The sequence below is a fragment of the Vibrio sp. Vb1166 genome, from assembly GCF_033338695.1.
Taxonomy (GTDB): domain Bacteria; phylum Pseudomonadota; class Gammaproteobacteria; order Enterobacterales; family Vibrionaceae; genus Vibrio; species Vibrio alginolyticus.
On the sequence record NZ_JAWOTE010000020.1, the window covers coordinates 1 to 57,671 of the forward strand.

General features: G+C 45.2%; 56 protein-coding genes (1 of these 56 running past the window's edge). 20 read left to right on the plus strand and 36 right to left on the minus strand.

Translation table 11 applies throughout. From position 1 onward, the window contains the following. The first annotated feature begins 38 nt into the window (after positions 1–38). The 6 genes from arcA (at position 39) to R7E51_RS17880 (ending at position 4,628) form a co-directional block, all read left to right on the plus strand. Positions 39–1,259, plus strand: coding sequence for an arginine deiminase (arcA, locus tag R7E51_RS17855; RefSeq protein ID WP_005381082.1), 1,221 nt, complete (start codon positions 39–41; stop codon positions 1,257–1,259). Between the two features lie 156 nt (positions 1,260–1,415). After that, positions 1,416–2,420 carry an ornithine carbamoyltransferase gene (locus R7E51_RS17860; protein ID WP_206958306.1) on the plus strand — a complete coding sequence of 335 codons (1,005 nt, stop codon included), beginning with the start codon at positions 1,416–1,418 and terminating at the stop codon, positions 2,418–2,420. A 99-nt stretch (positions 2,421–2,519) separates the two neighbouring features. Beyond that, entirely contained in the window at positions 2,520–2,615 is a 96-nt protein-coding gene (locus R7E51_RS17865; protein WP_005381084.1) for a hypothetical protein, read from the plus strand. An 86-nt stretch (positions 2,616–2,701) separates the two neighbouring features. Beyond that, positions 2,702–3,631: an aspartate carbamoyltransferase gene (gene pyrB / locus R7E51_RS17870; RefSeq protein WP_005381085.1), complete on the plus strand. Its 930-nt coding sequence runs from the start codon at positions 2,702–2,704 to the stop codon at positions 3,629–3,631. Positions 3,632–3,646: 15 nt separating this feature from the next. Next, entirely contained in the window at positions 3,647–4,108 is a 462-nt protein-coding gene (pyrI, locus tag R7E51_RS17875) for an aspartate carbamoyltransferase regulatory subunit (RefSeq protein WP_005381086.1), read from the plus strand. Positions 4,109–4,238: 130 nt separating this feature from the next. Continuing rightward, complete coding sequence (locus R7E51_RS17880) at positions 4,239–4,628, plus strand: RidA family protein (RefSeq protein ID WP_167415470.1); 390 nt, start codon at positions 4,239–4,241, stop codon at positions 4,626–4,628. Between the two features lie 85 nt (positions 4,629–4,713). Here the strand turns inward: R7E51_RS17880 and R7E51_RS17885 are convergent, their stop codons facing one another. From R7E51_RS17885 to mlaF, 8 genes are all read right to left on the minus strand, one after another. Then, entirely contained in the window at positions 4,714–5,439 is a 726-nt protein-coding gene (locus tag R7E51_RS17885) for a 1-acylglycerol-3-phosphate O-acyltransferase (RefSeq protein ID WP_005381088.1), read from the minus strand. Between the two features lie 155 nt (positions 5,440–5,594). Continuing rightward, positions 5,595–6,851 (minus strand): UDP-N-acetylglucosamine 1-carboxyvinyltransferase, encoded by a 1,257-nt coding sequence (gene murA, locus R7E51_RS17890; RefSeq protein ID WP_005388419.1) that lies wholly within the window; start codon positions 6,849–6,851, stop codon positions 5,595–5,597. A 9-nt stretch (positions 6,852–6,860) separates the two neighbouring features. Then, a complete protein-coding gene (gene ibaG / locus R7E51_RS17895) occupies positions 6,861–7,115 on the minus strand; it encodes a BolA family iron metabolism protein IbaG (RefSeq protein WP_005381092.1) in 255 nt (84 codons plus the stop codon). Between the two features lie 3 nt (positions 7,116–7,118). Further along, positions 7,119–7,439: an STAS domain-containing protein gene (locus R7E51_RS17900; RefSeq protein ID WP_206958308.1), complete on the minus strand. Its 321-nt coding sequence runs from the start codon at positions 7,437–7,439 to the stop codon at positions 7,119–7,121. Next, positions 7,439–8,077: a phospholipid-binding protein MlaC gene (mlaC, locus tag R7E51_RS17905; protein WP_033907408.1), complete on the minus strand. Its 639-nt coding sequence runs from the start codon at positions 8,075–8,077 to the stop codon at positions 7,439–7,441. The genes R7E51_RS17900 and mlaC overlap by 1 nt, the downstream gene beginning before the upstream one ends. A 2-nt stretch (positions 8,078–8,079) precedes the next feature. Further along, on the minus strand, positions 8,080–8,568 hold the full coding sequence (gene mlaD, locus R7E51_RS17910) for an outer membrane lipid asymmetry maintenance protein MlaD (protein WP_005381099.1): 489 nt from the start codon (positions 8,566–8,568) through the stop codon (positions 8,080–8,082). 2 nt (positions 8,569–8,570) lie between these two features. After that, on the minus strand, positions 8,571–9,362 hold the full coding sequence (gene mlaE / locus R7E51_RS17915) for a lipid asymmetry maintenance ABC transporter permease subunit MlaE (RefSeq protein ID WP_005381100.1): 792 nt from the start codon (positions 9,360–9,362) through the stop codon (positions 8,571–8,573). Further along, the gene (gene mlaF / locus R7E51_RS17920) at positions 9,352–10,155 is read right to left on the minus strand and encodes a phospholipid ABC transporter ATP-binding protein MlaF (RefSeq protein ID WP_005388422.1); all 804 of its coding nucleotides are present in this window, start codon (positions 10,153–10,155) and stop codon (positions 9,352–9,354) included. Before mlaF ends, mlaE begins: the two co-directional genes overlap by 11 nt. 374 nt (positions 10,156–10,529) lie before the next feature. On the opposite strand from mlaF, the gene R7E51_RS17925 reads away from it, so the two are divergent. The 11 genes from R7E51_RS17925 to mgtE all read left to right on the plus strand — a co-directional run bounded on the left by R7E51_RS17925 (position 10,530) and on the right by mgtE (position 19,292). Next, a complete protein-coding gene (locus R7E51_RS17925; protein WP_005381102.1) occupies positions 10,530–11,495 on the plus strand; it encodes a calcium/sodium antiporter in 966 nt (321 codons plus the stop codon). A 29-nt stretch (positions 11,496–11,524) separates the two neighbouring features. Next, positions 11,525–12,496 (plus strand): arabinose-5-phosphate isomerase KdsD, encoded by a 972-nt coding sequence (gene kdsD, locus R7E51_RS17930; RefSeq protein WP_005381104.1) that lies wholly within the window; start codon positions 11,525–11,527, stop codon positions 12,494–12,496. An 86-nt stretch (positions 12,497–12,582) separates the two neighbouring features. Then, a complete protein-coding gene (gene lptC, locus R7E51_RS17935; RefSeq protein WP_206958310.1) occupies positions 12,583–13,146 on the plus strand; it encodes an LPS export ABC transporter periplasmic protein LptC in 564 nt (187 codons plus the stop codon). Further along, positions 13,127–13,621 (plus strand): lipopolysaccharide transport periplasmic protein LptA, encoded by a 495-nt coding sequence (gene lptA / locus R7E51_RS17940; protein WP_005381109.1) that lies wholly within the window; start codon positions 13,127–13,129, stop codon positions 13,619–13,621. The genes lptC and lptA overlap by 20 nt, the downstream gene beginning before the upstream one ends. 1 nt (position 13,622) lies before the next feature. Then, on the plus strand, positions 13,623–14,348 hold the full coding sequence (gene lptB / locus R7E51_RS17945) for an LPS export ABC transporter ATP-binding protein (RefSeq protein WP_005381111.1): 726 nt from the start codon (positions 13,623–13,625) through the stop codon (positions 14,346–14,348). 50 nt (positions 14,349–14,398) lie between these two features. Further along, positions 14,399–15,868: an RNA polymerase factor sigma-54 gene (locus R7E51_RS17950; RefSeq protein WP_005381112.1), complete on the plus strand. Its 1,470-nt coding sequence runs from the start codon at positions 14,399–14,401 to the stop codon at positions 15,866–15,868. A gap of 24 nt (positions 15,869–15,892) precedes the next feature. Next, entirely contained in the window at positions 15,893–16,180 is a 288-nt protein-coding gene (gene hpf, locus R7E51_RS17955) for a ribosome hibernation promoting factor (protein ID WP_005381114.1), read from the plus strand. A gap of 2 nt (positions 16,181–16,182) precedes the next feature. Further along, on the plus strand, positions 16,183–16,629 hold the full coding sequence (ptsN, locus tag R7E51_RS17960) for a PTS IIA-like nitrogen regulatory protein PtsN (RefSeq protein WP_005381116.1): 447 nt from the start codon (positions 16,183–16,185) through the stop codon (positions 16,627–16,629). A gap of 14 nt (positions 16,630–16,643) precedes the next feature. Next, a complete protein-coding gene (gene rapZ, locus R7E51_RS17965; RefSeq protein WP_054577138.1) occupies positions 16,644–17,507 on the plus strand; it encodes an RNase adapter RapZ in 864 nt (287 codons plus the stop codon). 2 nt (positions 17,508–17,509) lie between these two features. After that, complete coding sequence (locus R7E51_RS17970) at positions 17,510–17,785, plus strand: HPr family phosphocarrier protein (protein ID WP_005381120.1); 276 nt, start codon at positions 17,510–17,512, stop codon at positions 17,783–17,785. Positions 17,786–17,933: 148 nt separating this feature from the next. Continuing rightward, entirely contained in the window at positions 17,934–19,292 is a 1,359-nt protein-coding gene (mgtE, locus tag R7E51_RS17975; RefSeq protein ID WP_005381121.1) for a magnesium transporter, read from the plus strand. A gap of 64 nt (positions 19,293–19,356) precedes the next feature. Here mgtE and pmbA read toward each other — a convergent pair whose 3' ends face one another. Next, the gene (gene pmbA, locus R7E51_RS17980; RefSeq protein WP_206958312.1) at positions 19,357–20,700 is read right to left on the minus strand and encodes a metalloprotease PmbA; all 1,344 of its coding nucleotides are present in this window, start codon (positions 20,698–20,700) and stop codon (positions 19,357–19,359) included. Between the two features lie 110 nt (positions 20,701–20,810). Between pmbA and yjgA the strand changes: the two genes are divergently transcribed. After that, positions 20,811–21,338, plus strand: a complete 528-nt coding sequence (gene yjgA, locus R7E51_RS17985) for a ribosome biogenesis factor YjgA (protein ID WP_005381124.1) — start codon at positions 20,811–20,813, stop codon at positions 21,336–21,338. An 89-nt stretch (positions 21,339–21,427) separates the two neighbouring features. On the opposite strand, the gene R7E51_RS17990 is transcribed toward yjgA, so the two are convergent. After that, the gene (locus R7E51_RS17990; protein ID WP_151514342.1) at positions 21,428–22,390 is read right to left on the minus strand and encodes a D-2-hydroxyacid dehydrogenase; all 963 of its coding nucleotides are present in this window, start codon (positions 22,388–22,390) and stop codon (positions 21,428–21,430) included. Positions 22,391–22,493: 103 nt separating this feature from the next. Further along, positions 22,494–23,246: a pseudouridine synthase gene (locus tag R7E51_RS17995; RefSeq protein WP_053303451.1), complete on the minus strand. Its 753-nt coding sequence runs from the start codon at positions 23,244–23,246 to the stop codon at positions 22,494–22,496. A 342-nt stretch (positions 23,247–23,588) separates the two neighbouring features. Here R7E51_RS17995 and R7E51_RS18000 point away from each other — a divergent pair, with 342 nt between their 5' ends. Continuing rightward, positions 23,589–24,854: an NRAMP family divalent metal transporter gene (locus tag R7E51_RS18000; RefSeq protein ID WP_005381130.1), complete on the plus strand. Its 1,266-nt coding sequence runs from the start codon at positions 23,589–23,591 to the stop codon at positions 24,852–24,854. A gap of 108 nt (positions 24,855–24,962) precedes the next feature. Here R7E51_RS18000 and rapA read toward each other — a convergent pair whose 3' ends face one another. Further along, entirely contained in the window at positions 24,963–27,872 is a 2,910-nt protein-coding gene (rapA, locus tag R7E51_RS18005) for an RNA polymerase-associated protein RapA (protein WP_206958314.1), read from the minus strand. Between the two features lie 561 nt (positions 27,873–28,433). Between rapA and R7E51_RS18010 the strand changes: the two genes are divergently transcribed. Then, entirely contained in the window at positions 28,434–29,810 is a 1,377-nt protein-coding gene (locus tag R7E51_RS18010) for a PhoH family protein (RefSeq protein ID WP_005381133.1), read from the plus strand. A 66-nt stretch (positions 29,811–29,876) separates the two neighbouring features. On the opposite strand, the gene tldD is transcribed toward R7E51_RS18010, so the two are convergent. The 24 genes from tldD to R7E51_RS18130 all read right to left on the minus strand — a co-directional run. Beyond that, positions 29,877–31,322, minus strand: a complete 1,446-nt coding sequence (tldD, locus tag R7E51_RS18015) for a metalloprotease TldD (RefSeq protein ID WP_005381134.1) — start codon at positions 31,320–31,322, stop codon at positions 29,877–29,879. An 11-nt stretch (positions 31,323–31,333) separates the two neighbouring features. After that, positions 31,334–32,155 (minus strand): carbon-nitrogen hydrolase family protein, encoded by an 822-nt coding sequence (locus R7E51_RS18020; RefSeq protein WP_206958315.1) that lies wholly within the window; start codon positions 32,153–32,155, stop codon positions 31,334–31,336. A gap of 33 nt (positions 32,156–32,188) precedes the next feature. Next, positions 32,189–36,070: a YhdP family protein gene (locus R7E51_RS18025; protein WP_206958316.1), complete on the minus strand. Its 3,882-nt coding sequence runs from the start codon at positions 36,068–36,070 to the stop codon at positions 32,189–32,191. A 12-nt stretch (positions 36,071–36,082) separates the two neighbouring features. Then, positions 36,083–37,552 carry a ribonuclease G gene (gene rng / locus R7E51_RS18030; protein ID WP_005381138.1) on the minus strand — a complete coding sequence of 490 codons (1,470 nt, stop codon included), beginning with the start codon at positions 37,550–37,552 and terminating at the stop codon, positions 36,083–36,085. An 18-nt stretch (positions 37,553–37,570) separates the two neighbouring features. Next, positions 37,571–38,140, minus strand: coding sequence for a Maf family protein (locus R7E51_RS18035; protein ID WP_206958317.1), 570 nt, complete (start codon positions 38,138–38,140; stop codon positions 37,571–37,573). 4 nt (positions 38,141–38,144) lie between these two features. Further along, a complete protein-coding gene (gene mreD / locus R7E51_RS18040; RefSeq protein WP_005381141.1) occupies positions 38,145–38,633 on the minus strand; it encodes a rod shape-determining protein MreD in 489 nt (162 codons plus the stop codon). Next, positions 38,623–39,519, minus strand: coding sequence for a rod shape-determining protein MreC (mreC, locus tag R7E51_RS18045; RefSeq protein ID WP_005381142.1), 897 nt, complete (start codon positions 39,517–39,519; stop codon positions 38,623–38,625). Before mreC ends, mreD begins: the two co-directional genes overlap by 11 nt. 149 nt (positions 39,520–39,668) lie before the next feature. Continuing rightward, positions 39,669–40,712 (minus strand): rod shape-determining protein, encoded by a 1,044-nt coding sequence (locus tag R7E51_RS18050; protein WP_005381144.1) that lies wholly within the window; start codon positions 40,710–40,712, stop codon positions 39,669–39,671. A gap of 151 nt (positions 40,713–40,863) precedes the next feature. Then, positions 40,864–45,453 (minus strand): DUF6701 domain-containing protein, encoded by a 4,590-nt coding sequence (locus tag R7E51_RS18055; RefSeq protein WP_234499552.1) that lies wholly within the window; start codon positions 45,451–45,453, stop codon positions 40,864–40,866. Continuing rightward, the gene (locus R7E51_RS18060) at positions 45,450–45,890 is read right to left on the minus strand and encodes a hypothetical protein (protein WP_017821312.1); all 441 of its coding nucleotides are present in this window, start codon (positions 45,888–45,890) and stop codon (positions 45,450–45,452) included. The genes R7E51_RS18055 and R7E51_RS18060 overlap by 4 nt, the downstream gene beginning before the upstream one ends. Continuing rightward, positions 45,880–46,593, minus strand: coding sequence for a PilW family protein (locus tag R7E51_RS18065; protein WP_017821313.1), 714 nt, complete (start codon positions 46,591–46,593; stop codon positions 45,880–45,882). The genes R7E51_RS18060 and R7E51_RS18065 overlap by 11 nt, the downstream gene beginning before the upstream one ends. After that, the gene (locus R7E51_RS18070; RefSeq protein ID WP_017821314.1) at positions 46,593–47,192 is read right to left on the minus strand and encodes a type II secretion system protein; all 600 of its coding nucleotides are present in this window, start codon (positions 47,190–47,192) and stop codon (positions 46,593–46,595) included. Before R7E51_RS18070 ends, R7E51_RS18065 begins: the two co-directional genes overlap by 1 nt. Continuing rightward, a complete protein-coding gene (locus R7E51_RS18075) occupies positions 47,189–47,668 on the minus strand; it encodes a type II secretion system protein (protein ID WP_017821315.1) in 480 nt (159 codons plus the stop codon). Before R7E51_RS18075 ends, R7E51_RS18070 begins: the two co-directional genes overlap by 4 nt. Positions 47,669–47,783: 115 nt before the next feature. Beyond that, positions 47,784–48,017, minus strand: coding sequence for a hypothetical protein (locus R7E51_RS18080; protein ID WP_017821316.1), 234 nt, complete (start codon positions 48,015–48,017; stop codon positions 47,784–47,786). A gap of 72 nt (positions 48,018–48,089) precedes the next feature. Then, positions 48,090–48,593, minus strand: coding sequence for a type II secretion system protein (locus R7E51_RS18085; protein ID WP_017821317.1), 504 nt, complete (start codon positions 48,591–48,593; stop codon positions 48,090–48,092). A gap of 291 nt (positions 48,594–48,884) precedes the next feature. Next, positions 48,885–49,346 carry a hypothetical protein gene (locus R7E51_RS18090; protein ID WP_017821318.1) on the minus strand — a complete coding sequence of 154 codons (462 nt, stop codon included), beginning with the start codon at positions 49,344–49,346 and terminating at the stop codon, positions 48,885–48,887. A gap of 3 nt (positions 49,347–49,349) precedes the next feature. Further along, positions 49,350–50,573: a type II secretion system F family protein gene (locus R7E51_RS18095; protein WP_005381186.1), complete on the minus strand. Its 1,224-nt coding sequence runs from the start codon at positions 50,571–50,573 to the stop codon at positions 49,350–49,352. An 8-nt stretch (positions 50,574–50,581) separates the two neighbouring features. After that, the gene (locus tag R7E51_RS18100) at positions 50,582–52,306 is read right to left on the minus strand and encodes a GspE/PulE family protein (protein ID WP_017821319.1); all 1,725 of its coding nucleotides are present in this window, start codon (positions 52,304–52,306) and stop codon (positions 50,582–50,584) included. Continuing rightward, positions 52,303–53,397 carry a tetratricopeptide repeat protein gene (locus R7E51_RS18105; protein ID WP_017821320.1) on the minus strand — a complete coding sequence of 365 codons (1,095 nt, stop codon included), beginning with the start codon at positions 53,395–53,397 and terminating at the stop codon, positions 52,303–52,305. Before R7E51_RS18105 ends, R7E51_RS18100 begins: the two co-directional genes overlap by 4 nt. Then, on the minus strand, positions 53,394–54,239 hold the full coding sequence (locus R7E51_RS18110; RefSeq protein ID WP_017821321.1) for an ExeA family protein: 846 nt from the start codon (positions 54,237–54,239) through the stop codon (positions 53,394–53,396). The genes R7E51_RS18105 and R7E51_RS18110 overlap by 4 nt, the downstream gene beginning before the upstream one ends. 44 nt (positions 54,240–54,283) lie before the next feature. After that, on the minus strand, positions 54,284–55,924 hold the full coding sequence (gene mshL, locus R7E51_RS18115) for a pilus (MSHA type) biogenesis protein MshL (protein ID WP_005388471.1): 1,641 nt from the start codon (positions 55,922–55,924) through the stop codon (positions 54,284–54,286). Between the two features lie 20 nt (positions 55,925–55,944). Beyond that, the gene (locus R7E51_RS18120; RefSeq protein WP_005381196.1) at positions 55,945–56,277 is read right to left on the minus strand and encodes a hypothetical protein; all 333 of its coding nucleotides are present in this window, start codon (positions 56,275–56,277) and stop codon (positions 55,945–55,947) included. Beyond that, positions 56,270–56,920: a type II secretion system protein GspM gene (gene gspM / locus R7E51_RS18125; RefSeq protein ID WP_005381197.1), complete on the minus strand. Its 651-nt coding sequence runs from the start codon at positions 56,918–56,920 to the stop codon at positions 56,270–56,272. The genes R7E51_RS18120 and gspM overlap by 8 nt, the downstream gene beginning before the upstream one ends. Next, positions 56,917–57,671 carry the 3' portion of a hypothetical protein gene (locus R7E51_RS18130; protein WP_005387799.1) on the minus strand. It continues 691 nt past the right edge of the window, so only the last 755 of its 1,446 coding nucleotides appear in the window; the start codon falls outside the window, past its right edge; it ends in the stop codon at positions 56,917–56,919. The genes gspM and R7E51_RS18130 overlap by 4 nt, the downstream gene beginning before the upstream one ends.

Consider the following 57,671-nt stretch of genomic DNA (forward strand, 5'->3'; position numbering starts at 1 on the left):
GTCATAACTAATGGCTGGAAAATTTGTAAGGATACAAAATGAGCAAGCTGTACGTTGGATCAGAAGTTGGTCAACTTCGACGAGTTCTATTAAATCGCCCTGAACGCGCCCTAACCCACTTAACTCCGTCAAACTGTCATGAGTTGCTATTTGATGACGTTCTTGCTGTAGAAGCGGCAGGTGAAGAGCACGATGCATTCGCACGTACGCTGCGCGAGCAAGACGTTGAAGTGCTTCTCCTCCACGATTTACTGGTCGAAACCCTCGCCGTTCCAGAAGCAAAACAATGGCTGCTGAACACTCAGATTTCTGACTTTCGCTACGGGCCAACATTTGCGCGAGACCTACGCCAATACTTTTCAGAAATGGATGATGAACATCTTGCCTGCATCTTTTTAGGTGGCTTAGCTTACTCAGAGCTACCGATCTCCTCATCTTCTATGCTGCCAAAAATGAAGCGTCCTCTCGACTTTGTTATTGAGCCACTGCCTAATCACCTCTTCACTCGTGATACCTCGTGTTGGGTTTATGGCGGCGTTTCTCTTAACCCGATGATGATGCCTGCACGTCAACGTGAAACAAACCACCTACGTGCGATTTATCGTTGGCACCCAATTTTTGCTGGCCAAGATTTTATCAAATACTTCGGTGACGATGATCTGCATTATGATAATGCGAATGTCGAAGGCGGTGATGTGTTGGTTATTGGTAAAGGTGCAGTTCTTATCGGTATGTCTGAGCGTACGACTGCGCAAGGTGTAGAGAACCTTGCAGCGAGCCTATTTAAAGCAGGCCAAGCTACCGAGGTGATTGCAATTGATCTGCCTAAACACCGCTCATGTATGCATTTAGACACTGTGATGACCCATATGGATGTAGATACTTTCTCTGTCTACCCAGAGATCATGCGCAAAGATCTCGACACATGGCGCTTAACACCAAAAGGCAACGGTGAAATGCATGTTGAAGCCTCACATAACTATCTGCACGCGATTGAGTCCGCTCTTGGCTTAGATCAGCTGAAAATCATCACCACTGGTGGCGACAGCTATGAAGCGGAACGCGAACAATGGAATGATGCCAATAACGTTCTAACTGTAAAACCGGGCGTAGTAATTGGTTACGAACGCAACGTATACACCAACGAAAAATACGATAAAGCTGGCATCAAAGTACTGACAGTACCTGGTAACGAGCTTGGTCGTGGTCGCGGTGGCGCTCGCTGTATGAGCTGTCCAATAGAACGAGACGATATATAACTTACTCGTCCCTTTACATTAGGTGAATCAAAACTAAGGTTGATGTGAATACATCAACCTTTTTTTACTTTATTTAAAAATAATTATTCACAATAAAAACATTTATATGTTTTAATGAATTCTATTAATCTAATCACATGTACTAAGGGACGAGCTATGGCTTTCAATTTACGTAACCGCAACTTTTTGAAGCTATTGGACTTCTCAACCAAAGAAATCCAGTTTTTGCTCGAACTGTCTGCAGAGCTGAAAAAAGCTAAATATGCAGGAACAGAGCAGAAGACACTTCAAGGTAAAAACATCGCACTAATCTTTGAGAAATCTTCGACTCGTACCCGATGTGCGTTTGAAGTCGCTGCCTTTGACCAAGGTGCTCAAGTCTCTTACATCGGCCCTTCTGGCTCGCAGATCGGTCATAAGGAATCGATGAAAGACACCGCTCGTGTTCTTGGTCGTATGTACGACGGGATTGAATACCGAGGCTTTGGCCAATCCATTGTTGAAGAGCTTGGTACTTATGCTGGTGTTCCAGTGTGGAATGGTTTAACGGATGAGTTCCACCCAACCCAGATCCTTGCTGACTTCCTGACCATGCAAGAGCACGGCCGTGGTAAACAGCTACATGAAATAACCTTCGCTTACCTAGGTGATGCACGCAACAACATGGGTAACTCACTTATGGTGGGCGCAGCGAAAATGGGCATGGATATTCGCCTTGTCGCGCCAAAAGCGTTCTGGCCTGAAGAACAGCTCGTGTCAACTTGTCAAACTATCGCGCAACAAACCGGAGCAAAAATCACGTTAACAGAAAGCGTTGAGGAAGGTGTGAAAGGTTGTGACTTCCTATACACCGACGTTTGGGTGTCTATGGGTGAGTCTGCCGAGGCATGGGATGAACGTGTAGCGTTAATGACACCTTATCAAATCAATATGGACGTGATTAAGCAAACGGGTAATCCACATGTGAAATTCATGCACTGCCTTCCAGCTTTCCACAATGATGAAACCACCGTCGGCAAAGAAGTCGCTGAAAAATACGGTATGAAAGGCCTTGAAGTAACAGAAGAGGTATTTGAATCGGAATACTCCATCGTATTCGACGAAGCTGAAAACCGTATGCATACCATCAAAGCCGTGATGGTTGCGACGCTAGGAAGCTAAACCAGTGCGCAAAAACAGCCGATAAAAACCATGATGTAATCGCTTGCGCTCACGAAAGTTAAGCGTATAATGCTCGGCAATTTGTCTGAGGATTAAGAAATGACCACGCTGATTGCTGACGTAAAAACGCGATTTGCTCTCGCTAAGCGACTACGCTTACGTGGTGTTATTTTCGTTAATTCTATTGAATTTTAAAACCTCCCCATTGGGGAGGTTTTTTTATGTCCAAAATTCCTTTCGGTTATTTGGATGTAGTCATCAATGTTATAGGGAAGAAGATCATGGCGAACTCGCTTTACCAGAAGCACATCATCTCTATTCCAGAGCTTTCACGCGAAGAACTGGAACTTATCGTAGAAACAGCAGGTAGCCTTAAAAAAGCACCTCGACCAGAACTGATTAAAAACAAAGTCGTTGCAAGTTGTTTCTTTGAACCATCAACACGTACACGTTTATCGTTTGAAACAGCGATTCAGCGCATTGGTGGTGACGTGATTGGCTTTGATAATGATGGTAATACCTCTCTGGCGAAAAAAGGCGAAACACTCGCAGATTCAGTACAAGTCATCTCTTCTTACGTCGATGCCTTTGTGATGCGTCATCCACAAGAAGGCGCCGCTCGCTTGGCCTCTGAATTTTCAAATGGCGTGCCAGTGATCAACGCGGGCGACGGTGCAAACCAACACCCAACTCAAACGCTACTCGACCTATACACCATCGCGGAAACACAAGGGCGTCTAGACAACCTGAACGTCGCATTCGTAGGTGACCTAAAATATGGCCGCACAGTGCACTCACTGACTCAAGCCTTAGCAAAGTTTAACAACATCCGCTTCTTCTTTGTTGCACCAGATGCGCTGGCAATGCCAGATTACATCTGCGAAGAACTAGACGAAGCTGGCATTCAATATAGCCTACACACAGACATGGAAAGTGTGATTCCTGAACTGGATATTCTGTACATGACTCGCGTACAGAAAGAACGCTTTGACGAATCGGAATACGCACATATTAAGTCGGCTTACATCCTAACGGCGGCACTACTAGAAGGCGCGCGTGAGAACTTGAAAGTACTGCACCCACTACCACGTGTGGATGAAATCACAACTGATGTTGATAAAACGCCTCATGCTTACTTCTTCCAGCAAGCTCAAAATGGCGTGTATGCTCGCCAAGCACTGCTGGCGCTTGTTCTAAACGAAACACTGTAATCGAGGGGAAAAATCATGGCTAAAGAAACTCAATTGCAGGTAGAAGCAATCAAAAATGGTACGGTCATCGACCACATCCCTGCGCAAATCGGCATCAAAGTATTAAGACTGTTCGATATGCACAATTCATCACAACGCGTAACGATTGGACTGAACTTGCCATCATCAGCACTCGGTCATAAAGATCTACTCAAAATCGAAAATGTGTTTATCAATGAAGAGCAAGCGAGCAAGCTAGCGTTGTATGCTCCTCACGCGACCGTGAATCAAATCGAGAATTATGAAGTGGTGAAAAAGCTCGCGTTAGAGCTTCCTGAGCGCATCAATGATGTATTTGAATGCCCGAATTCAAACTGTATTTCTCATAATGAACCAGTAGAAAGCAGCTTTAGCGTGTTCGAGAAGAAACAAGAAATCCGCCTAAAGTGTAAATACTGCGAGAAAGTGTTCTCACGCGAGATCGTAACCGAGCGATAAACACGCCGCACGACTAGGCTGTGATACGTTTAAAATACCCTGCAATGTCAGGGTATTTTGCTCTTTACCTACCGAGGGTTTAGAGGCAAACTGAGAATCTTTATTCCCTACAACTGATGGAAAAAATCAAATGACGAAAGTACTTCACACTGAGTCTGCACCAGCAGCAATCGGTCCTTACGTTCAAGGCGTAGATCTAGGTAACATGGTTCTTACTTCAGGCCAAATCCCAGTAAACCCAGCGACAGGTGAAGTGTCTGCTGATATCGCAGAACAAGCTCGTCAGTCTCTAGAAAACGTAAAGGCTGTAGTTGAATCTTCAAGTCTTAAAGTATCTGATATTGTAAAGCTAACGGTTTTTGTTAAAGACCTAAATGACTTTGGCACAGTGAACGAAGTTTACGGCAAGTTCTTTGATGAGCACGGCGTAGCAAACTACCCTGCACGCTCTTGTGTAGAAGTGGCTCGCCTACCAAAAGATGTTGGCATCGAGATTGAAGCAATTGCAGTTCGCAAATAATTGTACTTGCTGACAAACATAAAAAAACGGGTAGCTCAGGCTACCCGTTTTTTATTGTCTTTTCGTGATGATATCGCAGTAAAACTTAAGCAGCATTACGCTGTTTGACTTCTTCATCTAACGATTCAAGCTTCTCTTTCATCTGTTCACGACAGATATTCGCTAACTCGCGAATGCCCTCTTTACCATAGCCTTCAGTGCTGATTGGAGGTAGCATTTCAACAATCACATGGCCATTGTTCCAACGGTTCAGCTTAATTTTATTCGTCGAGCTACATACGATAGGAATGATTGGCACACCTGCTCCAATTGCCGCATGAAAAGCACCTGTTTTGAATGGCAGCAAACCACGCCCACGAGAACGCGTGCCTTCTGGGAACATCCACACCGAAACATCACTTTCTTTCATGCTGCTCACGACCTGATCGATAGTACCTTTTGCTTTAGAGCGATTCGCTCGGTCAATCAGAATGTTACCCGTAAGCCAGTAAAGCTGACCAAACAGTGGCATCCAAGCCAAGCTCTTTTTACCTACTGTCACAACTTTCGGAGTCACAGCCGCAGAAACAGTAAACATGTCCCAGTTGTTCTGGTGGTTAGCAATGTAAACATGTTGGCCGCGTGAATACGCATCTTCAGGGATACGCAACTCTAACTTAATCCCAAACACACGAGACATCTTGGCAAACAAACGGCCAAAAGTGAAAACGTGCTTAGGGTTTCTAGGGCTTAATAGGCAGTAACCACAACCACCAATAAACATAACAATCGCAAAGATAGCGACAGCAAATACACGTAACAGTGCAATCATTCTTGTTCTCCAGGAACCGGCTTTTGCCAGATACAGCTATTAATATCTCTCTTTCCATAAAGGGAAAATATGGTCATGAGAGTGATATAAAAAAGCCGAAACTCAGGTTTCGGCTCTCTTGATATCCAAGTTACCTGCGGTGCAGTTTAACTTGCCTAGCTCACTCGCTCAATATTTGCGCCAAGTGCAGCCAGTTTATTTTCGATTTTGTCGTAACCACGGTCGATATGGTAAATACGATCAACGACGGTTTCGCCTTTAGCAATGCAACCTGCAATAACCAAACTAGCCGAAGCTCGTAGATCGGTTGCCATCACTTGCGCACCGCTGAGTGACTCAACATCACCACAGATAACCGTATTGCCTTCGATCTCAGCTTTAGCGCCCATACGCATGAGTTCTGGTACGTGCATAAAGCGGTTTTCAAAGATAGTCTCTGTGATCACGCCGCCACCTTTCGCCATCATGTTCAGAAGCGTAAATTGAGCTTGCATATCCGTCGGGAAACCAGGATGTGGCGCAGTACGTACACTTACCGCTTTTAGCTCGCGGTCGGTCATATCAACGGAGATCCAATCTTCACCCGTTTCGACAAGCGCGCCAGCTTCTTCCAGCTTGGCGAGAACCGCTTCAAGCAAATGAGCATTAGTGTTGCGACATACCACTTTACCGCCAGATACTGCTGCTGCGACAAGGAATGTTCCCGTCTCAATACGGTCAGCAACCACGTTGTGTTTACAACCGCCTAGGCGCTCAACACCTTCAATCGTAATGGTATCTGTGCCAGCGCCAGAGATTTTTGCGCCAAGCTTATTTAGGAAATCAGCGGTATCGACGATTTCAGGCTCACGCGCAGCGTTATCTAGTGTTGTTGTGCCTTCCGCCAGCGCTGCGGCACACATGATGGTGATCGTCGCGCCTACGCTGACTTTATCCATCACGATGTGCGCGCCTTTTAGACGACCATCCACTTCTGCTTTCACATAACCATCTTCTAATGTAATGGTTGCGCCAAGCTGCTCTAAACCAGAAATATGCAGATCCACAGGACGGGCACCGATGGCACAACCGCCTGGTAAAGAAACCTGACCTTGACCAAAGCGCGCCACCAAAGGACCTAAAGCCCAAATAGAAGCACGCATGGTTTTCACCAAATCATAAGGCGCGCAGTATTCTGTAATACTGCTTGGATCAACATGAACAGAGCCATTGCGGCTTACTTTCGCGCCTAAACGCTTAAGCAATTCCATCGTTGTGTCGATATCACGAAGGTGTGGTACGTTTGCCACTTCTACTGGCTCTTCCGCCAAGATAGACGCAAATAAAATCGGCAGTGCTGCGTTTTTTGCACCTGAAATGGTCACTTCACCAACTAGTGGTTTATCTGACCCAATAACTCGAAACTTTTCCATCAATAAACCTTAAAGCGACATCAATTTCTTATCACGAGCCCACTCTTCTGGTGTGAACGCTTTGATTGATAATGCGTGAATGTCGTTACGCTGGATGTATTCCATCAGAGGAGCATAAATTAGCTGCTGCTTCTTAACGCGGCTCATTCCATCGAAACAAGCATCAACAGCAACCACTTCATAGTGGCTACCTTCACCTTTCACATGCACTTCTTGAAGGTTTAGTGCTTCTTCTAATAACTGTTGTACTTTTGCGCTATCCACAATTTACCCCTGATAATTCTGTATGTGTTTGGCCACTAAAGATTCAACATTGCTCAGTTGAAACAAAGTGCGCAGTTGCGCCGGCACGAAACTGAGCATTATATGACAGTTTTGCTTTTTTGCATGCTCTAATAAGTGGATTAACATCACCATTCCTGCAGAGTCGACTCGCTCTATCTCTTTTAGCGAGCATTCCAGCTCCGATTGAGCAGGTTGCCATTGCTGTGCATACGCCCACAATGAAGGCACTGTATCTCTATCAAGTGCCCCTGTTAGCTTAAGAATGCTTTGATCCAATTGCCACTGAGCGGGAGTCTGGGCCATTATTTCTTCGCCTCGAAGCGGATCGGTTCTGCGGCCAATTTTTCTAGGTCTTTAGCAACAGATAGAATGCCTTCTTGACGAATTTTACTGTTCCATTCGGATTGTTTACTAGAAAGCAAACTAATGCCCTCTGCAATCATATCGAATGCTTCCCACTCACCAGACTGGTTGTCTTTACGCAGTTTAAACTCAAGTTTGATGTTTGGACGCGGAGTATCGATGATATCAACTTTAATGCTTGTAATACGCTTAGAGTCATCAATGCTAGGCTCAGGACCAAACTCAATTTTTTGGTCAGAGTATTGCGTCAACACTTGTGCATAAGACGCAATCAGGTAAGCACGAAATGCATCGATAAACTCAAGTACATCTTCACGCTTAGCACCTTTTAAGTTTGGACCAAGAAGTTTTAACCCTGCATAGCGGTAGTTGACGTAAGGCATTAGCTCTTCTTCAACGATCACTTTAAGTAAATTTGGATCTTGTTTGATTTTCGGCTGTTCGGCTTTCAATCTTTCGAACGTGACTTCAGCTACCTGCTTCATCATCTTATAAGGTTCAGTTTTATCCACCTCTGCTGCTGTTGTTCCAAAGACGCTAAACACAGCACAAACTGAAAGTAGTAATCTCGCTAACATAGTTATTCCTTACTTGAGTCGTCTGAACCACCTACGCTGTAGAGTACTTGACCAATTAAGTCTTCAAGCACAAGCGCCGATTTGGTGTCTTCGATGGTATCACCATCCACCAGCATGACTTCATCATCAAAAACGAAGCCAGGTACTAAACCAATGTATTGCTCACCAATCAGGCCAGATGTCAAAATTTGTACGCTCGACGTTTCTGGGAACTGATTGTATTTGCTATTGATAGATAGTGTTACAACTGGCAATAAGTTGTCTGGGTTAAGCGAAATACTACTTACTCGACCAATCACAACGCCCCCCACTTTTACGGGAGAACGAACTTTTAAACTGCCAATATTATCGAACTCGGCTTTGAGGGTATAAGTATCACCAGAGCCAATGCTTTTTACGTCAGCAACTTGAAAAATCATCACAAGAATCGCGCAAATTCCCGCTAATACAAAGCTGCCAACCCATAATTCAGTTTTACGTGTTTGTTGCATGATTAATTCCCAAACATCAATGCGGTCAGTACAAAGTCTAATCCTAGTACTGCTAAAGAAGAATGCACAACAGTGCGCGTAGTTGCTCGGCTGATCCCTTCCGATGTTGGAATAGCATCATAACCGTTAAATAGAGCGACCCAAGTAACCGTAATTGCAAACGCAAAACATTTGATCATACTGTTACCAATGTCTTGCCCTAGCTCAACAGAGGACTGCATCGCTGACCAAAAACTGCCGTGATCAACGCCTTTCCAGTCAACACCAACAAGCTGAGCGCCCCAAATTCCCACAGCCATGAAAATCATAGCCAGTAAAGGCATTGAGATAACCCCAGCCCAAAACCGTGGTGCAATCACTCGTTTCAATGGGTCTACCGCCATCATTTCAAGGCTAGACAGTTGTTCCGTTGCTTTCATTAGACCTATCTCTGCGGTTAACGCAGAACCGGCACGACCAGCAAACAAAAGTGCAGTAACAACGGGTCCTAATTCACGGAGTAACGAAAGCGCTACCATTTGCCCCAAACTGCCTTCTGCGCCGTAATCCACCAACACAACATAGCCTTGTAGACTCAAAACCATTCCAATGAACAGACCAGATACGACGATGATCGCCAGCGACTGAACACCAACAGAATAAAGTTGCTTAACAAGCAGAGGAAAGCTTCTGATCGGTTGTGGCTTAGAAAATAGCGCCCCAATCAACATGAAAGTCGCACGACCAAATGCTCCGCAAATAGAAAGCGTGCGTCGACCCAGCGAGGCGACAAAGTGAATGAAGTTATCGACCATCAAATAAGTCCTTTTCGATACTTTGAGAAGGGAAACGAAACGGTACAGGACCGTCGGCATCACCTTGTAAGAACTGCTGGACACGAGGATCAGAGTTTTGAGTCAGCTCTTCTGGCGTACCATAGGCGATGATTTTTCCATCGGCCATCAGGTATACCCAGTCAGCAATACTCATGACTTCAGGTACGTCGTGAGAAACCACAATAGAGGTCAAACCTAACGCTTGGTTTAGATTGCTAATTAGCTCAACCAAAACGCCCATAGTGATTGGGTCTTGCCCCACAAACGGCTCATCGTACATGATCAGGTCAGGATCAAGTGCGATTGCACGAGCCAAAGCAGCGCGTCTTGCCATACCACCTGAAAGCTCACTCGGCATTAATTGCGCCGCGCCGCGCAGACCGACAGCTTCGAGCTTGAGTAACACCATGGTGCGAATCAAATCTTCCGATAAATCGGTATGCTCTCTCAATGGAAAGGCGACATTATCAAAAACATTCAAATCAGTGAATAAAGCCCCTGACTGGAACAACATGCTCATTTTCTTTCGAGCATGGTAGAGTTTTTTACGCGAGAGAGAGGGAATATTGTCGCCATCAAACCAGATCTCTCCTTGCTCGGGATACAACTGACCACCAATCAAACGCAGCAGTGTTGTTTTACCAATTCCCGATGGTCCCATAATGGCCGTCACTTTGCCCTCAGGAACATGCAGATCAATATCATCAAAGATCATGCGTTCTCCCCGTGAAAAAGTGAGGTTGTTCACGGTGACTAAATCGTTGTTCGACATATCATCTCTTCTACTGTAGGAGCGTTGCAACTCACGGAATCATCAAGCAGATACTCATCGGAGTTGAATTCTACGTTTAATAAAGTAACGTCGGTACATTTATTAGGCTGCAATCATAAGCACATTGGCGTTGAATTTAAAGCACTGTTCAATTAAATAAAGTCGACTATATCCCTGCAATTTCTCATGGTTTATGACCTAATTAGCACGAAGTGTTTAAATCCTAGACCAGAATTGCTCATTTAAATGAGTGAGATTTACATACATTTTCGTTACTAACCTTTAATTTATTCTTCGTTTATCTTCCATTTTAGGCCGCAAAAGGTCAAAATTAGCGGTTATTCATTTTACTTATTTAATACTTAGGAATTCTCATGCTCGAAGCCGTTGCGTTGCTTATAGTCGGTCTTGTTTTGCTTGTTTGGAGTGCAGATAAACTTGTTTTTGGCTCTGCAGCGATAGCCCGCAACGTCGGTATTTCCCCGCTTGTCATCGGCATGACAATCCTTGCGATGGGCTCATCTGCCCCTGAGATGATGGTATCTGCAACCGCTGCTTGGGATGGTAAAACAGATACAGCGGTGGGTAACGTATTAGGCTCAAACATAGCGAACATTGCGTTAATCCTAGGTATTACAGCGCTGATCAAGCCTTTGTCGATTAGCTCCGCCGTCATCCGCCGAGAGCTTCCACTCATGATAGCCGTAACCGTACTCGCTGGTATTCTGCTTTGGAATAGCCATCTCGGTTTTTATGAGGGTGTCTTATTGTTTGTACTCTTTGGGGCATTTTTATTTGCTATGTTGCAAATCAGCCGCAAAGAGCAAAAATCAGGTGATGTTTTTCTTGATGACCAAGAGTCAGAGATCCCTGAAGGCGTCAGTAACCCTAAAGCAATCATGTGGGTGGTTATTGGCTTGATACTGCTTCCTTTGGCAGCCAGCATGCTGGTTGATAACGCGGTAATTATTGCTAAACACTTTGGTATGAGCGACCTTGTTATCGGTCTAACTATTATCGCCATTGGCACTAGCCTGCCTGAACTGGCCGCATCACTTGCGGGAGTTTTAAAGGGTGAAGACGACATGGCTGTCGGTAACATTATCGGTTCGAATGTGTTTAACATTCTGGCGGTAATGGGGATTCCTGGCATCATTAATCCATCGGTGCTCAGTGAGTACGCGATGGGACGTGACTTCTGGGTCATGTTAGGCGTTTCATTGTTACTTGTCGCGATGTGTTTGGGTAAATCACGCAGTATTAACCGTATTGAAGGTGCCATCTTGTTTGTGTGCTTCTTAGGTTACCAAGTGTACTTATTCGCAAACATGACCGCTTAATTACCACGATCAATAAGTAGAGATCTGATATGTCCAATCAATTTGATTTTCGCGCTGCTGCTAAACAAGTTCTTGATATCGAAGTTGCTGCTCTGCAAGAGCTAGATACCTACTTTGATGATCAATTTGAAAAAGCGTGTGAACTTATCCTTTCCAACAACGGCAAAGTTGTCGTTATGGGTATTGGCAAGTCAGGCCATATTGGTAACAAGATTGCCGCCACTCTGGCAAGCACTGGGACTTCGGCGTTTTTCGTTCATCCAGGCGAAGCCGCACATGGTGACTTGGGTATGATTAGCCCTGGTGACATTGTGCTGGCAATTTCTAACTCTGGTGAATCAAACGAAATTCTGTCTCTATTTCCAGTATTAAAGCGCCTGAATATTAAGATCATCAGCATGACAGGTAAGCCAGAATCAAATATGGCCAAGCTGTCTGACTTACACCTGCAAATTACGGTACCTCAAGAAGCTTGTCCGTTAGGCCTGGCGCCAACTAGCAGTACGACTGCCACATTAGTGATGGGAGATGCATTAGCCGTAGCTCTGCTTCAAGCTCGTGGTTTTTCTGCCGAAGATTTTGCCCTATCTCACCCAGGTGGTGCACTGGGGAGAAAACTGCTACTTAAGTTGTCTGATATTATGCACTTTGGAGAAGCGTTACCTAAAGTTTCTCCTGACGCATTAATTCGCGATGCCCTGCTTGAAATTTCAGAAAAGGGGTTAGGCATGACAGCCATCGTCGATGAGCACGATGCTATGCTTGGTATATTCACCGATGGTGATTTACGTCGTACCTTAGACAAGCGTATCGATATTCATACGACGGCAATTGGCGAGGTCATGACGACAAACCCAACCACAGCACACCCTGATATGCTGGCGGTTGAAGGTTTGAACTTGATGCAGAATAAAAACATTAATGCTCTGATTTTATGTAAAGACGAAAAAATTGTGGGTGCACTGAACATGCACGATTTACTAAAAGCTGGCGTGATGTAATATCAGCACAAACATTTAAATCATTTATTAGACGAATAAAGGCAATGGTCAGGGAAGTACTGAGCTAAACGATAGGCCTTCATTATATGAGTTTTACTCGCCTTATTTATTTGCTCTTGATCTTCGTTGTAGCGTGGTGCGGTTATTACCTACTAACCCCTAAAGGCAACGACGCAATTCAAGTAGCACCAGATTCTGAACTGCCCATGTTCAGTGGTTCTGGATTAGAAAACATCACCTACGGTGAAGATGGTGTCCGCAGTTACATCATTCGCTCCACTAACTTAGACCATTATGCTAAGAGTGGAGATACTATTTTTAATAACCCGACTTTGATGGTTTACCATGAAGGAAGCGTCATTGAATGGAAGGTGACTGCCACAAGAGCAGTGTTAGATGAAGACCAAGTTTTGACTTTATATGACAAAGTCTTAATGCAAAATCTTCTGCCTGGTGCGAGTTTTGATACCATGGCAACAGACAAATTGGTCATTAATCTAACCAATCGTGATTTTAAAGCTGACCAACAAGTAATGTTGGTTGGACCACAATTTGAAACTACTGGAGGCGCAATGCAAGGTAACCTAAAACAGCATACTGCGACTCTGACAGATGAAGTTCAAGGTCGATATGAAACCGTTACACCTTAGCCTACTGGCACTGGTATTGGCGGCGCCTCAAGCGCTGGCACTCAAGTCGGATACTCAACAGCCGGTTTACATAAACTCTGACACCCAACAGGTTGATATGAAGAGTAACCAGGTTGTTTTTGAAGGCGATGTATCTCTTAAGCAAGGGAGCATCAATATCGATGCTGATAGAATCGTGGTAACTCGCGATCCTAAAACCGAAGCAATTAAACAGATTCAAGCATTTGGTAAACCTGCGAAGTTTTCTCAGCTGATGGACGATGGTAAAACACTTAGTGGTCAAGCTACGGAGTTGGATTACCGTATTTCTACAGACGAACTGACCATGAAAGGTCAAGCGCAGCTGGCACAAGACAACAACACCATCAAAGGTTCTTCGATTCGTTACCAAATTGGTAAACAAAAGCTAGTCGCAGATAGCTCTAAGGAAGAGCGCGTTACGACCATTTTGCAACCCAATCAGATAGAGAACTAATATGGCAGTACTGAGTGCGAAAAACTTGGCGAAAAGCTACAAAAAACGCAAAGTCGTCACTGATGTTAGCTTAGAAGTTGAATCTGGTCAGATTGTTGGGCTACTCGGTCCAAACGGTGCGGGTAAAACCACCTCGTTTTACATGATTGTCGGCTTAGTACCTCGTGATGAGGGCACCATTACCATTGACGACAATGACATCAGTATTTTACCGATGCATAGCCGTTCACGCCTTGGCATTGGCTATCTTCCGCAAGAAGCGTCGATTTTCCGTAAGCTTTCAGTAGAAGATAACATCATGGCCGTACTTGAAACTCGTCAAGAAATGACGAGGGAAGAGCGCCAAGATAAACTGGAAGATTTGTTGGAAGAATTCCACATCCAGCACATCAGAACCAGTGCTGGTATGGCACTATCAGGGGGTGAACGACGCAGGGTGGAAATCGCTCGAGCTTTAGCGGCTAACCCTCAGTTCATTTTATTGGATGAACCTTTCGCTGGTGTTGACCCAATTTCGGTTAATGACATCAAGAAAATCATTGAGCATCTGCGCGATCGTGGTCTCGGAGTGTTAATCACTGACCATAATGTACGTGAAACACTGGACGTATGTGAAAAAGCCTATATCGTGAGCCAAGGGCACCTAATTGCATCGGGAACTCCGGCAGAAGTTCTCAATAATGAACAGGTGAAACAAGTTTATCTCGGCGAACAATTCCGTCTATGATTATATTAGGAACGGTAAGATTCTGAGCATTACAAGGTAAGTAACACTGAATGAAACCTTCATTACAACTCAAGCTAGGTCAGCAGTTAGCCATGACGCCACAGTTGCAGCAAGCGATTCGCTTATTGCAATTGTCGACACTCGATCTTCAACAAGAAATCCAAGAAGCGTTGGACTCAAACCCATTATTGGAAGTTGAAGAAGGCCAAGACGAGCCTCTAGCAAACGGTGAAGATAAGTCAGCGGTCGAGGCTGCTGATAGCAACAGTGCTAGCGAACCAACAGAAATTGACGTTCCAGATAGCTCCGATGTGATAGAGAAATCAGAAATTAGCTCTGAACTTGAAATCGACACGACTTGGGATGACGTCTACAGCGCGAATACTGGTAGCACTGGCTTAGCTCTTGATGATGATATGCCCGTCTACCAGGGCGAAACCACTGAATCATTACATGATTACCTCATGTGGCAGCTTGACCTAACACCATTCAGTGAAACCGACCGCACGATTGCATTAGCGATTATTGACGCTGTTGACGACTACGGCTATTTAACTTTGTCGCCTGAAGAGATTCATGAGAGCTTCGATAATGAAGAGATAGAGTTAGACGAAGTAGAAGCTGTTCGTAAACGCATTCAACAATTCGATCCTCTTGGCGTTGCATCGCGTAACTTACAAGAATGTTTGTTACTGCAACTGACGACCTTCCCAGAAGACACGCCGTGGCTTGCTGAAGCCAAAATGATACTTGCGGATCATATTGATCACCTAGGCAACCGAGACTACAAGCTCGTCATCAAAGAGACTAAGCTGAAAGAAGCCGATCTTCGTGAAGTCTTAAAGCTTATCCAACAGTTAGATCCTCGTCCAGGTAGTCGCATCACTCCTGATGATACCGAGTACGTAATTCCAGACGTATCCGTTTTTAAAGACAATGGCAAATGGACCGTTTCTATAAACCCGGATAGCGTGCCAAAATTAAAAGTAAATCAACAATATGCTCAATTAGGCAAAGGTAATAGCGCGGATAGCCAGTACATCCGCAGCAATTTGCAAGAGGCCAAATGGTTAATTAAGAGCTTAGAGAGTAGAAACGAGACGCTACTCAAAGTTGCAAGATGTATTGTTGAACATCAACAAGATTTCTTCGAGTATGGTGAGGAAGCCATGAAGCCAATGGTGCTCAATGATGTCGCTTTGGCTGTGGACATGCATGAATCCACGATTTCTCGTGTAACAACGCAAAAGTTTATGCATACACCACGTGGTATTTTTGAATTGAAGTACTTCTTCTCTAGCCATGTTAGTACTGACAACGGCGGAGAATGTTCGTCAACAGCAATTCGTGCACTCATTAAAAAACTGGTCGCAGCAGAGAATACTGCCAAACCACTGAGTGATAGTAAGATTGCTGCTCTTCTGGCTGACCAAGGGATTCAGGTCGCAAGACGTACGATAGCCAAATATCGCGAATCCTTGGGAATTGCCCCTTCAAGTCAGCGTAAACGCCTATTATAAGGCACTAACTGAAAAGGAAAGTCTATGCAAATCAATATTCAAGGCCATCACGTTGATCTTACCGATTCAATGCAAGACTATGTAAATTCTAAGTTTCAGAAGCTCGAAAGGTTCTTCGACCACATCAATCAAGTGCATGTTGTACTAAAAGTTGAAAAAATTACTCAAATCGCGGAAGCTACGCTTCACATAAATCAAGGCGAAATCCACGCATCAGCCGATGACGAAAATATGTATGCCGCGATCGATTCGCTGGTAGATAAATTGGTTCGCCAACTTAATAAGCACAAAGAAAAACTAAACAGTCATTAATCATGCAACTGAGCGAAATACTGTCATTGGACTGCACCAAAAGTGCGGTCCACTGCACGAGTAAAAAACGCGCCCTTGAAATGATCAGCCGTATCGTGGCTGATCAAACGGGCCAAGATTCTACCGAGCTGTTCGAATGCATGCTCAATAGAGAAAAAATGGGCAGTACCGGTATCGGAAACGGTATTGCGATCCCTCACGCGAGAATGCAATCAAGCGACAAGGCCATTGCTGTCTTACTGCAATGTGATGAAGCAATCGAATTTGATGCGATTGACAATCGACCTGTCGATCTTCTTTTTGCGCTCCTTGTACCAGAAGAACAGTGCAAAGAGCACCTCAAGACTCTATCCTCTATGGCAGAACGTCTGAGCGATAAGCAAGTATTAAAACTACTGCGTAATGCTCAGAGTGATGAAGAACTTTACGACATCATGATTCACCAATAAGCAGGACTAACTCCATGCGACTAATCGTTGTTAGCGGGCACTCAGGTGCCGGTAAAAGTATTGCGCTTCGTGTACTGGAAGACTTAGGTTACTACTGTGTTGATAACCTGCCAGTTAACTTGCTAGACGCATTTGTTCATTCTGTTGCTGACAGCAAACAGAATGTTGCAGTCAGCATTGATATTCGCAATATTCCTAAAAAGCTAAAAGAACTGACGAGTACACTAGAACAGTTAAAAACTGAGCTTGATGTGACCGTGCTTTTCTTGGACGCTAATAAAGAAACGCTACTCAAACGCTACAGTGAAACACGCCGAATTCACCCGTTATCTTTAGGTGGCACCTCCCTCTCGCTCGATCAAGCCATCGAGCGTGAGAAGCAAATTTTGACGCCACTCAAAGCGCATGCAGATCTGGTCCTAAATAGTAGTGGGCAGTCTTTGCATGAATTGAGTGAAACCGTGCGTATGCGCGTTGAAGGCAGAGATCGCAAAGGGCTCGTTATGGTATTTGAGTCTTTTGGTTTTAAATACGGCCTGCCTTCCGATGCCGATTACGTATTCGACGTTCGCTTCTTACCTAACCCACATTGGGAACCAGCACTACGCCCGCTTACAGGTCTGGATGCTCCTATCGCCGCATTTTTAGAGCAACACCAATCGGTGTTAAGTTTGAAATATCAAATTGAAAGCTTTATAGAGAATTGGTTACCTTTGCTTGAGAAAAACAACCGCAGCTACCTGACCGTTGCAATCGGTTGTACTGGTGGTAAGCACCGCTCGGTGTACTTAACTCAGCAAATCGGTGAATACTTCTCCAACAAAGGACACCAAGTACAAATTCGCCATACCTCACTAGAGAAAAACGCTAAGGAGTAGCCGTGGAGTTAAGTCGTAAAGTATTGATTCAAAACCGCCTTGGCTTACATGCTCGTGCAGCAGTCAAACTGGTCGAACTGGCACAGAGCTTTGAAGCGGTCATCACCATCGACAATGAAGAAGACAAAACCGCCACAGCAGACAGCGTAATGGGCCTGTTAATGCTAGAGTCCGCTCAAGGACAATACGTCACGATCCACGCAACGGGTGGGCAAGCGGAAGAAGCACTGGATGCCGTTTGCCACTTGATCGAAGATAAATTTGATGAAGGCGAGTAGTTTACTCGCTTTTTTCTTACCTCCCATTATCTTTCTCTTCCCTGACCTAATAAATAAATTTGCTTAGTATCATAAGTTGTTATTAAAAGGCGCCTAGAATTAAGTTATTATTCAACGCATTGTAAATATCAGGAATTGGGAGGAATGAATGGCAGAGCAAATTGAATTCGACCAAGCTCACCAAGCCCTCCAAGAAGTCACAGAAGCGCTAGAAAATGGCCGCTTCGTCCATGTTCGTCGTCAATTACAGGACATGGAACCTGAGGATATCGCTCACCTTTTAGAAGCCTCCCCACGTAAGAGCCGTGAAGTTCTTTGGCAACTCACCGACCCTGAAGATTATGGTGAAATCCTTGACGAGCTGAACGAAGACGTCAAAGACAGCCTCGTATCCAAAATGGCACCAGAAGCGCTTGCAGAAGCGACAGAAGGCATGGATACCGATGACGTGGCTTACGTACTGCGTAGCTTGCCTGACAACCTGTCACGCGAAGTCCTGTCGCAAATGGACTCATCTGACCGCCTACGGGTCGAAACCGCCCTATCCTACCCAGAAGACACCGCGGGTGGACTGATGAACACCGACGTCATCACAATTCGTGGTGACGTAGATGTGGACGTAGTTTTGCGTTATCTACGTATGAAAGGCGAGCTTCCAGAAGCTACAGATGCCCTGTATGTGATCGATGAAGAGAGTAAGCTCATCGGTGAACTGCCGATCACGACGCTTATTACCACTCAGCCAGACGTAAAAATCATTGATGTAATGGAAGACGCGGACGAGGCCATCACCGTCGATACTAGCGACTCAGATGTTGCGAGTCTGTTCGAACGCCGTAATTGGGTATCTGCACCTGTTGTTGATGAAAACTTGCATTTGGTCGGTCGTATCACCATCGATGACGTGGTTGACGTTATTCGTGAAGACGCGGAACACTCGATGATGAGTATGGCGGGTATGGACGATGACGAAGATACTTTCGCGCCTGTTGTAAAATCAGCTCGCAAACGCAGTATCTGGCTTGGCGCTAACGTATTAGCCGCCCTTGCTGCTGCTTCCGTTTCTAATATGTTTGAGGCCACATTAGATCAAATGGCGGCCATTGCGGTATTGATGACGATTGTTCCGTCCATGGGTGGTGTCGCTGGTAACCAAACTGTCGCACTAGTGATTCGTGGTCTTGCTCTTGGTCATATCGGTGACTCAAACAAACGCGAACTGTTAATGAAAGAAGCCTCGATCGGCTTACTCAACGGTATCATGTGGGCGCTGATTATTGGTGGTATTGTTGTTGCTTGGAAAGGTAACTGGATGCTCGGAGGAATCATTTCCGCCGCCATGCTGACCAACTTATTGGTCGCAGGTATTGCCGGAGTAACGATTCCAATCCTATTGAAAAAAATGAACATCGATCCTGCTTTAGCTGGTGGTATGGCATTAACAACGGTGACGGATGTGATTGGTTTATCTGTCTTCTTAGGGCTTGCCACAATACTGATTACCTAACAGAAAAAACGAAAAAGCCTGATGAACACATCAGGCTTTTTTGATTCTGAATTGCTAGAAAAGCTTATTCACCCGCCACTTTCATGGTATCCAGTAGGATAGAGCCCGTTTGGATTTGTGAGCGCGTTTCAATATCACTACCAACCGCCACAATCTTGGTGAACATGTCTTTTAGATTACCTGCGATGGTAATTTCTGATACTGGGTATTGGATTTCGCCATTCTCAACCCAGAAGCCTGCGGCACCGCGAGAGTAATCACCCGTTACCACGTTCACACCTTGTCCCATGACTTCTGTCACTAGAAGACCAGTACCGAGCTCTTTAAGCATTTGTTCGAAGTTTTGGCCTGTCGACTTCACGTACCAGTTATGAATCCCACCAGCGTGACCTGTCGGCGTCATCTTCATTTTACGTGCGGCATAACTGGTTAACAGATAAGTTGCTAGCACACCGTCGGTAATGATCTCACGGTCTTGAGTGTACACACCTTCACTATCGAATGGACTTGATGCCAAACCACGCAATACATGCGGACGTTCTGAGATATTGAACCATTCAGGAAGCACTTGTTTGCCTAGATGGTCAAGTAAGAAAGAAGATTTTCGGTACAGGTTACCACCGCTGATCGCCATAACGAGATGGCCAATCAAGCCTGTCGCAACATCAGCCGCAAACATGATTGGGTATTGACCTGTTTTTAGACGCTGCGCATCTAAGCGGTTGGCCGTATTCTCTGCAGCCTTACGACCCACCGTTTCTGGGGTCCATAAGTCATCACGATGACGTGCCACGGTGTAGCTGTAATCACGTTCCATCTCGCCGTTTTGACCAACGCCAATTACACAACAGCTAGTACTATGGCGGCTAGACGCATAACTAGCTAATAAGCCATGGCTATTGCCATACACTTTCACGCCGTAATGACTATCATAACTCGCGCCATCACTCTGCTTGATTGCACTGTTATAACTTAGCGCCTCTTTTTCTGCTGCAATCGCCACATTGGCAGCATAGTCTGGATCGGGTGCGTCAGGGTGGAAAAGATCAAGCTCAGGGATCTCTTGCACCATGTATTCTTTTGCTGCAGGGCCTGCAAATGGGTCTTCAGATGTGTAATGTGCAATATCTAGCGCCGCTATAACGGTTTGCTCGATTGCCGCTTCACTCAAATCAGACGTGGAAGCACTGCCTTTGCGTTGACCTCGGTAAACGGTAATGCCCAGCGCACCATCGCTGTTGAACTCGACATTTTCTACTTCACCCATACGAGTTGAAACACTTAAACCAGTGCTTTTAGTAATTGCGACTTCGGCGGCGTCAGATTTTGCCGATGCAAGCTTTAAGGCTCTTGCGACGGCTTGCTCTAGCTCGGTACGTTGCTCAGCAACCTGCTGTTTAATATCCATTGTCTTTCACATCTTGTCTTTGATGAACAATAGGATAACAAGAATTTCGCTTTCTCCCCATGATTCTTGTTAAAATAGTCATAATATTAATCAAAACACAGGCAACTGAAATGGCACGTAAGAATCAAAAAGCGCCATGGGAACCAGAAGAAGAGATCATCTGGGTAAGTAAATCCGAGATGAAGCGAGACATGGAAGAACTGCAAAAGCTAGGTGAGGAGCTTGTCGGCCTCAAACCTTCAGTTCTAGAAAAGTTTCCATTGAGTGAAGATTTGCGAGAAGCAATTGCTGACGCGCAACGTTTCAAAAATGAAGCGCGTCGTCGCCAATTACAACGTATTGGTAAATTGATGCGTTACGAAGATCCAGAGCCAATCCAAGCCGCACTGGATAAAATTCGTAATAAGCACTCTCAATTAACGGCGGTATTCCACAAACTTGAAGCGTTGCGTGATCGCGTAGTGGAAGAAGGTGACAAAGCCATTGATGACGTAATGGAAATGTACCCAGAAGCGGATCGTCAGCGTCTACGCCAACTTGCTCGCCAAGCAGCGAAAGAGAAAAAAGCTGGGAAACCAGCAAAAGCGTACCGCGAAATCTTTCAGATCCTTAAAGGTCTAAACGAAGAAGAGTTTTAATTCGACGGCTCAAGCAATGAGCATTCGATTTAAACGCAAAAAGCAGACGTCAATGTCTGCTTTTTTTATCTTTGGTTTTACTGTCAGCGTTACACTAAGCGATTCACGCGGTCTCCGCGCTCGAAAGCGTTAATGTTCTCAATCAAGATTTCCGCTAAACGTTGGATAGATGAGTCGCTGCCCCATGCAACATGCGGTGTAAGTAACAAATTAGGTAAACTCATATTGGCAATCAGCGGATTGCTCTCATCAGCCGGTTCTTGTGTAAAAACATCAAAACCAGCCGCTGCAATTTCTTGCTGTTTTAAGGCATCCACCAGCGCGCTCTCATCCACCAAACCTCCACGCCCTGTATTAATCAAAATGGCGTTGGACTTCATTTGTTGCAACTCAGCTTGACCAATTAAATTCTGAGTACGATCGTTGAGCGGGCAATGCAAAGTCAGCGCATCGGAGCGTTTTAATACTTCCTCAAACGGCACATAACCTGGTCTACATTCTGCCGCCCCTTTACGCTCAGAAAACAACACGGTCATTCCTAACGCTTGAGCCAGATTCGCCGTCGCTTGCCCTAGTGCCCCACTACCAACAACACCTAACGTGCTACCACCAATATCCCCGATTGGGTGAGTAAAAAAACAAAACTGCTGGTTACGCTGCCACTCACCTGCGGCAATATCTTGGTGGTACCCAAATAAATTCCGTCTTAAAGCGAATAACATTGCCATCACGTGCTCGGGCACCGAACGCGTCGCGTAACCACGTACATTAGCAACCGCAATATCATGATTAGCACAGTAGTTCACATCGACGTTGTTAAAACCAGTTGCGGCAACCGCGATCATCCGTAATTTTGGTAGTTGCTCTAATACATGTTGGTCAAGCAGGACTTTATTGCTAATCACGATATCGGCATCTGCTAACCTTTCTATTACCTGCTCAGGCGCAGTTAGGTCGTACTCACGCCAGTGGTGCGGAAAGCCAGGTCGTGGGACCTCAATATGTTCTGGGATGGTCGCTCGGTCTAAAAATACGATGCTTGGCAAAGACATAACAACTCCTTGTTCACGGCTGAAAGACAGGATACATCAACCACAGTAACGAAATAGCCAAAAATAGCGAACTAGAAAGAACCGCTGTTGAGTGCAATTGACATTAAGGGTGTGGCAACGTTTTATAATCAGGCAATGTACGCTCTGGCGAAAAATAGTTAAAGATCATCGCCTCGGCTTCAGAATAAAAGTCACAGGGTACAAAAATACTGCTCAGCTGATCCGTAGCTGGATGATAAAAACTTAGCTCCGCAGCGTGCAACTCTAAACGTTCTGAAAACTGATACGCCTCTTCGCTTGCATAAAACTCATCACCCACAATCGCATGACCAATCGCCATCAAATGCACGCGTAACTGATGCGATCGACCAGTAATGGGCAGTAGTCGCACAACGGTTGTATGGGTGCCATCAGGGTGCACTTCACGCTTCACTACTTGGAATAAAGTTTGAGATGGTTTGCCGTCGTCAAAACATACTTTTTGTCGTGGACGATTTGGCCAATCACAATTTAATGGAAGATCAATATTCCCTTCTTGCGACTCAACATGCCCCCAAACACGTGCGTAATACACCTTGTGAGTGAGGCGATATTGGAACTGCTTTTTTAATGCTCGCTCCGCGGGTTTGTTTTTCGCCAGCAACATCAACCCTGATGTCGACATATCCAAGCGATGCACAACTTGAATTTCTGGATGCAACTCTTTGAGGCGGCTCCACATGCTGTCGTAATGCTCTGCAAGGCGACCAGGGACAGACAGCAGCCCTGATGGCTTATTCACTGCCAGAATGTCGTCATCCTCAAAAACGATATCAACCCAAGGGTCGGTGGGAGGGGTATATTCAAGCATTGCCATGGGAGATCTCTACAAAATAAAAACGCCGCGATTATATACCCAAATAGCACCCAGATGCAGGATTCTGAAGAAAAGTTCAACCCAATAAAACAAAGTCAATCCTTTAGCATAAAAACTAAAAATAGCACGTTGTAAATTTAGTTTGACAACAAGACGCATAACTGAATAGAGTGCTAGATGCACACAGCATGATATTCGCAAAGAATACTTAAAATAAATACATCAAAACACAGCATTTAAAAGACATTACCGTTGCGCAGTATAGGGCGATCGCTCAGCTTGTCATGTACTGCGGTATGTATCTCTTTAGAAAGATACATAAGATAAAAAGGACAATAAGCAATGGACTCCGCCGTTATAGATAAACCCCAATCCAAACTTTCCTTATTTTTTCGTTCGCTAGGCCCCGGCATATTAATGGCATCTGCTGCGGTCGGTGGCTCTCACCTCGTGGCATCAACCAAGGCTGGTGCGATTTATGGTTGGCAATTGGCTGCACTGATTCTGCTCGTAAACCTGTTTAAATACCCTTTTTTCCGAGCGGGCGTACAGTACACCATGGGGACAGGGCTGACCTTGGTTGAGGGCTACGCGAAATTAGGTCGGCCTTATCTATGGCTATTTCTATTTCTGAGCGTGGTATCGGCCGTCATCAATACCGCCGCTTTGTTGATGTTTAGCGCTAGCTTGCTGGGCTACTTCATTCCGTTTTCACTATCAATGGCATCACTCAGCATCATTGTGATTGTCACCTGCCTGATCATATTATTTGCTGGCCATTACAAAGCGCTCGATACGCTATCTAAAGTGATCATGTCGGTGTTAACCATCGCGACTTTACTCGCTGTTTCTATCGCCTTTGGTAACCCTGTTGAACAAGTGGCCAACTTCGAGCCGCCGTCACCTTGGTCTATTGCGGCTATTGGTTTTATCGTTGTGACAATGGGGTGGATGCCTGCACCGATAGAGATCTCCTGTTTAACCTCAGCATGGCTAAAACGCCAATCAAGCCAGCAAGAAGTAACATACCGCTCTGCTCTATTTGACTTTAATGTCGGTTATATTGGCACGGCGTTTCTTGCCATTATCTTTGTATCGCTAGGCTCTTTGATGCTTTATGGTTCTGGCGTTGCGCTTGAAAGCTCTGGCGTTGGCTTCTCCCACCAATTGGTTGGCTTATATGCGGCAACGATTGGCGAATGGTCTCGTTACTTAATCGCGGTAATTGCGTTTTTCTGTATCTTTGGCAGCACGATTACCGTTATTGATGGCTATTCGCGCGTTATTTCGGATTCTCAACGCCTACTGCGCTCACAACCAGACACTAACCCTAAAACCACTTCAGCGATCATGCTGGTAGTCTCCTTACTTGCATTAGGTATTGTGGTTTTCTGGGCTTCTGCGTTATTGCCTATGCTGAACTTTGCGATGATTCTCGCCTTTATGACCACGCCATTCTTTGCTCTGCTAAATTACACCTTAGTGAGCAAAACTGAGTTACCTGAGCCTTTGGCTGTTGGACCTAAACTAAAGTGGTTGTCGATTGCAGGCCTGATTTACTTGTTTGGCTTCTTGGCTGTATTTATCTGGTGGAAGTGGTTGATGTAAATGAGATAGCTATCAGTGATTAATGCATTCCGCATAAAGAAACTAAACCGTAAATAAAGAAAAAGGTCTTCAACTGAAGACCTTTTTTAATGAGCAATAAATACTTACTTAGTTGTGGCTCACCACAATCAAACGCAGCGAGTCGAGCTGAACCTGAGCTTGGTTGATATAACTAGTAAGCTCTTTAATTTGTGCGTCGATAGCTTCAATTTCTTCGTCACGAATATTTGGGTTCACCGCTTTCAGTGCTTGCAAACGCTCAAGCTCTGCATTCAAACTGTGCTGCATATCTTGATGAGCTTGTTTGCGTACTTCTTCGACCTTCTCTTCAATAAGAACATCACCGGCTTCAATTAAGCGGTGTACGTCTTTCTGTACCGACGTAACCAACTTGCTACCTAAGTGACGGTTTACAGGGCTGAGCTGGCGGTTAAAGCTTTCAAACTCCACTTGAGCAGACAAATCATTACCACGCGAGTCCATCATTAAACGGATTGGCGTTTTCGGTAAGAAGCGCGCGATACCACTGCGTTTTGGCGCTTGCGCATCTACCGCGTAAATCAACTCAAGAAGAATAGTCCCGACTGGTAACGCTTTGTTTTTCAATAGAGATACCGCAGACGTCCCCACCCCTTCACTCATAAGAAGATCGATACCACCCTGGATCATTGGGTGTTCCCAACTGATAAAGTGCATATCTTCACGAGATAAAGCCGTATCACGATCAAACGTGATCGTCGCTCCTTCGTATGGCAGACCTGGATAGCTTGGCACCATCATGTGCTCAGATGGGGTCACAATCAGGGCGTTTTCACCTTTATCGTCTTGATTCAAGCCAATCGTGTCAAAAAGAGAAAGTGCGAAGGTGACCAGATTGGTATCGCCGTCAGTTGATTCAATTTTCTCAACGATTTGTTGTGCTTTTTCCCCGCCATTTGAATGCATTTCTAATAGGCGATCACGGCCTTGCTCCAATTGGGATTTCAGCTCTTTATTCATTTTTGCTGACGCTTCAATGATCTCATCTAGCGTGCTGGTATCCCCAGAGGCAAGAATTTCAATCAGATCATCGGAGTACTTATCGTAAACAGCACGGCCTGTTGGGCAGGTTTCCGCAAAAGCGTTCAGGCCTTCATCGAACCAACGTGCTAGGATCGCTTGCGATGTGCCTTTCAGGTAAGGAACATGAATGTCGATATCGCGATTTTGACCGATACGGTCCAAACGACCAATACGTTGCTCAAGCAAGTCTGGGTTAAATGGCAAGTCGAACATGACAAGTTGGTTGGCAAACTGGAAGTTACGACCTTCAGAGCCGATTTCGCTACAGATAAGAACTTGTGCTCCACCTTCTTCTTGCGCAAAGTAAGCCGCCGCTTTGTCACGTTCAAGAATCGACATACCTTCGTGGAAAACGGTGGCGCGGATACCTTCACGCTCACGCAGTGCTTGCTCCAATTGCAGTGCGGTACTCGCACGAGAAGCAATCACGAGGATTTTCTCGCTGCGCTTCTCTTTTACTTTTTCAAGCAACCAATTCACACGCGAGTCAAACTGCCACCAGCTCGCGTCATCGCCTTCAAATTCTTGGAAAATTTCTTCCGGGTAAAGGTTCTTCATCGCACGTGCTTCAGAACTCATCTTACCGCCAATCATTCCAGCAACACGCATTGATGTAGTGTATTGCGGTGGAATATCCATTGGCATCAGATGCACGTTACGCGTAGGGAAGCCTTTGATGGCCGCGCGCGTGTTACGGAACAAAACACGCCCTGTACCATGACGATCCATCAAGTTATCGATCAGCTCTTGGCGTGCCGACGCTTTAGCTTCTTCGTCCGCTTCACTTTCAATAATACGGAAAAGTGGTTCTACGTCTTGTTCAGACAACAACTCAGTGATCTGGTTTTTTGCTTCATTAGGTAGCTTTTCACCGGAAAAGAGTGAAGTAATCGCATCTGCTACGGGCGCGTATTGCTCTTCTTCCTCAACGAATGCTTCGTAATCATAGAAGCGGTCTGGATCCAACAAACGCAGACGAGCAAAGTGACTCTCACGACCAAGCTGCTCTGGCGTTGCAGTCAGTAGCAACACACCAGGAGTACGTTCAGCCAAGCCTTCTACCACTTGGTATTCGCGACTTGGTTTGTCTTGACTCCACTCTAGGTGGTGCGCTTCATCGACAACCAGTAGGTCCCATTCACCTTCCAGTGCTTGTTCAAAACGCTTGCGGCTCTTGCGTAGGAAATCCAAAGAACACAGCACATATTGCTGAGTATCAAATGGGTTTTCTGCATCCGCAAACGCTTCGATACAGCGCTCTTCGTCAAAGATAGAGAAATGCAGATTGAAACGACGCATCATCTCAACCAGCCATTGATGCTGCAGTGTTTCAGGCACCACAATCAAAATGCGTTCGGCACGACCAGACAGAACTTGTTGGTGGATGATCATGCCCGCTTCGATGGTTTTACCCAAACCTACCTCATCCGCCAATAAGACGCGTGGCGCGTGACGACGGCCAACTTCGTGCGCGATGTAAAGCTGATGAGGGATCAAACCTGCACGCATACCACATAGGCCACGCATTGGGCTCTTATGCTGCTCAAACTGGTTGGTTAGCGCACGGTAACGCAGAACAAAGTTGTCCATACGGTCGATTTGACCGGCGTACAACTTATCTTGAGGTTTGTTAAAACGAATTTGGTTGCTAAGGAAAATCTCACGCAGAACAACAGCGGTTTCTTGCGTGTCTTCACGAGTACCGAAATAGGTGTAAAGACCTTCATCTTCCAGTACTTCTTCTACTTTTAGAGACCAACCTTCTTGGCAATCGATGACATCCCCAACATTAAAGGTGACTCGGGTAACAGGTGCATCGTTACGTGCGTAAACTCGGTTTTCCTCTGACGCTGCAAACATCAATGTCACAGTACGAGCATCCATTGCTACAACGGTACCTAAACCTAAATCGCTTTCCGTATCGCTAATCCAGCGCTGCCCCAAAGCAAATGTCATGAATTGACTACCTCGTTATTAGTTCTTGATTCGTATTTCTTGTTGGTCTACTCATGCCCGTGGGCATGGATAATAGTTTAGATCTGATTCTGGCTTCTGCTATGCCGATAGCATTCGTCATTTCAGTATGAACTGAGTATTTTTTAAGCCAGCTCAACATGATAAATCGGACGTAGCCTATACGCAGAAAAAGGTCGCTAATCTTACTTGAAGCTGTGATTTAGGTCACGCCGAAACCGCACCAAGCAGAAACTTTTTTTCCCAAACTCTAAATGCAATCAAATTGTAAAATACTCATGCCAATTATTAAGTTGTAGAACGTAAATATTACGTATACTTCTAATGAGGGGCGTTTAAAACCATTGCATATGATTTAAGCGCGTTAGTACACGATTAGGATCAACACGGGTTTGCAGTAAGTTGTCTTGCTACTCGGTTGCACACTAGCCGACATCAGCCCGACAACCTCTATTGCAAGCAATCAGAGTTAGGTCACTTCACACCTATTTGGAAACGACCTAACAACTCGCATGCAGAGCCGTACTACGGCAAGGAGACGCTATGGGCGATACCGATCGGAAACTGTTTGTACTCGATACCAACATTCTTCTTCATGAACCCTTTGCCATCTTCTCTTTCCAAGAACACGATGTCGTTATCCCCATGACCGTGTTGGAAGAACTCGACCGAATCAAAGACAGCAAGCGCGACGTTGCAAGAGATGCGCGCGTGGCTATTCGCACCTTGGAAGATTTGTTTAAAGAAGCAACGCCAGATGAAATCTCTGAAGGCATTCCTGTTTCTAAAGACAACCCCGACCAAGGTACTATTTCCATTTTGGCGGATTTTGAACTGCAGGAAACCGTCAAAGCCTTCGCCGACAAAGCCGGTGACAACCGTATTCTCAACGCGGTGCTTTATCTGCAAAATAAACGTGCACCACGTGAAGTGGTACTGATCACGAAAGACATCAACATGCGTCTGCGAGCCAAAGGGGCTGGTGTACGCTTTGTTGAGGACTATAGAACCGACCAACTGATTGACGACATTCAATACCTAACCAAAGGCTTTCAATTGCGTGAAGGTGATTTCTGGAGCGGTATTGAGGAAGTAGAAAGCTATGCACTGGGCGGAAAAACTTACCACAAACTCAGTCGCGAACCCTTCGACCCAACCTTTATCAACCAATACGTTATTGATGAAGACAGTGACTTTGCTGGTCGCGTAGAAACCATCAATGAAGACAAGCTAACGCTTCTCGACCTGAGCCGCGAACGTCTAATGCATCGTAAGGCTTGGGACATCACACCTAAAAATATCTACCAGGGAATGGCGTTAGATGCCTTACTCGATCCAGAAATTGACTTGGTGATTCTAACGGGTGCGGCGGGTAGTGGTAAGACATTACTGGCAATGGCAGCAGCATTGGAGCAAACCATTGAAAAAAGCATGTTCGATAAAATTATCGTAACACGTAACACGCCAGATATCGGTGAATCCATCGGCTTCTTACCCGGCTCCGAAGAGGAGAAAATGATGCCGTGGTTAGCGGCGGTGACCGATACCTTGGAAGCGCTACATAAACACGATCACTGCACTGAAGGCTCATTGAAGTACATCTGCGATAAAGCCAACATTCAATTTAAATCGATCAACTTTATGCGTGGCCGTTCAATTCAAAATGCGTTTGTACTGCTTGATGAGTGTCAAAACCTCACTGCATCACAAATCAAAACCATCATTACCCGCTGTGGTGAAGGAACCAAAATCGTCTGCTCCGGTAACTTGGCGCAGATTGACTCCCATTACCTCACCCCAGTGACCTCTGGTTTGACCTACATGGTTGAACGCTTCAAGAACTTTGAAGGCAGCGCGAATATTCACCTCAACGGCGTGGTTCGTAGCCGCTTGGCGGAATTTGCTGAAGAAAACCTGTAATTGACACCGACTCACAAAGCAAAAGAGCGCTCTAATGAGCGCTCTTTTTATAACGATTCAACTGAGTTACTCAGTGCCACCTACTGTCAGTGAGTCCAGTTTCAAGGTCGGCTGACCAACCCCAACTGGCACACTTTGACCTGCTTTACCACATACGCCAACGCCCTTGTCGATACTTAGGTCGTTACCGACCATAGAGACTTGCTGCATTGCTTCGATACCTGATCCAATCAACGTCGCACCTTTAACAGGGCGCGTAATTTTACCGTTTTCAATCAAGTATGCTTCGGATGCAGAGAACACAAACTTACCCGAAGTAATGTCCACCTGACCGCCACCAAAGTTTGGCGCATACAACCCTTTCTCGACCGTCGAGATTATTTCTTCTGGCGTATGTTCACCTGGTAGCATGTAGGTGTTGGTCATACGCGGCATTGGTAAATGTGCATAAGACTCACGACGACCGTTACCTGTTGGGTTCACACCCATTAACCGCGCGTTTAGCTTGTCTTGCATGTAACCTTTCAGCACACCATTTTCGATAAGCGTGTTGTACTGGCCGTTTACCCCTTCATCATCCACATTCAGTGAACCACGAAGGTCTTTTAACGTGCCGTCATCGACGATGGTACACAGTGAAGACGTCACTTGTTGACCCATTTTTCCAGAGAACACTGACGACTCTTTGCGGTTAAAGTCACCTTCTAGTCCATGACCTACCGCTTCGTGTAGCAACACGCCAGGCCAGCCAGAACCCAATACCACTGGCATCATGCCTGCTGGTGCTGCTTCTGCTTCAAGGTTGATTAACGCCATGCGAATCGCTTCGTCTGCATAATGGAAAGCTTGTTTCACTCCATTGCTTTCCGTTAAAAAGAAATCGTAACCGAAACGGCCGCCGCCACCAGCACTACCGCGTTCACGTCGTTCACCTTTTTGTGCGAGCACGCTAATAGACAAACGCACCAAAGGACGAATATCGCCTGCATAAGTACCGTCTGTTGCCGCAACAAGCATCTGCTCATGCACACCGCTGATGCTGATCGAGACTTCTTTAATCAATGGTTCTTTAGTGCGGATGTAAGCATCTAGAGATTTGAGTAATTCTGTTTTTTGCTGCTTTTCCCATTCAGCTAGTGGATTCACAGCCGCGTAGTACGCTTGGTTTTCGGTGCGTTTAAACGCTTGGACTTTGCCATTTTGCCCTTGCTGAGCAATACCGCGCGCCGCCATTGCACTCTGCTTCAGGCCTTCAGGCTGAATTTGATCAGAGTAGGCAAAGCCTGTTTTCTCGCCAGTTACTGCACGGACACCAACACCACAATCAATGTTAAAAGAGCCATCTTTGATGATGCTATCTTCTAGAACCAGAGACTCATGCCAGCTGGACTGAAAGTAAATGTCCGCATAATCGATCTGGCGCGTCGCAATGCTGGCAAGCGTGTCAGCAATGTCTTGTTCTGTCAGACCATTTGGGGCAAGGAGTGCCTGTTCTATTTGGTTTGTGCTCATAGTTAGCTCTTTTATTTCCGTCTCAATTCATTTTGAAAGCGACTGTGTTGAGTCAGCGGCATATTCTGCCTTACTTGTTGGCTTTGTGACAAATCTATCTCTGTCACCAATAAGCCTACTTCATCCTGAAGCTGTTTATGGATACGTCCCCAAGGGTCAACGACCATTGAGTGTCCCCATGTTTTTCGTCCACATGGATGCGTTCCAGTTTGTCCGCTTGCCAAAATCCAACATTGTGTCTCAATCGCTCTAGCTCGCAATAATACTTCCCAGTGAGCTTGCCCCGTCACAGCGGTAAACGCAGCGGGCACCAAAATGATATCCGCCCCTTCTTGACGCAATACTTTATAAAGTTCTGGGAAACGTAAATCATAACAAATACTCAATCCAACACTGCCGATATCAGTTTCCGCCACGACTATTTGATTACCCGCCATAAACGTATCCGACTCACGATAACTACCATAACCATCGGCTACGTCGACATCAAACATGTGCAGTTTGTCATAGTGAGCAATGCATTTACCGTGCGGCGGTAATACCAGTGTTGTGGTGGTGACACCTTTTACGGTTTGAATGGGCATGCTTCCGACAATAAGTGTTAACTGGTTCTTTCTGGCGATTTCACAGAGCCGCTGTTGAATCATGCCACTGCCAAGTGGCTCTGCATGTTGATGATAAGCTTCGCGACTGGCAAATAGCACTGTATTTTCAGGAGTAAGGACAAGTTTGGCACCTTGCTTGCTCGCTAAAGCACACTGTTTTTCAATGAAGTCCAAATTCGCGTTAATATCCGGACCCGAAGTCATTTGAATAATGCCAACACGTTCCATGTGTTTCCTCCCTATTCCATTATATTCGGTGAATTATTTGGCCTGTTCACGCAGTTTTTCTGGTAGCTTGTATTCACCTTTACTTCGCGAAATTTCTTTCACCGTTGGTGAATCTAGTGGGCCTTTCACTTCATAATTGACTTGAGTGAAGACCTCAACCACCGGAGATATCACCGTAGAGATGGCCAAGACATACAAAGCAGTTTGAGGCGCAACGGCAAACGCAGTCAGCATTGGTAAGCCTGATGTGATGTCTGGTGTGAATTTCACTTCCGCATCAACCATTCTGCTGTTCATATTAGCGATACCGCGGATTTGCATTTCCCCTGCTAACGCATCCATTACGATATCATTGGTGATAAACACACCGTCTTGGATTTTGCCCGTTCCCGTGATCGAGTTGAATGCCATGCCTTTATCGAATACGTCGGTAAAGTCGAGCTGCATCTTACGGATGATAGAATCCAAGCTAAACAAGCCTAACAAGCGTGCCGCACCACTAACTTCACTGATCACGCCTTTACCAAATTCCGTTGAGACGTTTCCTTGCAAGGTTTGTGTCTTCATTGACCAAGGTGCGCCGTCCCATTCCATATTGGCATTGATCTCAAATGGTGCTTGTTGAATGCCTGATGTAATACCAAAGCGCTCCATAAGATCGGTGTTGTTATCACCTTTCATTTTCATGGTTAAGTTGGAATGACTACTCTCTTTCGTCAGGTCCCACCAACCACTCATATCAATGCGGTTTTTGCCGCTACTAAAGGTGATATTTTTCCACTCCAAGCGGTTCTGGCGACGCTGCAAATCAACATTCACTTTGCCCACTTTGTAGCCTTGCAGCCAAAAATCATCAATGTTCAAAGTTAAGTTTGGCATCTCAGCGTGAAACTTGCGGTCAAAATTGGTAATCAAAGGTGCGTTTTGATCTTCACTCGCAAAGATTGAGCTGCGCTCTTTGGTCATCTCTTCAAACCCTGGGATGTACAGATGCAAGTGCTCTAAAGAGACCGATAGATCATAGGGTTTCAGATAGTTAGCTTTCCCTTTAACCTCTTGACTGTCCACATCGAGTTGCCAACTCAAATTTTTCTTGCTTGCAGAAAAATCCACATCATGAAACTCAATCCCACCGAACTGTAAGTTTGGCGTTTCAACTTCAATGCGTGTCGGCAATGGAATGGTTGGCGTTTTCATGCTTGCCAAAACAGACGATGACGGCTTGCTCTCAGAGACCTGCGCAAGCTCAGCCCATTGGTCTAAATTCAGTTCTTCGACACGCACCGAAGCATCGTGCCCGACAATAGGACTAATCCGGAAGCCACCTTTGCCAACCATTAAATGAGTCGCAGTCAGAACCGGGACATCGCCAGCGATATCTATCTCAGTTTGATACTTCACATTTGGGATCTGTAGTCTTGCTGAAATACTCTCTTGGTTGCCGGATGCTTGCAGTTTCGCTTGCCCAGACTCGCCAATTTGTTTCGCTAAAGGATAAGGATATTGACTAGCCAGACGATTTAGCTGCGCCAGCACTTCAAGCTGATAAGTGAAACCAACATCATTGAGTTGCAAGTCAATGTCCATTTGCCACGGCGCATGGCCAGAAACAAGGTTTAACCAACGCTCACCGACATAGGGCTTGAGAGGCTCGACATCCCAATCTCCTAGTGTATTAATTGTCACGTTGTAGCCTTGCTCCGCACTCTCTCCATGGAAATCAAGAGAGATAGGCTGTTGTAATAATTCGGCCGACAAACCCGATGTGGTAACCACATCATTGTCGAAGGTGATACGCCCTGTGGCGTTTTCAAGCGTCATTGGCGGCGCTTCAATATCAACACGATTTTCTGTTAAATCGGCATAACCCCAAGCGCGAGACTCTTTCTCAAAATCAAACGGTATATTGAGTTGAAACTCAGAGTAAACGGGACCACTCACTTGCAGCGCTGTCAATGCGGCACCGACTGAATCCACTAATGGCGTCGCCATCATGTAGTCACGGACTTCATTACCCGGCGCGCTTGCTTTCGCTTCAATCTCGATGTGTCCACCTTCTGCCAACTCAGGGATTCGCCCAGTGATACGCTTGGCATGAACGCCATTTAGTGTGGCTGATTTTGAATCCAAATACATGGCATCATTTTCAAACAGCAAGTCTAGCTGCAAATCCGTGATGGTTGGCCATGCCGTATCAAAGCTAAATTTCGCGTCTTTTAATCCAACCCAAGCTTGGAACATGCCATTATGTTCTTTGTAAGGAAAATCCCCTAACTCGCCATACCACAACAATTTTGCTGTGTTCACTTTACCACCCTGAATCGCGGTCGAAAGATAGTCGGTCAAGTCTTGTCCAAGTGCCAGAGTCGGTAGATAGCGCCATGTCTCACCCGCGTTGTAGAGATCCGCTTCGGCATAGAACGATAAAAATGGGCTTTGTTCTTTTGGAAAATCAAGACGGAATGCCCCCAGGACTTGAAGATCAGGCGTTGCTGCCGTCACTTTATCCGACCACAAGCGCCAGCCGCTCTCATCTTGCTGCCAGATAATATCGACTTCACCTTGTTTGATATTCAGCGGAGCTTGGAATACATCGCCGTACGGAAAGACATCATCAATGACGGTGACTTTTGCTTTAGCTTGATTCACATCCCCCGATACGCTGCCCTGTACGTGATGAAACCCGGGTAGGAGCTCCCATTGTGTCATCGCGAGTTCATCCAGTTCAGCCGAGTAGCGTAAGGTGTCTAAACCGCCGTTCATTGACAATCGGACATCTTCGACCCGACCTTTCGGTGCTAGTTTGTTAATAAGGTCACTGGTCGACTCTGACTCTGGAGCCAACTTGATGAGCGGAATGAGTGCTTCGATGTCGATTTGAGAGAGATTGAGCATCCAGCCGTTTGGTTGCCAATCAAACGCAACGTCTAGCTCTGGCCAAGGGGTATTATCGGTTCTGATCTGAAGTGAGTGGCCATTTACTTTCCAGCCTTGTTTATCTGGTCGAAGATTGAAAATTCCAGACTCAATAAACAGCTCATGATGTCCATCTTCATTCCACACCAACTCGGAAGGCAGTAATTCAACATAAGCATCATGCGGTTGGCTATGTTTGAGCGTTAGCCAAGTATTTAAGCTGACTTTACCCGATTCTGCTCCTGACTCTTCTTGCATGTAAGTGGTCAGCCAAGGTGTGACCGAGACATCTTGAGCACTCACGTAAAACTCACCAGATACATCACGCAACGAGCCATGATCTTTAAAGTTAGCGCTTACTAATAATGAGTTCAGGCGAACATCGGCAATGCTAACCGTGCCTTCGGCTACGTGACGTTTCCCTTGATTGCTCCAACGAAGCTGCTCGATATCTAAACGGCGAGTTTCACCTGACACAGACTTATACCAAATCCGTGAATCGCTAATAGTGAAGTCTTCGAACTGACGTAAAAGAAGTGAGTCGAGTTGGTCAATGAGTTTCACTTCGCTCTTATCCACTTCAGGCTTCGATTCTTGACGATGAGAAGTCGGCAGAATGTCTACCGTGTGAATGTCTAAAGCGAGGTTATGAATGGTAAGGTCTGCAACTACAGGTTTAAGTTGAAAAAGAGATTGAATAAGGTCGAACTCAATTTGGACTTCTTCAACAGCGAAGCGTGCATCTTGCACGTTTGGTAGATTTGCCTCTAAACCCAGTAACGCAATTGAGGGATGATTATTGCGCCACGTCCCTGCGACATTGGCAATAGAAACGTCAAAACCTGTGCCTTGTTTGACCCAGGTTTTGATCTCATCTTGGAAATGGTTAAGTTGCGGCAGTGTGACGCGAAGCGTGGTTACTAATATGGCTAATAACACCAATACAGTAACTAAACTCCACGCACAAAAACGCCCAAAACGGTTAACACCAGAATTCACAAATGTTCCAAATTACATCATTACGACGTCAAACTGTTCCTGAATGTACAGGGGTTCAGCCTGAACTCGCACTTGCTTGCCAATAAATACTTCGAGCTCTGCCAACGCATGAGACTCATCGCCTAATAGCGCTTCAGCAACAAACGGCGATGCGTACACGACAAAATTATCCGCGTCGTAAGCACGGTTCACACGAGTAATCTCTCGTAATATCTCAAAGCATACGGTTTCGACCGTTTTCACGCTGCCACGGCCTTCACAAGTAGGACAGCCAGAACACAAGATATGTTCAATACTTTCTCGCGTACGCTTACGCGTCATTTCAACTAAGCCAAGCTGGGTAAAGCCGTTGATGTTGGTTTTTACTCGGTCTTTCGCCAGCGCCGTTTCCAGTGAGGTAAGTACTCGCTGACGATGCTCTTCGGATGCCATATCGATAAAATCAATAATGATGATACCGCCGAGGTTACGTAAACGTAGCTGACGCGCAATAGCTTGCGTTGCCTCTATATTGGTATTGAAGATAGTCTCTTCGAGATTACGACGACCAACAAATGCACCCGTGTTGATGTCGATGGTGGTCATGGCTTCGGTTTGATCGATGATCAAATAGCCGCCCGATTTTAGCTCGACCTTGCGCTCTAAAGAACGCTGAATTTCGTTTTCGGTGTCGTACATGTCAAAGATTGGCTTGTCACCTTCGTAAAGCTCAAGCTTATCTGTTAACTCCGGTACATACTCAGAAGTGAATTCTTTCAGGTTTTCATATTCAAGGCGGGAGTCGACCATGATCTTATCGAGCTCTGTGCCAACAAAGTCACGCAGAATGCGTTGAGCTAAGCCGAGTTCACCGTAAAGTGTTGAACGCGTTTTGTATTTTGAGCGACGCTCCATGACTTTTAGCCACAAACGCTTTAGAAATGCCGCATCTTGAGAGAGCTCTTTTTCATCAGCGCCTTCTGCCGCGGTACGAATGATAAAACCACCGTGCTCATCACAGTAATGGTTCACCACCTTTTTCAAACGCTCGCGCTCTTTCTCACTTTCAATACGCTGCGAAACACCGACATGGCTGGCCCCCGGCATAAAAACAAGATAACGCGAAGGTAAGGTGATATCCGTCGTTAAACGCGCACCTTTCGTGCCGAGCGGATCTTTGACCACTTGCACTACAATGTCTTGTCCCTGGCGTACCAGCTCAGAGATATCACGGACTTGAAACTGCTGTTTTTCGTTTTCTGCCACACATTCGGTATGAGGAACAATATCTGACGCATGTAAAAACGCCGCTTTATCTAAACCAATGTCGACGAAAGCCGCCTGCATACCTGGTAACACTCGGCTTACTTTGCCTTTATATATATTGCCCACAATACCGCGACGCGATTCGCGCTCGATATGTATTTCTTGTAGTACTCCACCTTCAATCATGGCCACACGAGTTTCACTCGGGGTCACGTTAAGCAGCAATTCTGCACTCATGTGCACACCTCAAAACAATTATAAAAATTCTTGAATTAGCTGATCGGTTTCGAACAAAGGTAAGCCTACTACAGCGTGATAACTGCCTTCGATTCGGGTGACAAATCGCCCTCCGAGTCCCTGAATACCATAACTTCCAGCTTTATCGCATGGCTCTCCTGACTGCCAATATTGTTCGATTTCTTCGTGAGTCAGTGATTTGAACCACACGTCAGTGGTAACGACCACTGAATGTTGTTGTTCCGATGATACAACGCTCACCGCAGTCATCACTTGATGGCGACGACCCGATAAGTCAGTAAGCTTACGCTTTGAATCTTCAAAACTTTTTGGTTTTTCTAGCACACGGTCATCGCATACGACGACCGTATCAGAGCCCAATACAACGGAATCAGGCTTAGCCAACGCTAAGCCTGCCTGAGCTTTTTCCAAAGAAAGACGCAACACGTAATCTCGTGCTTGCTCATGAGCCTGTTTGGCTTCCTCAATATCAGGCAATACGATCTCAAAATCATAACCCAGTTGAGCAAGCAGCTCTTTTCTTCTCGGAGAACCCGATGCGAGAACGAGAGATAAGCTTTTCTTCACCGCTTTACCTTACGTGCCATGCACGACGAACTCGTCGCATTAATAAAAACATCCATGGCCAAAGTATACAGTTTATTGCCGCCGTCCACAGAGATAATGGATTAAATACTACGTCCTGGTTCAAATATTCCCCACAGAATATCAAAACTTCCAATAACGCAGTAAAAAAGGCAATTAAAATCGACTGTTGCCACAATGCCATGTTGCGAATCAACAGGAAATTCAGCGCCACAAGGTAGATAACGATCGACATCATCATGCCACGAATTCCAAGCGTTGAGCCGATCAAGATATCCCACAATAAGCCCAACACTAGCGCAGTTCCGACGTTCACTCGGTGCGGTAGTGCCAACACCCAATAACACGTGACAAGGAACAACCATGACGGACGTAACACATCTAACACACCTGGCCATGGAATGGTTTGCAGTACCAGCGCAACGAAGAAACTGACGCCAATCACCATTCGGCTACTCAATACATTATTGGCCATCGGTTACCTCTTGTTCTTGCTCTAACCCTTCATCTACATTGGACCGCAGTACTTTGTGTTGACGGTCTTCATTCGGCCAAATCAGCAGTAGGTAGCGTAAGCGATCAAACTCCACAACCGGCTCAGCCTTGATTGAAGCGAACTCTTGACGCGTATCGTGATCCACATTGGTAACCGTCGCGACTGGATATCCCTCAGGGTAAATGCCACCTAAACCGGATGTCACCAATAAATCACCAACCTGAATATCTGTACTGGTTGGAATGTGCTCCAGTTGGATTTCATCCATTTCACCATTGCCCGATGCGATCACTCGGATATCATTGCGGATCACCTGGACAGGAATTGCATTTTTCGCGTCCGTTAGCAGCAGAACACGTGCGTTGTGCGCTGCGACAAACGTAACCTGACCAACGATGCCTTTCTCGTTGATAACAGGCTGACCAACGTAAACACCATCAATACGGCCTTTATCGATCACCACTTGATGACGATAAGGTGAAGTATCAACCGCCATTACTTCTGTCACGACTTTCTTTTCATCACGGACAAATGAAGATCCCAACAACTTACGTAGGCGTTGGTTTTCTTCTTTATATTGGTCGAGCAAGATAAGCTCGCTTTTCAGGCGTAACACTTCTCGCTTTAAGCTGCGATTGCCTTCAACTAATGCCTGATGAGAATTAAAACGTTCAAATACGCCATCGAACATACTACGAGGCAAATTCGCTGCGTACTGAATCGGTGCAACCATACTGTTTAGTAGGTATCGAACGTTGGAAAACGTATCTAGACGACTATCGGCCAGCATTAAGCTCGCCGACACGATGACAGCAAAAAACAGACGTAATTGCAGAGACGGACCTCTGCCGAAAATCGGTTTCATCTTGTTTTTGACCTGATTGCTTCCATGATTATTGAGCCTTACTTGGCACCTAAAAATACTTAACTAAATACTTTTAGGTATGGAGCATGTTTGAATTACAGAGAGAGCAGAAATGAAGGTGAAGCCCGACATGAGCTTCACCTAAACCTTTATTCTTCAGAGAACAGATCGCCACCGTGCATGTCGATCATTTCTAGTGCTTTACCGCCACCACGCGCAACACACGTTAGTGGATCTTCCGCGATAACCACAGGAATACCAGTTTCTTCCATTAGTAGACGATCGAGATCTTTCAGTAGTGCACCACCACCGGTTAGTACCATACCGTTTTCAGAAATGTCTGAAGCAAGCTCTGGAGGACACTGTTCTAGTGCAACCATGACTGCTGATACGATGCCAGATAGCGGCTCTTGAAGCGCTTCTAGGATCTCGTTTGAGTTCAAGCTAAAGCTGCGTGGTACACCCTCTGCAAGGTTACGACCGCGAACTTCAATCTCTTGAACTTCATCACCAGGGTAAGCAGAACCGATTTCGTGTTTGATCTTTTCAGCCGTTGCTTCACCAATCAAGCTGCCGTAGTTACGACGTACGTAGTTGATCACAGCTTCATCAAAGCGGTCACCACCGATACGTACAGACGATGAGTAAACCACACCGTTTAGAGAGATAACGGCAACTTCAGTTGTACCACCACCGATATCGACCACCATTGAACCTGTCGGCTCAGATACACGTAAACCAGCACCAATTGCCGCCGCCATTGGCTCGTCGATTAGGTAAACTTCACGCGCACCAGCACCAAGTGCTGATTCACGAATTGCGCGACGCTCAACTTGGGTAGAACCACAAGGAACACAAACAAGAACACGTGGGCTTGGCTTTAGGATGCTGTTATCATGCACTTGCTTGATAAAGTGCTGAAGCATTTTTTCGGTTACGTAGAAGTCAGCAATTACGCCGTCTTTCATTGGGCGAATAGCGGAAATGTTGCCAGGTGTACGACCAAGCATCTGTTTTGCTGCGTGACCGACTGCAGCAACGCTTTTTGCAGAACCTACACGATCTTGACGAATAGCAACTACAGAAGGTTCATCAAGGACAATTCCTTGCCCTTTTACGTAAATTAGAGTGTTGGCTGTACCTAAATCGATAGATAGATCGTTAGAAAACATGCCACGAAGTTTCTTAAACATACTCTTCGCTCATCCTGCAAAAATATAGAAGACAAAAATTGCTCTAAATGTACCAATGCCTCGCTGTCACAGCAAGGTATTGGTACACAAACATGAGCAGAAAGCCTCAATTTCTTGCAGTTTCCTAACTTAAGGGCAAAAACCTAAGTTGTTACTGTCCGGTTAACCCTGGCTCACCACGGTAAATCACGCGATCGTTACCACGGTGAATACCAAAGGTGACGACTGAGGATGGGTTTTCTTCGGAGCCATCATTGTCCCAATCATATTTGAGCCATGGTAAGCCATTTTTTGAATCATCAAGATCTAACCAAACGCGCGTTTGCTGACGGTATGGTTCAGCTTGAGTTGCAGTAACAGATCGAGAAGAACCAGAAGACACTTCACCACCAGCTCCTAGTGTAACCGCTTTAGGATCAGCATCAGTACCTGTTGGCCAAATATGCCTTTCAGCGGCAGTGACACCTTTCACATCGGTTTGATTATCATTAGGGTTGGCGATAAAGCGGCTACCATTCCAGTATTCGATTCTTAGAGGAATATGTAAGGTCGCACCCTGATTTCCACCAACATCATCTAGGCCTACACGACCAAAGCGGATATCAGGTTGAATAGAAAGAACTGGATTACCATACACCGATATAGGATCTGGCTCTGTTGCCACGCCAACCTTTATATCTGTCGCTTTTATGGTGTTGCCATTAAGATTAAAAGGTCCATCTTCGTAACCTGCGGCAGGAGTCTTTTTCATCCAACACAATCCTTCTGCCGAATTGCACTCTCCACTTAATGGGGGAGTCAGTGTGAAGCGTTGAATACTTCCCAATGCGTCTACCCAAGAAGGTGTTAAATTCCCCTGAGCATTAAACCGATTCAATGAATCACTCAACTCAAAAGATGCTACATGTTCTTTGTTGAAGTATTTATAATTTTCTACTGATTTTGGAACATCCCCACCAGTCAATACCTCTACTTCATACCACATAGAATCGAAGTTTTGATTCATATAGTTAAAGCTTTGACTTCCAGCATAGTCCCAATTTTGCCCGCGCAACGTGTAGAACTTAGGATAGAAACGACCAAGTGTAATGGTCGCGGGCTGAATCAAGAATGAACTCTTACCAAGGTAGAGAGACGTATTTTCAACATCGCCTTTGGGCGCACTTATTGAAAATTCAAACGCACCTACCTCTGACACAGTTTGAGGAAATAACGTTTTAGCATCATCAGAAGCAATATGTTTATATGTGTCTGTGAGAAGCTCTGCTTTTTTTCCGCCAGCACTTATAGCGGGATACACAACTTCATTTGACACAACCATTTGTTCTTCTTCGTAGTTTTTAGCTGGTATATGACCTTTACCATCTTCACTATACTGCAAAGCAGTGATGCTCATAGTAAATTCCTCACCAGCTGAAACAAACCGACTATCACACCCAGAGTTAATACTGCTACACCGCCCACCTGCAGTTACTTGGAGGCGATGTGGATAACTCACAAATTTGCCAACACCCTCGGAATCTTGAATCCCCTCAACAGAAGCAATAAACGAAACTTGACCTACTTCAGGATAAGTAAACTTAAACTTAGCTTGCCCATTATCATTAAAGTATACATCCTTAAGGTAAGTACTCCCTTTCTCTGAAATAGTTTTGTCCGAGCTCCAAACCGGCGCAGTATCCCCCTCTCTCTTCATATAGTTTAACGTAACATCTGGCTGCACTATCGGAGCTACGGTATGCTTCATGCTCATATTAATATTACGTGTAGTATCGGTTGTTGAACTAGATGAGCAAAATTCAAAAAAGTTGCTATCTGAAGACTCCTTGTTAGCGATGACATCTTCAGCAACGATAGATAACGTATTGCGACGGAATTTAATCTTACAGTATTTGGCCGAAAGCTCACCACCATTAATTCGACAACGTGTATCCTCAAAACCGAACTGTGGAACCGAGCTGTGTGCAATACCCATAGTAACTTCACCCGCTCTAGAGCCTCGAATCTGAAGATTAGTAGACCCCTTAAAGCTAATTGGTGAACTTTGTTCCCAATTAGCAACATGATGCCCCGCACTGGGGGAAAGAGTTACGTGCAAATCTTCGGCATCGGTTATTGAGCCAGGATAAAGCGTATTACAGTCTTTATCCATACATGCCCTCAGAGTGACATCAGACGGCTGACATGTACTGCCAGAGCCGGAGTAATCAAACTCAAAATGATGGATACCTTCTGTAAGTGGCTGGAATTCGTCGGCACATATTTGGAAGTTATCAATTTCATGCACATTTTTTACCAAGCCAGTAGAACCCGCTACAGACACTCGAAATTCACTTGGAGCAGTCGATTGAGCAAAACCTTGCATGATATTGAAAGAATCAATAATGTCCTCCCAATCTAGGTTATAGCTTTTTAGTTTCCCTCTATCATCAACATCAACTTTGAGGTTACCTTGGTAGCTGGCTCTTTTGATAGAGACATAAACCCCGGCGTCTCGACCATCGATAGCCCGTGAATCAATAGTCATCCGATAACGGTGAATCTCGTCCTTTGACTCATCATCAAGCTTGCCAACGTTACTGTTCTTTTTAATAAAGCGATATCCACCGAACCATCCTTCAGGGAACGTACCTATACGATGGTTGTTCGTGTCAATATATTCACCAGGACCTTTTTTCTCACCCGATCCTCGTATTGTTATTGAATGATCATTCTGTCCAGGGCTACTATCAAGCGGATTTTTATCTTGATAATAACTGCCTTCATTAGAGAAGTTACCATACTCATCAATACCAAAAGCGATCCAACCTCCAGCAAACCCTTCGATGCCTCCGCCGTCAGGTTTCACGCCATAACCTAACGGCCCACCAAATGCACCAGTAGATGGTGGAACACTTGCATCCGAAAACACAATCGCTACCCCATCTGCACCAGTGTTGTTACGGTTACCATCGTACGCAAAATGGTCAAATTCAACTTCAATAATGTTGTTGCTTGATGGAAATATATAGTTGTATGCGCCAACTGCGGCTTGGCCCTGCACATTGTTGGTTATTCTCAAACGATTCTTGTGAATAAATGGTTTAGGCTCTGCACCACCCTGTCCATTATAATCACCGCTAAAGTAACCCATAGTTGCCCACTTTTGCTCAAGGTCAGATTCTTGAGCAAAGGCCTCAACATCAATACATTTTTTTGGATCAGGTAAAGTTGGTTCAGGCTCTGGCGGCGTAATGCCACAGTAATCATAAAAATCTCTATATTCTGAACTACTCACTAAATCAACAGGACATTTACCCTTCGATTGCTGTGCACTACATTTTGGATCGCTTAACCCACAATACGCAACGAGGTTCCCATCATAGGAATACGATGAATTCGCAGTACCGCAAAGGGTAGTATTATTAGAGAACTCAATGTACCTATTGCTTGGAAACTCTAAAGCCTTACTGTCCGCTAGGATTTTTGCTGCAGACAAAGCCATTCCTGCATTAAGAACACCTGCCGTGCCAAACACTGTTGAGTTCGTCACGTTCAGGTACTTTTTAGTGTTTACATCATCACCGATATAGGCGTTACTGATATTTGCCCCATTATTTTCACTTGATGCTGTACCACACACATAAGAATTACTAACTACCTCTAGATACCCCTTAACCTCAACATCACTTTTCACTCTTGAGCTATTGATCCGACCGCCATCGTTAGAACTGACGACTTCACCATCAACAAGGGAGTTTTGAACATCCACATAGCCTTTAGCTAAAACATCACCATCTATCTGACTACTTTCAACTAAAATGCCCTGATTGCTGCCTTGAGTATTATCTACATTGCCGCTCACGGAAGAATGGCTTACTTTGATATACCCTTTGCTTATAATACTGCCTGAAACATCTGAACCTTGCTGGATGACTACAGCGGGACTGCTATTACTATTTGTACTTACATAGCTGGCAACTTTAGTGTTAGTCAGTTCAATATAACCATCCGATGAGATTTGCTGGCTTACCTGATAATGATTAACCGTGACGGCCCCCTTAGCCGTAATATGACCACTCACAGACTTTGCGCTGGCACTGCCAGACGCATCAATATCTACCCCACCATTAGAGCTTGTGATACTGCCGTTAACCGAGCTATTGAAAGCTTCAATTTCTTGCTTCGCGATGAGATATGAGCCAACAAATGCATTATTAATACGAATACCACTATGACTGCTGTCAAGGTATCCATGGATAGCACCGTTTGAAACATCTACATAGTTTTTAGCGATAACATTTTGGCCGACATCGACATTGGTCAGCTTGACACCATCTTTGGTACTTCTTACCGTCCCTAGCACAGTCGAGTTAGATAGCTCTATATAGTTACCATTATCAATATGGCCATTAAGAGTCAGGTTAGAGGCAGCAAATGAATTTCCGTTGAGATCCAACGATAAAGAGTTGCTCGGGCTACCGATGGTATTATAACCGCCAAAACTCACGTATTTTTTTATACGCAGCCAACTGGTTTGGTTATTGGTTAAGATTTTATCGCCGGGATCAAGCGATAATCCCTTTGAGCAAGTGTAAATGGTTAAACTGTAGTTGTAACTGCCCTTCCCTGGACAAGGGCTATTTTTAGCATATATCTTTCCTTTCCAGCTATACCAAGGCGTGAGATCGAAAACAGTAGCAAAAGCATTTCCAGAAAAAAACAGCAATCCAGAAATTATAATTAGTATTCTTGTATTCATTTGTACTCCTTTACCCAAACCTCTTGCTGACGCTGTACCTGTATAACCCCAGAACCACACGTTGCCGTGGCCTGCACCTTAAAAAGATATTTAGCGTCAGGGGTACCCTCATTGAAAGTACCTATATTTGTACATGCCATCGCATTAACCTTGCACCCACTTCCCACAGCTACCGGCGGAACGGCACCGCTAACCTCCCCACTGCATACGGTCTCGATATCTGTTGTACTTGTATCTAACGGATACATCTTGGTCAGTGCCCATTCATTGGCGGACTGAGCAACAAACCAAGCTTTTGTTCCCAAAAACTCTCTTGTTAATCCGCTTTGATTCGACCATGTAACTTTCATTAAAGAGGAAGCCAAATATCCCATTACAATAATGACGAATAACACGATGATTAGTACATTTCCGCTGGAGTTTCTTTTACGGGACATTGAGCACCTGCACATCTTGTTGATACACACTACGTTCACCATCCTGCTCAAACTCTAGATTAATATGAACTAAACCACCTCGTTGCAGAGTAGACTCTAGATAACGCATACCACTTACGGACGTATCGACACTATCCGCAACTGTAATACCATTTCGCGTAACTCGCTTGGTATCAAAACAGTAGCGAACCTCCGACTTCTCTTGATAAATATAAAGACGGCTAGAAACAGAGGATCCCGTAATCGTACTTGCCCCCCCACTAACAACAAAAACCTTACCTGTTTTAGCTAAACCACCAATGGCTATATTTCGCGAAGAAGTTGATTGTAAATCTTCATATCGGCTCGGATTTATCACCATCCTGCGATTCGCAGGAATAGGATTAAGCGTTGAGTCATTACCTAGCAAAAACTCTAAGTCATTATTCTTAAACGTGTAAAAACCAGAATATTCAATCGGCACAAACTCTAGACAATTAGTTGTTCCTTTTGGCACATGAAAACTATTAGGTACAGCATGGCGGATTTCACGCGTCATCTTTTCTAAAACAAACTGAGCTTGTGTTTGTATTCGTTGGCGGTCGATAGTATCAGCGTACCCTTTCATTCCTAACTGGACATACCCAGCTATACCCAACATGATGAAGCTGCCGATCACAATCGTAACTATCATTTCCATTAAGGTGAAACCACGAGCTTTCATCAGTAGTTCCCTTTAATAGCGGTTAAAGTAAGGGGCTGCGTGTTCCCCGCAAAAATCCGTAATGTTACTTTTTTGTATTCGGTTATTTCATCGGGAGCTTTATCCGTCAGATCATCATAGGCAACGCTAACTTCTAATCTAAAGTTTTTGTACTGCTCAGTACTGTCCGCACCAAGTACATCACTAATATTCCCTCTAGGGATACCATCACACTGAGAAGCCGTTGTAGATGTGCTCCAACACCCGATATAGTCATCGACATCGTTGAAAGAACTCGGATTTGATGCATCCTCTCCGTAGTCAGTATCCACACCTAAAGTCGAAGAGCATAAATTCAAAGGATTATCTAGATGAGGGCTGTCTTTAGGCTCACCACATCGAACAGTACCACCATCAAAGTCACTCCACTGGTCAAAGCCTCGTGAAAGAATCTGTGACATAAAACCTTGGCCTAATGCGGCCGCGCGGGTTTGATAGTGAGGGATGGCGGAATCTCGAATTTGAGGGACAAGAAAAGAAGTAAACGCCACCATCGCAATGCCCATTAAAACAATCGCGATGATCATTTCTATTAAAGTCATGCCACTAGATTTCTTCATGAGCATGTACCTTTAGAAACATAGCCTTGAGTATTAATTTCAACTTGGCAGCGGCTTCGACCATGTTTATCTTCAATTAAGATGTTTACAGCACCACTTACAGGATTGCCGAGAAGGTTAAAATTAATTGTATTTGCGGCACCGCTGATAACGGAAAACTTTGCGGACTTATCGATAACCACGTCACTACGGGCATCTTGTGCACTACCTATTAGTGCGCAGGCAGCAACTGAACCAACACATGAGCTAGAAACTTGCAAACGAAAGTTATCATCAGGTTTCTCAACATTCGACTGCATACGATTCACCTGCACTTGGCGAATCACAGAAATCACACGTTCTTGTAATGCATATGCAGAAAAACTGCCAGAGCCCATAAAACGGCTGGCTGCAAAAAGTGAAAGGCTAGAGAGGAGAACAATCACGAGGATTAACTCCATTAACGTGAACCCTAATGCAGAGCTGCGAATTTTCATAACCCAACCTTAGGCTTAGAACAAGCGAGATAAGTATACGATGAAATTATGAGATTAATGATAGGTTTATAATTTTTCGATTCGAAGTGTGAACAGACGAACAAATAACCAATGTCTAGTTATTTTGCCCTTTTGAACGACCAATCTCTTCTTCAATTCGATCGTAAGTTTCTTTATTGCTCAGCGTTTCAGAAACGTGCTCAGCGGTTTGCTTGGTTTGCTCCCACTTTGCTTCGTAAGTTTCTGGCTCGAAGCTGATAAATCTTGGTAATACCACATAACCGATCACACCTAAGATAACCAGCACAACTACAAACTCTATTGCACTAAGACCCGATGATTTACGCATATGAATTATTCCGAGATTAATCAAAATAAAGAGATAAAGGCCAGCCAAAACGACTGACCTTTACAGAATAATCTAGCACTTGTCGCTAGCAATTACAGTTTTGGCAGCCTTATCTGCTGTTGTACCTGTTGCTTCAATGTAACCAACGTAACAACCTACATTTTCCTTAGTACCTGTTGGGTCATATACCCAATCACTATCCGCTTTTTTACCTTTAAATGTATATGCTTTATTGTTGTTTACAGTAATTTCATCCCAATCATCAGACAAACCTGTTACAGCAGTTTTTAAGCCTTCAAACGTTGGATAACCAAAAGTTATTTTAATTCCTTCTACTTCAGGCTTATCATCTTCATCAGCTTTACTAGCGTCGATAGTCTCTTTACCTTCTACTGCAGCCTTACCATACGCAATACCGGACGCACCATCAATGGCACCTTTCAAACCTTGCAATGAAGCTTTGCGAGCATCATCTTGCAGGTTAAGGAAACGTGGTGCTGCAGTGACCGCTAGAATACCTAGGATTACAATTACCACTACCAATTCGATAAGGGTGAAACCACCTTGTCTTTTCATTGTTTACTCTCTCTATGTAAGCATGCAGTACAACTGCAAAGTTTTGTTTAGGTCACGCGACCATTTTGGATATTGTCAAAACGGTTTGGGGCAGCAACGTTCACTAAAACTGACCGTGAAGTGGATACTGTATCTACCGCTTGAGCAGAATGACGATTCGCCATTATTCAGTTCATGCTGCAATGAGAAAAACACATTATTGTTTACCCACTATTACAGCCTGTTACTTATGGTAATGATTGCATTATACCGACTTTCATTACCAATTATAGTGATTAGGTGTCAAAAAATTCACTCTGCCGACATTTCGACGTCTATTTTCAGTTGATTAGCAGTTAAGATAACTACAATCGACTGACCATTTTCATAAGTGTAGTGACAGACATAACGATCAGTTTTGATGGCTCCACTGATATCTATTAACTTGTTGGTCATTATTTTACGTTGGGGGTAATGCACCGCTAGCCAATAACCACAATCTAATACACCTTGCTGAGTAAAGGGAGACACTAACCCGTCCTCAGTCATAGTAAGGTTAAAACCATCCATCAGCATATGCTCTGGCTCGCCTTGTACTAGCCAAGCTTGACGATAACGCTGAACACTATCTTGCATCCAAACTCTCGCCAACTTAGCCCCAGTTACTTGTGCTTGCTCGGTCACAGGACGTAATTTGACCGCCAAACCCACCGCCATAATCGTAGCAATAACCCCAAACACAATAAGCGTTGCTCGGCTTTGATTTTCAACCACCTATTAGCCGCCTTTGATGATGTCGAGCATTCCCCACATTGGTAAGAAGATACCCAATGCCAGCACCATGACCATGCCTGCGACAATCACCAAAAGTAATGGTTCTATTCTTGCGGTCAGCGTTTTTAGATCGTAATCGACTTCTCGATCGTAAAAGTCCGACACCTCCAGCAGCAACTCATCAATACGACCAGTTTCTTCACCTACTGCAATCATCTGAATCACCAATGGGGTAAATATTTTACTGTTGATGGCCGTCACTGAAATGGTGCTACCCGCTTCAATTGCGGACTTCATCTCAAGAATTCGGTTTTCTAAAAAACGGTTCCCTAATGCTTCCCCGGCCAAAGCCAAAGACTGGTTAAGTGGCACACCTGATTTCAGCATCAACGAAAAGGTTCTGGCAAAACGAGAAAGCTGCGCACGATTAACGATATCGCCTACAATTGGCAGCCGAAGCCGAAACTTATCGAACTTCTCCCGACCATCAGCCGTCGCCACCCACGCTCTGAATACAGTAAACGCGCCAATCATTGCCACAACCAGCAACACCCAATAATTAACAAAGAAATTAGAAGTCGCGATCAAAATACGCGTCGGCAATGGTAGCTCAACCCCAAAGCGCGTGAACATCGATGCAAACTCAGGGATCACCAAGATATTCAATACAAACATGGCGATGGTGATAAAGATAATGACAAACGTCGGATAACGCATCGCCGCTTTAATGCGTTTGCGAGTCTCAAGTTCCTGTTCGTAGTAATTCGCCAGTTGCAATAGCGCTTGGTCAAGCCGACCCGTATTCTCACCGACGTTGATCATAGAAACGAACAGTGGGCTGAATACTTTGCTGTGTTGCTGCATCGCAGAAGACAAACCTCGGCCATTACTCAGTTCAGAAACGACATCTTCTAGCGCCTCTTTGAGCTGTTTGTTTTCGCAATTTTGCAACAAGCCACGCATAGAGCGCAGCAAAGGTACGCCAGCTTTAGTCAAACTAAACAACTGGCGAGAGAAAAGAATAATTACTTCCAACGGAATAGCAGGCACAAACAGCTTAGATAAGCTCACTTGGCTTTTTGCCGACTCTTTCTCTAAACGTACATTGAGCGGGATGACCCCTTTATTCATCAAAGCTTCCGCCGCAGCTTCTGAGTTCACTGCTTCGATTTTGCCGTTAGTGGATGAGCCGTCTAGCGTGCGGCCTTGATAACGAAAAGTTGGCATTCACTTACCTATATGAAAATGGGATCAGTCTTACCAGAAGCATCACCCTCACCTAGGGTCATCACTTCATCCAAACTGACGGTGCCTTGTAGCGCCAGTTCCATTGCAGAAGCAAGCAGTGGCTTATAGTTTTCTGAGCGGCGCGCGGCTTGCGCAAAGCCAACCGCATCATTGGCGCGCAATTTATCCATCATCTCTTGCTCAAGTTCGAGCATTTCAAACACACCGATTCGGCCTCGATAACCAGTCAAGTTACAGTTTTGGCAACCTGCGCCTTTATAAAAAATGGTGCTAACTTGATTTGGGAAACGCCCAGCTAACCACTGCTGGCGAGACTCATCTAAGTGATCTTCTGTTTTACAATCTGGGCAAACTCGGCGCACAAGACGCTGCGCCACCACGGCTCTGACCGCACTAGCAACCAAGTAACCCGGCGCCCCCATATCGATCATACGTAACGCACTGTCGACAGCATCGTTGGTGTGAAGAGTGCTCAATACTAAGTGACCCGTTAGTGCAGCTCGCAGACCAATTTCTACCGTCTCTTGATCACGCATCTCACCAACAAGAATGATGTCTGGGTCTTGACGTAAAAAGGTTCTAAGGACACGCGAGAAAGTTAGATCGATCTTACTGTTAACCTGTACCTGAGTGATGCGAGGCAGACGATATTCAACCGGGTCCTCTGCTGTAATGATCTTTTTCCCAGGTTCGTTGAGCTCACTCAATGCGCCGTAAAGCGTGGTGGTTTTACCGGAACCTGTCGGCCCGGTAACCAAAATCATGCCATGCGGACGCGCCAACTGTCGACGTAAGCGAGCAAGCAAGTCTGGCGGCAAGCCCGACTCTTCTAACGGACGCAAACCAGCGGACTGGTTAAGCAGACGCATTACTACAGATTCTCCGTACTGCGTTGGTAACGTCGACATACGAATATCAATTGATTGGCCACGAACTTTGATATTGAATCGGCCATCTTGTGGCAAGCGCTTTTCAGAAATATCTAGGTGTGCCATCAACTTCAGTCGAAGAACCAAAGCCGATGCAATATTCACTTCATTTAAGAGCGTTTCATGCAATACGCCATCAATACGCTGGCGCAAACGCAATACTTGATCGTCTGGCTCAATATGAATATCCGAAGCTCCAACCTGTACCGCATCTTCAAACATGGAATTAACCAGCTTTACAACGGTAACCTCTTCACTATCGGCTTCATCAACACCGTAATCAAAGCTTTGTACATCTTTATGCTCTTCATGCAGCTGTTCAGCAAAGGAGGCTATCTCTTTAGTACGGCGGTAATAACGGTCAAAGCTTGAAATAAGCTGACGCTCCGAAGCCACAATGAACTCAAGGTTGTATTGACCTAACAAGTTCATCAATGATTCTTGAATGAACAAGTCCGCAGGGTCGCTCATAGCAACGCGCAGGGTGTCCCCATTTCGAGCAACGACCATCGCACGTAAGCGACGAGCGTGTACCTCAGGTAAAATCTGCACGGCTTCGGCATCCACAGGTGCACGACCAAGATCGATCAGTGGCAAACCAAGCTGCTGAGACAAGAAGTCCAACATTTGCTTTTCAGTAATAAAGCCAAGGTCAATTAACGCATCCCCTAACTTCTGCCCGGTACTACGTTGTGCGTTTAGTGCTTGCTGGATTTGTTCTTCAGAGACGATACCTTCCTCAACCAGAAGATCGCCCAAGCGTTTTCTCAACTGAATTTTCATTGTGCGCTCTCCAACTCTTTCAAGATGCTCAAACGGTCACGGATAAATGCTTGCGATTGATTCGAAATGCCAACTTTACTCAGAGCTTGGTTGTAAGAGTTAATCGCGGCAGTAAAAGCCAGGGCGCGCTCTTGTTGAATAGCCAAACCTAACCACCAGCGCGCGTTTTCCGGCTCACGCTGAGTTAGGAGTTGATAGCTCTCAAGCGCAATGTCATTTTGCTTGTGTTTTTGTGCCAATGCCGCACGCATCGCCAAGTAATCTCGACTTGGTACTGGAGGCAAATGAACAAGCGGGCTCAGCGCCGCTTCAGGTTGATTAGCTTTCACTAACAACTTAGACAAGGCCAAGCGGAGTACTTGGTTGTTCGTATCTAGGTTGATGCCTTCTTGAATAATCTCATATGCTTTACGCGTGTCACCTTTACCAAAGTACAACGCTGATAACTTTTGACGCGTGTCTGCATTCATTGGCTCATAACGCAACGCCTCGGCATAAGCCGATAACGCCGTTTGCATATCGTTAGCATCGAGTGCCTTTTCCGCTCGACTAACTGCCTTAAGAGAAAGCTGACGATGTGTAAGCTCAACCTGCTCAATACGCATTGAGCTGTTTTCTGATGTCGTGTGGGTTACGGGATCGTATTGCTCCTCGCTCGGCATCGTTGCTAACTGCGCGAGTAAAACTGCCTCTTCAGAGGCGGTATTTATCTCAGATCTTGGCGTGAACCTATCAGTCTCTTGCATGTGAGGCTGTTGCGCTACCGGCTGTGTGGCTGGTTTGGTGTAAACCACTTGAGTTGTATCGGGCGTCATTTTACTCGTTGGCGAGTGAGTGCGCTCCGATGAAACAATTGGTGAGACATTCACAGACGACAGTGGCATAGCGTCGGTTTGAAACTGTGATAGCTCGCCTGAAGGAACAGGACCGCGAGAGACCGCCCAGCTACCAACCGCAAGGCTTAACGAAAAACCGGCGACAAGCCAAAGCCAAGGTTTACTGCGTGAGACACTTGGAATCTCCGCACGAGTAAGCTCTGACGGCGATGTTTTTTCAGCAAGTTCTGATAATGCTTTATTGATGGCACTCAAGGTTGACTCCATCCCCAAAATACGGGTGTTTTAAACTTAGGTTTACGGGCATCAAACGTATCGTGCATAGCGGCGTAAACGTGATGATTTTTCAATAGTGTGCAACGCTCATTAAATGCAGCAAGCAACGACTTGTGGCTAATTTGGTTTATCAAGCGCGGAATCCCCATGGATGAACGCCAAATCGCTTTTTTCTGTTCAATAGAAAAAATGTGTGCCCCATTACCTGCTTTATCTAAACGATTATTGATGTAAGCCACGCCTTCATCGATAGAGAGAGGACGTAACTGGCAGCTAAACGTAATGCGTTGACGAAACTGCCTTAGCTCATGGTTAGCCAATCTTTCATCCAACTCAGGTTGTCCGAATAACACCAATTGAATGAGCTTATCTTGTTCCGTTTCTAGATTGCCAAATAGACGCAATGTTTCTAAAGCTTGTGGGGAAAGAGCTTGCGCTTCATCAACGATCAAGACGGTTTTCTTTCCCAAGGCATGTACTTGAATCAAGTGCTCTTGAATGAGGGAAACGATACGCAGCGGATCATCGTTCTCGATACCCAACTCTCTGGCGACAGCAAACTGCAACTGTTCCCCATTCAACACTGGATTGGGTAAGTAAATAAGCTCAACTTCAGATTCAATCTGCTCGATCAGCTTACGGCATACCATGGTTTTTCCAGTGCCGACTTCTCCCGTCACCTTAATCACCCCTTCTCCTATTTGCACGGCAGCTAGGATGGTTTGGATCGCCTCATAGTGAGGGACTAACCCCAAGAACATTTCTGTATTTGGGGTTAACGAAAAAGGCTGAACTCGGAATCCAAAGTGTGACAAGTACATACTCGAATCACAAACCTATTGAAAAACAGAACCTTTCCCAGCGCTTATTGCGCATCTGGGAACCACTCTTGCAGCAGATCACGAGAGCGCTCTAGCTCTTTCTGCCAAGAGTTCACGCCAACTACGGTCGGTTTTAGCAAGATGACCAATTCTGTTTTCTCAGTTACGTTATTCACGTTGCGGAACAAATGCCCCAGTGCTGGTACATCGCCCAAAAATGGGACTTTAGAAACAAGCTCACGATTTTGCTGTTTCATCAACCCGCCGATAACCACAACATCGCCATCTTTAGCACGAATAACCGAGTCTGATTCACGAATAGAGCTTTTCGCTAATGGCAGTTGGATGTTTTGGAAATCTCCGCCCAAGTTCAATTGCTTCACTTCTTCCGTGACTTCAATAACTGCGGGGTGAACATGCAGGAACACATTGCCTTTGTTATCAATTTGCGGAGTCACATCGAGGGAAATACCCGAGAAGAATGGCGTCAGTTCCACTTCAGGAACTGCATTTGAGTTTTCACCGTTGCCTGCATTGCTCGATAGCTCGGTAACAAAGTACTCATCGGTACCCACTTTGATGACAGATTTTTGGTTGTTGGCAGCGGTAATACGAGGGCTCGAAAGGACGTTCAAGTCACCTTGCGTAGACATGAAGCTCAACACTGCATTGAAGTTACCATCCGAAATAGTCACGTTAGTTTGACCGCCCAATAGCGTGCCAATCGCATCCAATGGTGGTAATGTCGACGCAGGGCGGTTGACTACGATACTACCCGAGTTACCAATTGACGCCGATAAGTTTGACCAGTTGATGCCTTGTTGGTAGCCATCATTCAACGTCACTTCTAGGATTTTAGCTTCAAGAATGACCTGGCGCTGCATGCGCTCCTGCGATACACCTAAGAACTCGCGTACTTCGCGAATATCATCTGGAAATGCTCGAACCGTAATAACTCCCGCTTGTGGCGTTACAACCACACTTTGCCCTTTGCCTGAACCAATTAGATTCGCAACAGCTTGCTGCAGCATCGGCCAGAAGTCACTTTCAGTGATGGTTTCGATGCGTGTACCACCCGTAGATGTGGTCGAGCTATCGTTGTTGTTTCCATTGTTAGAGTCTGACGAGTCAGAACTGTCTGAGCTACCACCAGAATTAGACGTACCAGCCGAGGTTACAGAGCCCGTAACAATACTGGTTAATGAGCGACCAGAACGCTTGAACTGTAGGTAATCGACTGGAATGGTCACAGTACGCATACCTGCTGGGTAGATTTGAATAACTTTGCCAGACTTCACCACGTCATAGCCATACATATTCTGTACGACATTCAGAACTTCATCCAATGTCACATCTGACAAGTTGACAGTGATATTACCTTGTACCGATGGGTGAATCGCCACGCTGTACTCTGTGCCTTTCACCAACGAGGCGAAAAAGCTTCTTGCATCGACCGCATTCGCTTGAATACGAAAACGCTTCGAGGTGCCTTGCTCTGATGCAACGTTCGAGTCTAAATTTGGCATCAAGTCTGCCTCAACAGAAGAAGGGATTTCTTCCAATGTGCGGCTGTTCGCTTGATTGATTGATTCATTGAGCGCTTCTTTAACTTCCACTGGATTCCGATGACCCATTGAACATCCCATTAAAGAAGCAATCGTTATTCCTACAACTAATTTGCGCATATCTGATCGGGCTCTGGTTATTATTGTTTTACGTTTAAATCAAAAAGCTCTAGGTCCCACTGACGGTTACCACGCTTTAAAGTTACAAATTCACTATTAATGCTCGCGACGCGATAACCTTTAAATAGCTCGCCTTTTTCGACAAGTTTGTTATCCATAATCGCGATACAATCAGTACTTGGCTTACACACAATACTGTTGAGCTTAGGCAGTCGGTACCGTTTAACTTTTGGTTTCGCTGACGTTTCAACCGCTGGTTTTTCCCAACCAAGTGGGGCCGTTGGGTCTTGGTTTGCCCAAGCGGTTCCTGCCGCTGCCATAACAAGCAATGAGATGATGAGTTTGTTAACCACCAATAAACTCCTCTCTAGATCCTAGTGTGTAGACTTCTAACACAAGCTTCGCTTTCGGGTACTCTTCGACTTTATAACTAAAGCTGCGCCAGTAATAACTCGCAGGAAGGCTCTCCAATTTATTCAGATAATTAGCAATAGAAAAATAGTCACCAGTCAGTTCCATACGAACAGGATGCACGTAGTAACCAGAGTATTGCGATGCTTCTTTATCTTCCGTTATTGGCTCAGATGGCAAGGTTTGCAGAGACAAAAGGTGAATGCCACTTTGCTGCTCCAACACATTTTCAAGCAGCTCAGCCATTTGCGAAGGTGTAATAAGATGCTCGATGATCTCCGCTAATTGCATCGAAAGATGCTGACTCTCAGCTAACAGATTAGATATCGCGCGATCAATCTCAGCATTTGGATCTTTCTTAAGTTGCGCCTGAATACGTAGCGTATCGATTTCAATCTTTTGATTGGCTTGCTTTAAATTACTTAGTTGCCTCTCATTACTGATGATCTCGTTAAGCTTTGGCTCCAATACCAGCGTAAAGAGCAACATGATCACGACAACTAAACCGCACAATGCGGTGAGCACTTTTTCACGCGTACTCATTTCGCCAAAGCGCCCTTCTAATGAGAGCCAGAATTCGTTCATTTCTCTTTATCCTCGCGCGTTTTTAGTTCAAACGTCACAATATCCTTATCATTTCGACCTATTTTGACGTCGTCAAACGTTCGACCAACCAAGCTAATTTCGTTTTTAAATTGGCTAACCCAATTTGGCACTGAGCTCGGTTTTTTCGCTAGCCCCTTCAGGTCTAAGGTATGGGTATTGATTCGAATTTCGGACAAAGAAATTTCTTGGTTTCCTAACTTCGCTAATGATTGCATCACGCCAGAGTAACCCGTGCGTTGCGAGTCATCGTATTTCCCGACAGCTTTAAGCGAGTCTCGCTTCGCCTTGACTTCACGCTCTAAGCGGGCTTTAGCTGCCAGCTTATTATTGTCAGGTTGATGTTTACGTAGCTTGACTTGATAACGTTCAAGCTCTGACTTCATGATATCGCCTTTACTTTTTACAATAGCAATCTCATCTTCCAAACCGCTGCTCTGCCAAGTGACATAACCGTAAGAAAATAGAATTGCAGCCGCCGCAACGCCCCAAGATAACGCGATATTTTTTAGCGTCAGGAGCTCTTTTTTCGGCTTTAAGTAGTCGGGATATAAGTTGACGCGTCGAGTATTTGAAGTAGCCGCAGTGTCAGCCAAAACATGTCCTGATAGCTCATGTTCTGGTGGTAATAACGGTGAAACCTTAGTACTTAAACGGTAGTTCAGAGCCTGAACAAGCTCGCTCTCATCCTCTTCATCACAGCACACTTTCAATTGATGTAATTGCACGTGGC

Excerpts from the sequence above, each read along its gene's own strand:
- R7E51_RS17860 (WP_206958306.1), top strand. The coding sequence starts at position 1,416 with ATGGCTTTCAATTTACGTAACCGCAACTTTTTGAAGCTATTGGACTTC.
- lptB (WP_005381111.1), top strand. The coding sequence starts at position 13,623 with ATGGCAGTACTGAGTGCGAAAAACTTGGCGAAAAGCTACAAAAAACGC.
- mlaC (WP_033907408.1), bottom strand. The coding sequence starts at position 8,077 with ATGTTAGCGAGATTACTACTTTCAGTTTGTGCTGTGTTTAGCGTCTTT.
- R7E51_RS17885 (WP_005381088.1), bottom strand. The coding sequence starts at position 5,439 with ATGATTGCACTGTTACGTGTATTTGCTGTCGCTATCTTTGCGATTGTT.
- mshL (WP_005388471.1), bottom strand. The coding sequence starts at position 55,924 with ATGCGCAAATTAGTTGTAGGAATAACGATTGCTTCTTTAATGGGATGT.
- R7E51_RS18065 (WP_017821313.1), bottom strand. The coding sequence starts at position 46,593 with ATGAAAGCTCGTGGTTTCACCTTAATGGAAATGATAGTTACGATTGTG.
- R7E51_RS18075 (WP_017821315.1), bottom strand. The coding sequence starts at position 47,668 with ATGAAAATTCGCAGCTCTGCATTAGGGTTCACGTTAATGGAGTTAATC.
- pmbA (WP_206958312.1), bottom strand. The coding sequence starts at position 20,700 with ATGGATATTAAACAGCAGGTTGCTGAGCAACGTACCGAGCTAGAGCAA.
- R7E51_RS18080 (WP_017821316.1), bottom strand. The coding sequence starts at position 48,017 with ATGCGTAAATCATCGGGTCTTAGTGCAATAGAGTTTGTAGTTGTGCTG.
- gspM (WP_005381197.1), bottom strand. The coding sequence starts at position 56,920 with ATGAACGAATTCTGGCTCTCATTAGAAGGGCGCTTTGGCGAAATGAGT.
- mlaF (WP_005388422.1), bottom strand. The coding sequence starts at position 10,155 with ATGTCGAACAACGATTTAGTCACCGTGAACAACCTCACTTTTTCACGG.
- kdsD (WP_005381104.1), top strand. The coding sequence starts at position 11,525 with ATGTCCAATCAATTTGATTTTCGCGCTGCTGCTAAACAAGTTCTTGAT.
- rng (WP_005381138.1), bottom strand. The coding sequence starts at position 37,552 with ATGAGTGCAGAATTGCTGCTTAACGTGACCCCGAGTGAAACTCGTGTG.
- R7E51_RS18060 (WP_017821312.1), bottom strand. The coding sequence starts at position 45,890 with ATGTCCCGTAAAAGAAACTCCAGCGGAAATGTACTAATCATCGTGTTA.
- tldD (WP_005381134.1), bottom strand. The coding sequence starts at position 31,322 with ATGAGCACAAACCAAATAGAACAGGCACTCCTTGCCCCAAATGGTCTG.
- R7E51_RS18070 (WP_017821314.1), bottom strand. The coding sequence starts at position 47,192 with ATGAAGAAATCTAGTGGCATGACTTTAATAGAAATGATCATCGCGATT.
- mreC (WP_005381142.1), bottom strand. The coding sequence starts at position 39,519 with ATGAAACCGATTTTCGGCAGAGGTCCGTCTCTGCAATTACGTCTGTTT.
- rapA (WP_206958314.1), bottom strand. The coding sequence starts at position 27,872 with ATGACATTTGCTTTGGGGCAGCGCTGGATTAGCGATACGGAAAGCGAT.
- R7E51_RS18050 (WP_005381144.1), bottom strand. The coding sequence starts at position 40,712 with ATGTTTAAGAAACTTCGTGGCATGTTTTCTAACGATCTATCTATCGAT.
- yjgA (WP_005381124.1), top strand. The coding sequence starts at position 20,811 with ATGGCACGTAAGAATCAAAAAGCGCCATGGGAACCAGAAGAAGAGATC.
- R7E51_RS17925 (WP_005381102.1), top strand. The coding sequence starts at position 10,530 with ATGCTCGAAGCCGTTGCGTTGCTTATAGTCGGTCTTGTTTTGCTTGTT.
- pyrI (WP_005381086.1), top strand. The coding sequence starts at position 3,647 with ATGGCTAAAGAAACTCAATTGCAGGTAGAAGCAATCAAAAATGGTACG.
- R7E51_RS17990 (WP_151514342.1), bottom strand. The coding sequence starts at position 22,390 with ATGTCTTTGCCAAGCATCGTATTTTTAGACCGAGCGACCATCCCAGAA.
- R7E51_RS18010 (WP_005381133.1), top strand. The coding sequence starts at position 28,434 with ATGGGCGATACCGATCGGAAACTGTTTGTACTCGATACCAACATTCTT.
- R7E51_RS18085 (WP_017821317.1), bottom strand. The coding sequence starts at position 48,593 with ATGAAAAGACAAGGTGGTTTCACCCTTATCGAATTGGTAGTGGTAATT.
- pyrB (WP_005381085.1), top strand. The coding sequence starts at position 2,702 with ATGGCGAACTCGCTTTACCAGAAGCACATCATCTCTATTCCAGAGCTT.
- rapZ (WP_054577138.1), top strand. The coding sequence starts at position 16,644 with ATGCGACTAATCGTTGTTAGCGGGCACTCAGGTGCCGGTAAAAGTATT.
- lptC (WP_206958310.1), top strand. The coding sequence starts at position 12,583 with ATGAGTTTTACTCGCCTTATTTATTTGCTCTTGATCTTCGTTGTAGCG.
- R7E51_RS17995 (WP_053303451.1), bottom strand. The coding sequence starts at position 23,246 with ATGGCAATGCTTGAATATACCCCTCCCACCGACCCTTGGGTTGATATC.
- R7E51_RS17950 (WP_005381112.1), top strand. The coding sequence starts at position 14,399 with ATGAAACCTTCATTACAACTCAAGCTAGGTCAGCAGTTAGCCATGACG.
- R7E51_RS17900 (WP_206958308.1), bottom strand. The coding sequence starts at position 7,439 with ATGGCCCAGACTCCCGCTCAGTGGCAATTGGATCAAAGCATTCTTAAG.
- mlaE (WP_005381100.1), bottom strand. The coding sequence starts at position 9,362 with ATGGTCGATAACTTCATTCACTTTGTCGCCTCGCTGGGTCGACGCACG.
- murA (WP_005388419.1), bottom strand. The coding sequence starts at position 6,851 with ATGGAAAAGTTTCGAGTTATTGGGTCAGATAAACCACTAGTTGGTGAA.
- R7E51_RS17880 (WP_167415470.1), top strand. The coding sequence starts at position 4,239 with ATGACGAAAGTACTTCACACTGAGTCTGCACCAGCAGCAATCGGTCCT.
- R7E51_RS18055 (WP_234499552.1), bottom strand. The coding sequence starts at position 45,453 with ATGAATACAAGAATACTAATTATAATTTCTGGATTGCTGTTTTTTTCT.
- mgtE (WP_005381121.1), top strand. The coding sequence starts at position 17,934 with ATGGCAGAGCAAATTGAATTCGACCAAGCTCACCAAGCCCTCCAAGAA.
- R7E51_RS18020 (WP_206958315.1), bottom strand. The coding sequence starts at position 32,155 with ATGGAACGTGTTGGCATTATTCAAATGACTTCGGGTCCGGATATTAAC.
- mreD (WP_005381141.1), bottom strand. The coding sequence starts at position 38,633 with ATGGCCAATAATGTATTGAGTAGCCGAATGGTGATTGGCGTCAGTTTC.
- R7E51_RS18100 (WP_017821319.1), bottom strand. The coding sequence starts at position 52,306 with ATGAAAATTCAGTTGAGAAAACGCTTGGGCGATCTTCTGGTTGAGGAA.
- R7E51_RS18110 (WP_017821321.1), bottom strand. The coding sequence starts at position 54,239 with ATGTACTTGTCACACTTTGGATTCCGAGTTCAGCCTTTTTCGTTAACC.
- arcA (WP_005381082.1), top strand. The coding sequence starts at position 39 with ATGAGCAAGCTGTACGTTGGATCAGAAGTTGGTCAACTTCGACGAGTT.
- ptsN (WP_005381116.1), top strand. The coding sequence starts at position 16,183 with ATGCAACTGAGCGAAATACTGTCATTGGACTGCACCAAAAGTGCGGTC.
- hpf (WP_005381114.1), top strand. The coding sequence starts at position 15,893 with ATGCAAATCAATATTCAAGGCCATCACGTTGATCTTACCGATTCAATG.
- mlaD (WP_005381099.1), bottom strand. The coding sequence starts at position 8,568 with ATGCAACAAACACGTAAAACTGAATTATGGGTTGGCAGCTTTGTATTA.
- lptA (WP_005381109.1), top strand. The coding sequence starts at position 13,127 with ATGAAACCGTTACACCTTAGCCTACTGGCACTGGTATTGGCGGCGCCT.
- R7E51_RS18095 (WP_005381186.1), bottom strand. The coding sequence starts at position 50,573 with ATGCCAACTTTTCGTTATCAAGGCCGCACGCTAGACGGCTCATCCACT.
- R7E51_RS18000 (WP_005381130.1), top strand. The coding sequence starts at position 23,589 with ATGGACTCCGCCGTTATAGATAAACCCCAATCCAAACTTTCCTTATTT.
- R7E51_RS17865 (WP_005381084.1), top strand. The coding sequence starts at position 2,520 with ATGACCACGCTGATTGCTGACGTAAAAACGCGATTTGCTCTCGCTAAG.